The sequence below is a fragment of the Amycolatopsis sp. NPDC058986 genome (genome assembly GCF_042741125.1).
Taxonomy (GTDB): domain Bacteria; phylum Actinomycetota; class Actinomycetes; order Mycobacteriales; family Pseudonocardiaceae; genus Amycolatopsis.
Genome location: NZ_JBHYJW010000051.1, coordinates 1 through 57671, shown reverse-complemented (window position 1 = coordinate 57671; position 57671 = coordinate 1). Strand labels below are relative to the sequence as shown.

Genomic DNA, 57671 nt, shown 5'->3' with positions numbered 1-57671 from the left:
CCGCACCGACCCGCCCGGCGTCCTGCTGGAACGCGACGACGACTACCCCACCGACAGCGAACTCGCCGCCGAACTGGCCGCGCTGCGCGGGGTGCTGACGTCGTGAACACCGATCCCCGCGAGCGACTGGCCGCGCGGCAGGCGGAGCTGCTGCGGGCGCTGCTCGCGGGTGGCGACGCGCCGGAGGGTTTCGACCCGAAGCGGCTGCGCGTCGAGTCGGATGTCTTGCTGCGCAAGCGAAGCAGGCTCATCGCGTTCCTGCGCCCGGACCTCGCCGAAGCCCTCGGGTCCCGGTTCTTCGGGCTGTTCCTCGCCTATTCCACCGAGAATCCCAAATCCGCCGACACCAGGACCCGCGCGTACGCCGACGAGTTCGGCGAATGGCTCATCGCCCGTGGTGAACTGCCCAAGCCGAAGCGCCGCTGGCTACCACGTCGGGGTACCACTGCCCGGTAGCGGCGCGGCGTCCGTCCACTGTGGAGGGGCGCCGGGCAGCACCCCCGCCATCTTGACCCTGGTGAGCCTGCCGAAGTCGCTGTCGACATCTTCGAGCAAGTCGTCGAAGGACACCTCGGCGCCCTTGGTTTCCTTACGTCCCAGGGAATCCAGCCAGCGGCCGGTACCAGCCAGGGAAAGCCGGACGTGCCAGGTGCCGCCGTCGGTGACCGTGCGCCGCAGGGCCGTCATGATCCCGGCCGCGGTGAGCCAGCCCGTCGCGTGGTCGAGCGCCTGCACCGGCAGCGGCCGCGGCTCGCCGGTCCCCGCGACCTGAGCGCCCTCGTGGGCGATCCCCGAGGCCATCTGGACGAGGCTGTCGAAACCGCGACGCCGCGCCCACGGCCCTTCCCAGCCGTAGGCGGACAGATCGGCCACGACGAGGCCGGGCCGTAGCTCCGCCATGTCCTCGGGCGCGAAACCCTTGCGTGCCAGCGATTCCGGCCGGAAGGACTGGAGGACGACGTCGGCGCGGCTGATCAGCTTCCGCAGTTTCGCGCGGCCGCCCTCGGTGTCGAGCGCGACGAACGCCGAGCGCTTGCCCATCCCGGTGTCCATCGTCAGCGGCTCGATCCTCGGCAGGTGCGCGGCGCCGATGTGCAGCACGTTCGCGCCGTGCGCGGCCAGCACGCGGCCCGCGACCGGACCGGCGATGACGTGGGTCAGCTCCAGCACCCGGACCCCGCCCAGCGGCCGGTCCGAGTCGAACAGCCTGCGCGGCGGTGCTTCGCCGAGCGGCGTCAGGTCGACCACGGGCAGCGCCGCGACGGCCTGGCCCTGCGGATGTGCCAGCCAGTCCTCGCGCGAGCGCAGCAGTGCGGCGGCCCCGCCCGCGGTGACCACGGCGGACTCGACCTCGTACGCGGTCTTCGCGGCGACGGTTTTCGCCACGGCTTCGCGGGTCGCGGGCACACCGAGGCCCCAGCACACCGCGGATTCGTGCCGCCGGTTGTTGGCGTGCAGCTTGACCCAGCCGTCGGCGGCCCGGTAGTCCCCGGCGATCGGGCCCCAGATGTTCCCCGGCGATCCGCCGTCGAGCCGCAGCAGCCTCTCGCTGTGGAAGGCGGCGGCCGCGTGCCGGGTGTCGATACCGGCGACGCCGGGCTCGATTCCGCGCAGCCGCAGCATTTCCGCGGCGGAAAGGGTCGCGGCGGCGATGCTCGACGTCGCTGCCGCCTCGACCCGGAACGGGCCGGGCAGCACGTCCTCGCCGCCGGTCAGCTCGGCGGCGCCGGGCGCGAGGGTGTCCCCGGTGAGCGTGTGCCAGAGCCCGGCCAGCGCGTCCCGCACGGCGGTTACGGGAGTGCCGCGACGAGCTCGGCGGGCGGCACGCGAGTCCCGGTGTAGAACGGGATCTCCTCGCGCACGTGCAGCCGGGCCTCGGTGCCGCGCAGGTGCCGCATCAGGTCGACGATGCGGTGCAGCTCGTCGGCCTCGAACGCCAGGATCCACTCGTAGTCGCCGAGCGCGAACGAGGCGACGGTGTTGGCGCGCACGTCCGGGTAGTCGCGGGCTTCCTTGCCGTGGTCGGCGAGCATCTTGCGGCGCTCGTCGTCGGGCAGCAGGTACCACTCGTAGGACCGCACGAACGGGTACACGCAGATGTACTTGCGGGCCTCCTCGCCGGCGAGGAACGCCGGGATGTGGCTCTTGTTGAACTCGGCGGGGCGGTGCAGCGCGGTCTGGCTCCACACCGGCGTCGACGCCCGGCCGAGCGGGGTGCGGCGGAAGCCGGCGTAGGCGGCCTGGACCTGCTCGATCTCCTCGGCGTGCCACCAGATCATGTAGTCGGCGTCGGCACGCAGCGCGGACAGGTCGTACACCCCGCGCACCACGACGCCCTTGCCCGCCAGCGCGTCCAGGTACTCGGTGGTCTCCCGCGCCGCGGCACCGCGATCCTCGCCGAGCCGCCCGGGCTCGACCCGGAAGACCGACCAGGTCGTGTAGCGGATGGTGTCGTTCAGCTCGTTGTAGTTCAGCCGCGCCATGCTTCCATCTTGGCACCTGTCGCCCCTGGCCGTCCGCCCAGGTACACGTGATCTCCGTCCACGCACGCGAGATCTCCGTCCGCGCACGCGAGATCGCCGTCTAGGTACGCGAGATCGCCGAAAGGTGCTCCGCGACGCGCTTCGCCGCGGCGTCCGCGGTGGCCACGCACGCAGGGAGGCCGACGCCGTGCAGCGTCGCCCCGGCGACCGCGAGCCCCGGCACGTCCGCCACCGCCCGTTCGATGCGCTCGACCCGGTCCAGATGCCCGGCCCCGTACTGCGGAAGCCCGCCGCCCCAGCGCGTCACGAGTGTGTCGATCGGCGAAGCCGTGACGCCGGAAAGGCGCGCGAGATCCTCACGCACGACACGCACCAGCTCGTCGTCGTCCGCGTGCAGCGCGCCCGGCTCGCCGAACCGGCCGACCGAACCCCGCACGAGCACCGGACCACCCTCAGGAGCGAGGTGGGCCCATTTCCGGCTGGAGAACGTGAACGCCTTGACCGCGTACGGAACGCCCGAAGTGTCCCGCTCCCCCGCGCCGATCAGCACCCCCGACGCCTCGGGCAGCACGGTCCCGGGCGGCAACGCCAGCGCCACCACGGCCATCGACGCCAGCTCGACCTCGCCGAACGCCGTCGCCGCGGCCGGGACGACGTCCGCCAGCAACCGCCGCGCGGACGGCGCGGGGACCGCGAGCACCACCGCGTCGACGTCGACCGGGGTGTCCGAAGGCGCGTGCGCGGCGGCCGCGGCCCCGAGTTCGAGCCGCCATCCCGTCACGGTCCGGCTCAGCGCGCGGACCGGGGCGCCGGTCCGGACCTCGGCGCCGGACAGCTCGGCGAGCCGGTCGAGCAGCGTGCCCAGACCGCCGACGAGGGTGCCGAACACCGGAGCCGTCCCGGGCGTCCTGGGCAGCAGCGTCGCGGCGGCCGCGGTCAGCGAACCCGCGCCGGAGGCGACCGCCGAGGCCAGCCCCGGCATGGTCGCGCGCAGGCCCAGCCCGTCGGCTCCCCCGGCGTAGACGCCGCCCAGCAACGGATCCACGAGCCGGTCCACGAGTTCGTCGCCGAACCGCTCGCGCAGCAACGGCCCCAGCGGCACATCGGCCCCTGGCAAGGACACCGGCGGCAACGTCGTTTCGGCCTCGACGGCGCGCCGTCCCTCGGGCGAAAGCACGTCCGCGACGGCGTCCGCGGAGGCCGGGACGCCCATGACCGTGCCGGGCGGCAGGCCGAGAACCGCTCCCCCGGCGTGGATCTTCGCCCGCGCCTTCGTCGGATGCGTGATCAGCTCGCCGAGCCCGATCTCGCGCGCCAAAGCGGTCATCTCGGGACGCCGCGCCAGGAACGCCTCGGCACCGACGTCGTAACGCTGTCCGGCCACTTCGGCCGTGCGCAGCTTCCCGCCGGGCACCAGAGAAGTCTCGAACACCGTGATTGTGGCGGCCTCGCCGAGCAGGGTCCGCAGCCGGTACGCGGCGGTCAGCCCGGAGATGCCCCCGCCGACGACGGCAACCCGCTTCACGGCCGCAGCTCGTGCACCAGCCCGACGACGCGGGTCAGCACGTCCGGGTCGACGCCGGGCAGCACGCCGTGCCCGAGGTTGAAGATGTGCCCCGCGGCCGCGCGGCCCTCCTCGACGATCCGGCGGACTTCGGCCTCCAGCACCGGCCACGGCGCGTAGAGCAGCGCCGGGTCGAGGTTGCCCTGCACGACCGGCGCGGCCGAGCCGGTCGCGGACAACCGCCGGGCGGCCTCGTCCAAGGGGACCCGCCAGTCGACGCCGACGACGTCCGCGCCCGCGTCGCGCATCGCCACCAGCAGCTCTCCGGTGCCGACGCCGAAGTGGATGCGCGGCACGCCGTACTCGGCGATCCCGGCCAGGACCCTGGCCGAATGCGGCAGGACGAACTCGCGGTAGTCCCGCTCCGACAGCGCGCCCGCCCACGAGTCGAACAGCTGGATGGCGTCGACCCCGGCGTCGAGCTGCGCGCGCAGGAAGGTGAGCGCGAAGTCGGCGAGACGCCCGGCGAGCTCGTGCCACAGCGCGGGGTCGGCGTGCATGAGCGCCTTGGTGTGCTCGTGGTTGCGGCTCGGCCCGCCCTCGATGAGATAGCTGGCCAGCGTGAACGGCGCGCCGGCGAAGCCGATCAGCGGCGTCTCGCCGAGCCGCTCCACCAGCAGCCGCACGCCGTCGGCCACCTTCGCGACCTGCCCGGTCTCGAGAACCGGCAGCGCCCGCACCGCGGCGAGGTCGCGGACCGGTTCCGCCACGACCGGGCCGGTGCCGGGCACGATGTCGATGTCCACCCCGGCCGCCTTGAGCGGCACGACGATGTCGCTGAACAGGATCGCGCCGTCGACGCCGTGGCGGCGCACCGGCTGCAGCGTGATCTCGGCGAGCATCTCGGGGTCGAAGCAGGCGTCGAGCATCGGCACGCCTTCGCGCAGCGCGCGGTACTCGGGCAGCGACCGTCCGGCCTGGCGCATGAACCAGACCGGGGTGTGCGCCGGGCGCTCGCCCCTGGCGGCGGCCAGCAGCGGCGCCCCGGGCAGGGCACGCCGGGCGGCCGTGGACAGGGACGGCTGGGAAGACAGCGAGGAAGACATCGTCTTCATCGTGCCACGCCCCGGCTCGGGCCCGTTCTTCGGCGCGCCTGCCCCCGCAACCGGGCGTGTCCGCCCTAGAGTCGAAGCGTGACCGCGATGACGCCAGTGCCCGAACTCTTCCGCGAAGCCGTCGCGGCGCTGCAGTCCGTCCGGCCGCGCCCCGAGGTGACGCTGGAGACGATGCGTGCTCCCCAGCGCCTCGCCCCGTGGTCGTACGCGCTGAGCTGCGAGGTCTCCGGTCCCGCCGACGTGCTCGCCTCCGGGCGGCTCGTCCTGCTGCACGATCCGGACGGGCAGGAGGGCTGGGACGGCGTCCTGCGGATGGTGATGTACGTCCGCGCCGAGCTGGACCGCGAACTGGCCACCGACCCGTTCCTGCCCGCCGTCGGCTGGTCGTGGCTGACCGACGCGCTGGAGGCGTCCGGCGCGAGCTGGCGGGCGCTGGGCGGCACGGTCACCGAGACCTCCTCCGCGCGCTTCGGCGACATCTCCGGCCCTGCCAGGACCGACGACCTCGAACTCCGGGCGTCCTGGACGCCGGTCGACGCCGCGCTCCGCCCGCACGGGAACGCCTTCTGCCAGGTGATGGCGAGCGTCGTCGGGCTGCCGCCGGTCGGCGTCACGCTGTTCGGGCAGCGGCAGAGTTCCTGATCGCCTCCCGGAAGCCCCGCCCCAGGCCCTGAGCGCGCCGCTGCGCGCCTTGGTGGTCCAGACAAGTGTGGGGACACCCCCGCGCGCGCCCCGGCGCGGCTGAGGACTTTTCACGTCCACTCGCGGGTAGCCGGCTAGCACGTCCGGACGACCACGTTCGTGATACCTGGACCATCACGCAGTGCGACAAGATCAACACGGGCTCAACGGCCGACCCGACGGAAGTCGGATGCCGTTCACGAGGGGCGGGACGTTCCGGAACGCCCGGTATCGTCGCTCTCCGCTACCGCCGGGCGGCGATCGGAAAGTTGATCATGCCCCGGCGGGGGCCCGATTTCATCCCTCCGACGCCCCGCGGCGGCCCACCGCCGCGACCAGCACCGGCAGGTGCACGACCCATCTGCACAGCCACTTTGAAGCCGGTAACAAGAGTGCATCGTGTTCGCTGGGCGATCCGTTAGCCACCGGCTGTGTACTAGCCCGATCGTGTTACAACGAACCCCCTGAGTGACGAGTCGTTTCAGATAGATACCCATTCGATCCCCCCGCGGAAGCCTCCGGGCGGCTACAGTGCCTTTCGACGACACCACTTTCGGTCTAAAGCTGGCGCGGCTGAACGGCCGAAGGTCCCGGTGCCGGTCGGGGGGCACGACCGACTCCAGGGAGGTAGTGACGTGGCTACCGTCGGCTTATCTCAGGCCGTTCGATCCACGCCAGCCGGTGCCTTGCCGGCGAGCATGGTTCCGCACCCGCGGGAAGAGCTCTTTTCCGTATTGGTGGTCGACGACCACCCGCTGTTGAGGGAGGCAATCGCAGCACGACTCGCACAGATGGGTGCGGGCACCGTTCACGAGGCCGCGACGGTGGCCGAGGCGAGGGCGCGAGCCACGGCCACCGGGCCGTGTGACCTGGCGATCCTCGATCTCGGACTGCCGGACGGCAGCGGCATCGAGCTGGTTACGGAACTCCGTAGCCATGGCTGGCCTCGTGTCGTGGTGCTCGCGTCCTCCGACGATCCCTACGCCGTCAGATCGGCCTTCCAGGCCGGTGCGCAGGCGTACCTGCTGAAGTCCGCGTCGCCGGTGGTCGTCACCGACGGCGTGCGCAGGGTCCTCGAGGGCGGCGTCTACGCCGACCCGAGCGTGGCTCCGGTGCTGGCCACCGGAACCCGGGTCGCGGGCACCGACAACACCCCGCGCGAGCTGTCCGCTCGCGAGGTCGAGGTGTTGCAGCTCGTGGCGGACGGGCAGTCGAACAAGGAGATCGGCGAGGAACTGTCCCTCTCCGCGCTCACCGTCAAGTCGCATCTGTCCCGGATCGGGCGCAAGCTCGGCACCGGCGACCGGGCGCAGATGGTGGCGCTGGCGATGCGGGCAGGCGTGATCCGATAGCGAAAGGCGAACACCCCTGCGGGGCGGGCGGACCAGGCGCGGTGTGCCCGTCCCGTAGGGTCCTTACCCATGGGAAATGAACAGGCCGACAGGACCGGACTCGACGTGACGACCGAACCTGCCGGGCCTGTACTTCTTCGCGAGCCCGCCGAGGGCACTCCCCCGGTGATCGCGGACGCCACCGCGCTCGCCGAGGCGTGCGCGCGGCTCGCCGCGGGCAGCGGCACGATCGCCGTCGACACCGAACGCGCGTCCGGTTACCGGTACTGGCCCAAGGCGTACCTCGTCCAGATCCGCCGCGAGGGCGCCGGCACGATGCTCGTCGACCCGATCGCCGTGGCCGACGACCTGGCCCCGCTGCGGGCCGTCCTCAACGACGCCGAGTGGGTGCTGCACGCCGCGTCGCAGGATCTCCCCTGCCTCGCCGAGCTGGACCTGCGGCCCGCGGCGCTGTTCGACACCGAGCTGGCCGGGCGGCTGGCCGGGTACGAGCGGGTCGCGCTCGGCACGCTGGTCGAGCTGCTGCTCGGGTACCAGCTGGAGAAGGGGCACAGCGCCGCCGACTGGTCGAAGCGGCCGCTGCCGGTCGACTGGCTCAACTACGCCGCGCTCGACGTCGAGCTGCTGATCCCGTTGCGCGAGAAGCTCGAAGCCGAGCTGGACGCGCAGGGCAAGCTGGAATGGGCCCGCCAGGAGTTCGAGACGGTCCGCACCGCCCCGCCGCCGGCACCGCGGGCCGAGCCGTGGCGCCGGACGTCGGGCGTGCACAAGATCCGCAGCCCGCGCGGCCTCGCCGCGGTGCGCGAACTGTGGCAGGCCCGGGACGAACTGGCCCGCAAACGCGACCGCGCGCCGAGCCGCATCCTGCCGGACAGCGCGATCATCAACGCCGTCACCGCCGACCCGAAGACCGTCGAGGAACTGCAGGCGCTGCCCGTGTTCGGCGGCCGCGTGCAGCGCCGCTACAGCGCGAACTGGCTGCGGCACCTCCAGGCCGCGCGGGCGCTGCCGGCGAGTTCGCTGCCCGCCCCGGCCCAGCCCACCGACGGTCCGCCGCCGGTGAACCGCTGGGCCGACAAGGACCCCGACGCGGCCGCGCGCCTCGCCGCCGCCCGCGCTTCGCTGGCCTCGATCGCCGAACACCACCGGCTGCCGGTGGAGAACCTGCTGCTGCCGGACCTCGTCCGCCGCACCTGCTGGCGCCCGCCCGCCGATCTCTCCTCCGATGCCATCGCAGCGGCGCTCGCCGCCGGCGGTGCCCGGCCGTGGCAGATCGAGCTGACGCTGCCCGCCCTCACCAAAGCCCTCCACACCACCGCCTCCTGACCCCCGCCGTGCCCCCGGTGCCCCCGGCCGGTTGACATACCGGATCCGCATGTCACACAGGCATGTCTCAAACTCGCCGTCGGGACGTTGTCGGCTCCGGTGTCCGAGGGACGCCCCAGGTGCACTGGACGCACCGAGGGACGCCCTCGTCGCACCCACCTGGCCACCACTCGCCCGCATGCACTGAAAGCGTCCTTCATCGCGTCCAGCGCACTGAAAGCGTCCTTCAGCGCGTCCCCGTGCGCGAGAACGCGAGGATCAGGAGCGGGTCAGCAGGGCGCGGGCGGCGGCGCGCAGGGCGGCGTCCGGCGCCGGGAGACCGGCGACGCGCAGCACGCCGTCGGCGCCTTCGACCGCGTGTGCTTCGACGTCCAGAACCGGGTCGTCCCGGCGGACGATCGCGATGCTCTCCACCAGGCCGAAAACGAGGTTCGACCGGACGGCGACGTCGCTGCCGCTGCCGGACGGCGCACCGGACTCGGCGACGAGGTCCCGGTACACGGCCTTGAGCTGCTCACGTTCGGCACGGAACGGCGCGAGGTTCGGCGAGGCGATCTCGGGCAGCAGGTAGAGCGCGCCCAGGTTGTACCGCGCGCCGCCCAGCAGGCGGATGTCGGCGTAGGCCAGCGCCCACAGGCGCACCGCGGCGGGCGCGTCCCCGCCGGACAGGCCACCGGCGACCTCCAGCGACGGCCGCACCGTCGCGGCCAGCAGCGCAGCGAGAATGTCCTCTTTGGACGGAAAATGGTAGTACAGCGAGGCCTGGCGCAGTCCGGCCCGTTCGGCGATGGCGCGGGTGGTGGTCGCCGCGTACCCGGCGCCGGTGAACAACTCGCCCGCCGCCTCGAGGACCGCTTCCCTGGCGTTCTGGCTACTCGCCGCCGCCCCGCTCGCCCTCGGCCTGCCGACCCCGGTCACGTTCTTCCCCACCCGTCGATCTTGCCAGGCGCCGCCGTCCCCGCCAGGCTGTCCGAGGCATGTTACGGCGCCGCCCCGGAATCCGTAACGCGGCCCACTCACGTGTAACCCGGCACTAATGCCGGCGAGACCGGCCAGTAGTGCGATCGGCCTAATTTCGGTCGGTCGACCGAAAAATGTCCGAAAGAATTCGGGAGCCCCGATGTCCCCACCGACCGCCGAGGACGCCCGCACCGACGAACTCGCCGAATTCGGCTACCGGCAAGAACTTCGCCGGTCCCTCGGCGGGTTCTCCGCGTTCGCCGCCGGCTTTTCGTTCGTCTCGATCCTCACCACCGTCTTCCAGCTCTTCGGCCTCGGCTACTCCTTCGGCGGGCCGCTGTTCTTCTGGACGTGGCCGGTGGTGCTCGGCGGGCAATTGCTCGTCGCGCTCGTCTTCGCCGAACTCGCCGCGCGGTTCCCGCTGGCCGGCTCCGTGTACCAGTGGGCAAGACGTCTGACACGGGGGTTCGCGGGCTGGCTCGCGGGCTGGATGATGCTGCTCGGCTGCGTCGTCGCGCTGGCGGGCGCGGCCATCGCGCTCCAGATCGTGCTGCCGTCGGTGTGGAGCGGCTTCCAGTTCGTCGGCGGCGATTCCTCGGTCACCTCGCCGACCGGCGCGGCCAACGCCGTCCTGCTCGGCTCGCTGCTGATCCTGTTCACCACCGCGGTCAACGCGGCGGGGGTGCGGGTCATGGCCCGGATCAACGACATCGGCGTCGCGGCGGAACTGATCGGCGTCGTGGTCCTCGTCGCCGGGCTGGCGACCTTCGCCGTGCGCGGCCCGCAGGTCGTGCTCCACAGCGTCCCGGTGGACGAGACGTCGTCCGCGCCGGGAATCGCCGGGGTGCTCGCCTCGGCACTCGCGGCCGCCTACGTGCTCTACGGGTTCGACACCGCCGCGTCGGTGGCCGAGGAAACCCGCGACGCCCGGCGTAAAGCGCCTCGCGCGGTCCTGCGCGCGTTGCTCGTCGCCGGGGTGGGCGGGCTCGCGGTCGTGCTGACCGCGCTCATGGCGGCCCCGAGCCTCACCGACGGGCAGCTCGCCGGACGCGGCCTGCCGTACGTCATCACGGCCGTCTTCGGCGACACGCTCGGCAGGGTGTTCCTCGCCGACGTCGCCATCGCGGTGGTGGTCTGCACCCTCACCATCCAGACCGGCACGGTCCGGCTGATCTACGCGATGGCTCGCGACGGCGCACTGCCCGGCGCCGCCCGGCTCGCCGGCGTCAACCCCCGCACCGGGACGCCGATCGCCCCGGCGATCCTCTCCGGCGCGCTCGCGATCGGCCTGCTGCTGCTCAACGTCGGCAACCCGACGGTGTTCAGCACGATCACCGGCACCTCGGTGGTCGTGGTCTACCTCGCCTATCTGCTCGTCACCGCGCCGCTGCTCATCGCCCGGCTGCGCGGCCGCTTCGCGGGCGAGCCCGGCCGGTTTTCCTTGGGCCGCTGGGCGATCCCGGTCAACGTCGCCGCCGTCGCGTACGGCGTCGCGATGATCGTGAACATCGCCTGGCCCCGCCCGCGCGTGTACGACACCGACGGCACGGGCTCGCTCGGGATGCTGCTGTTCCCGATCGAATTCACCGGCGCGGCACTGGTGCTCGGCCTGCTCTGCTGGGCCCGGCTGCGCCGCCGCGCCGCGCCCGTCGCCGAACCCGCCCTGTAACCCCTACCGAGAAGGAGGACACCGATGAGTACCACCGCCACCACCTATGGCGCGCGGGACCACGCCCGCGCACAAGCGGGCACGGTCGTCGACACCATGCCCATCATCCCGGCGCACACCGCCGAGCCGCCCGCCGGCGTCGCGGCCGCCGACCTCACCTGGGCGGAGACCGTGGCCGGTGGCGGCTACACGCACAGGGTGCTGGCCCGCGGCACCCGGCTGCGGCTGACCGACCCCACCGGCGACGCCTGCGCGCATCTGCTGCTGTTCAACGCCGACGCGCCGTGGGAGCGGCTGAACGTGGCGGACACGGTGAAGGTGCAGTGGAACGCCTATCTCGGCGAGTCGGTGGCGTTGCTGTCGGACCAGGCCCGCGTGCTCGCCACCCTCGTCGCCGACAGCGGCGGCAGGCACGACGCGCTGTGCGGAACGTCCACTGTGGATGGTAATGCCGAGCGCTACGGCGACGGCAGCCCGCAGGGCCCCTCCCCCGCCGGACTGGCGCTGTTCACCCTGGCGGCGGCGAAACACGGGCTCACCCCGCGCGATCTGCCGCCGAGCCTCTCGTTCTTCCAGGGCGTCCGCGTCGGCGGCGCGGGCGAGCTGGAGTTCACCGGCTCCGCCGGGGCGGGGCACACCGTCGAACTGCGGACCGAGCTCCCGGTCGTCGTGCTGATCGCCAATGTCCCGCATCCGCTGGATCCGCGGGAATACACGAGCGGCCCGCTGCAGATACTGGCCTGGCGCGACCGTCCCTCCACACCGGACAGTCCGGAGTGGACACACACGCCGGAGGCGCAGCGCGCGTTCGAGAACACCGCCGACTACCTCACCGCACGGGGGCTGTGATGACCACCGCGACGACCACCGTCCTCGACACCGAAGTCCCGGCGCGCGCCCCGTTCTCCACGGTGCTCCGCGAAGGACAGGAGCTGGCGATCATCGACACCGGCGGCAACCAGGCCGTCGACTTCCTGTGCTACGACGCGGCCGACACGGCCAAACGCTACAGCGCGGCGGCGACGATCACCGCGCAGCGCAACATCTTCCTCACCACCGGCAGCGTCCTGCGCACCGGCGAGGGCGCGCCGCTGCTGACCGTCGTGGCCGACACCTGCGGGCGGCACGACACCCTCGGCGGCGCCTGCAGCAAGGAGTCCAACAGCCTCCGCTACGGCCAGCACACCCGGTTCCAGCACGCGTGCGTGGAGAACTTCCTCATCGAGGGCGCCAAATGGGGGCTGGGCAAACGGGATCTGGTGAGCAACGTCAACTGGTACATGAACGTGCCGGTCGAGCCCGACGGCACGCTCGGCATCGTGGACGGCATCTCCGCGCCCGGACTGGAGGTCCGGCTGCGCGCGGAGACCGGCGTACTGGTGCTGATCTCGAACTGCCCGCAGATCAACAACCCGTGCAACGGCTTCGATCCGACCCCGATCCGGATTCTCGTCACCGAACCGGGGGGCGAGGCGTGAAGCTGCTGGTCGCCAACCGCGGCGAGATCGCCGTCCGCGTCCTGCGCAGCGCACGCGAGCTGGACCTGCCGACCGTGGCCGTGTACTCCGACGCCGACCGGACCGCGCCCCACGTCCGGCTGGCAGACGAAGCGGTGCGGCTCGGCCCGGCCCCGGCCGCCGAGAGCTATCTGAGAGCGGACGCGATCCTCGACGCGGCGGGCGCCACCGGGGCGGACGCCATCCACCCCGGCTACGGCTTCCTGTCCGAGGACGCCGCGTTCGCCCACGCCGTCGAGGCCGCCGGAATAACGTTCGCCGGGCCCACTCCCGGACAGCTGGAGGTGTTCGGCGGCAAGCACACCGCCCGCGAGGCGGCGGTCACCGCCGGGGTGCCGCTGCTGCCGGGCACCGGCCTGCTCGCGAGCCTCGACGACGCGCTGGCCGCGGCGGACCGGATCGGCTACCCGGTGATGCTCAAGGCGACCGGCGGGGGCGGCGGCATCGGCATGCGGGCCTGCGCCACGGCCGGGGAACTGGCCGAGGCGTGGGAATCCGTGCGCGCGGTCGCGGCGAAGAGCTTCACCGGTTCCGGCGTGTTCCTCGAACGGCTCGTCCGGCACGCGCGGCATGTCGAAGTCCAGGTGTTCGGTGACGGCGATGGCGACGTCCTCGCGCTGGGGACCCGGGATTGTTCGCTGCAGCGGCGCAACCAGAAGGTCGTCGAGGAATGCCCGGCGCCCGGGATCCCCGATGCGGTCGAGGCCCGGCTGATCGAGTCGGCGGTCGCGCTGTGCGGTTCGGTGCGGTACCGCTCGGCGGGGACGGTCGAGTTCGTCTACGACCCCGAGCGCGAGGAGGCCGCGTTCCTCGAAGTCAACACGCGGCTGCAGGTCGAGCACCCGGTGACCGAGGCCGTGTACGGCGTCGACCTCGTGGCCTGGATGCTGCGGCTCGCCCAGGGCGACCGCGGAATGTTCGACGACGCACCGGAACCACGCGGGCACGCTGTCGAGGCCCGCGTGTACGCCGAGGACCCGAGCGCGGGACATCGCCCGAGCGCCGGGCTGGTCACCGGTGTCTCACTGCCGCGGGAGTCCCGTGTGGACACCTGGATCGAGGCGGGCTCGATCGTCACCACACACTACGATCCCTTGCTCGCCAAGGTGATCTGTGCCGGTGAGGACCGCGCGACGGCGCTGGCGGCGCTACGGGACGCGCTGGCCACGACCCGGGTCGACGGCGTCCGCACCAACCTCGGCCAGCTCCGCTCCGCCGTGACGGACGCCCGGTTCCGCGAGGCCGCCCACGACACCGCGACGCTGGACGACGTCACCGACGACGAACCGCGGATCGAGGTCCGGCGCGGCGGCACGATGACCACCGTGCAGGAATGGCCGGGCCGCACCGGGTTCTGGCACGTCGGGGTGCCACCGAGCGGGCCGATGGACGACCGTTCGTTCCGGCTGGGCAACACCGCGCTCGGCAACCCCGAGGGTGCCGCCGGGATCGAGTGCACTGTGGACGGTGTGACCCTCCGCTTTTCGCGGGGCACCACGGTTTGCGTCACGGGCGCGCCCACCACGGTCACCCTCGACGGCGGCGGGATTCCCTTGTGGACGCCGGTCGTCGTCCCGGCGGGCGGCGAGCTCGACGTCGGCGCGTGCACGGCGGGGCTGCGCAGCTACGTCCTCGTGCGAGGCGGCGTCGACGTCCCCGCGTTCCTGGGCAGCGCGGCGACGTTCACGCTCGGGAAGTTCGGCGGGCACGGCGGGCGCACGCTCGCCGCGGGCGACGTCCTGTATCCCGGCCCCGCGCCCGCCGACGACGTCGCCGGGCCGGTCCCGGCGGCCGACCGGCCGGAATTCCCCGCCCAGTGGGAAATCGGGGCGGTGGAAGGACCGCACGCGGCACCGGAGTTCTTCACCCCCGAGGACGTCGAGACGTTCTACCGCACGGGCTGGCGGGTGCACTTCAACTCGGCGCGCACCGGCGTCCGGCTGATCGGGCCCCGGCCGTCCTGGGCCCGCGCGGACGGCGGCGAGGCCGGGCTGCACCCGTCCAACATCCACGACACGCCCTACGCGATCGGCGCCGTCGACTACACCGGCGACCTGCCGATCCTGCTCGGGCCGGACGGGCCCAGCCTCGGCGGGTTCGTCTGCCCCGCCACCGTCGCGACCGGCGAACGCTGGAAGCTCGGGCAGCTGCGGCCAGGGGACACCGTGCGGTTCGTGCCGATCACCACCGAGCACGCCGCCGAACTCCGCCGCGTACCCGCCACGGCACCCGCGCCGAGCCGCCCCGCGCTCGGCGACAGCGGCGTCCTCGGCCGTCTGTCCACAAGCGACGAAGAGCCGTCGGTGACCTACCGGCGCAGCGGGGACGACAATCTGCTGATCGAGTACGGCGAGATGACGCTGGATCTCGCGCTGCGGATGCGGGTGCACGCGCTGGCCGAGCGGCTGGCGGCCGAGGGAGTGCCCGGGATCGTCGACCTGACGCCGGGAATCCGGTCGCTGCAGGTGCACGTCGACCCGGACGCGCTGCCGGTGGCGAAGGCGCTCGGCCTGGTCCGCGAGCTGGAGCGGGAGCTGCCGCCGACCGCGGACCTGGTGGTGCCGAGCCGGTCGGTGCGGCTGCCGTTGTCCTGGGACGACCCGGCCACGCGGGAGGCCATCGAGCGGTACATGACCGGGGTGCGGGACGACGCGCCGTGGTGCCCGTGGAACATCGAGTTCATCCGCCGGGTCAACGGGCTGTCCGCTGTGGACGACGTGTACCGGACGGTGTTCGACGCGGAATACCTGGTGCTCGGCCTCGGCGACGTCTACCTCGGTGCTCCGGTGGCGACCCCGCTGGACCCGCGGCACCGGCTGGTGACCACGAAGTACAACCCGGCGCGGACGTGGACCGCGGAGAACTCCGTCGGCATCGGCGGGTCCTACCTGTGCGTCTACGGGATGGAGGGGCCGGGCGGCTACCAGTTCGTCGGGCGCACCACGCAGGTGTGGAGCGGCTGGCACCAGCGCGGCTCGTTCGCGCCGGGATCGCCGTGGCTGCTGCGGTTCTTCGACCGCATCTCGTGGTATCCCGTGTCCGCCGGGGAACTTCTCGAACTGCGGGCGCACAACGCCGCCGGGCAACTGGAACTGGACATCACCGACGGCGAGTTCGCACTGGCGGACTACCAGCGCTTCCTCGCGGACAACGCGGCGAGCATCGCCGAGTTCCGCGCGAGGCAGTCGGCGGCGTTCGAGGCGGAACGGCGGGCGTGGGCGGCGGCGGGCGAGTTCGATCCGAAGCCCGAGCCGGAACCCACGACGCTCGCGCCGGTGCGGGTCCAGGCACCGCCGGGCGGGCACGTCGTCGAAGCACCGTTCGCCGCGACGGTCTGGCGCGTCGACGTCCGGCCCGGCGACCGGGTCGGCGGCGCGCAGTCGCTCGTGACGCTGGAGGCGATGAAGACCGAGGCCCGGATTCCCGCGCCGTCGGACGGAAAGGTGGTCGAGGTGCTGGTCTCCCCCGGCGATCAGGTGGTTCCCGGAACGCCGCTGGTGGTGCTGACGTGAGCGTCGTGGAGCGGGTCCGGGCCGCCTACGCGCGGATCGCCCAGGTGGACCGGCCGGAGATCTGGATCGACCTGCGTCCCGAGACCGAGGTGCTCGCGGACGCGGCGGCGCTCGAAGCCCGGCGCGACATGGGTGAGGCACTGCCGCTGTACGGGAAGCTGGCCGCGGTCAAGGGAAACATCGACGTCGCCGGGCTGCCGACCACCGCGGGCTGCCCGGCCTACGCCTACCGTCCCACCGAGGACGCGCCGGCGGTGGCCCGGTTACGCGCGGCGGGGGCACTGATCCTCGGCACCACCAACCTGGACCAGTTCGCGACCGGGCTCGTCGGCACCCGCAGCCCGTACGGCGCCGTCCGCAACGCCGTGGATCCGTCCCGGATTTCCGGCGGGTCGAGTGCGGGGTCGGCGGTCGCGGTCGCACTGGGCGTCGTCGATCTCGCGCTCGGCACCGACACCGCCGGATCGGGCCGGGTTCCCGCCGCGCTCAACGGGATCGTCGGGCTCAAGCCGACGCGCGGTCTGATCCCGGCGCGCGGGGTGGTGCCCGCGTGCCGGAGCATCGACTGCGTCAGCGTCTTCGCGAGGACGGTCGACGAGGCCACGCTCGCCCTCGGCTGCCTGGCCGGGCCGGACGCCGACGATCCGACGTCACGGACGGCTCCGCCCACCCGGCGCGTCCCGGGGCGCGCGCGGATCGGGATCCCGCGGCCCGGTCAGCTCGGCGAACTCCGCGCGGGCTGGGCGGACGCCTTCGCGCGGGCCGCGTCCGATTTCCCCGGTGCCGAACTGGTCACAGTGGACATCGAGCCGTTCCTCCAGGCTGCCCGGCTGTTGTACGAAGGCGCTTTCGTCGCCGAGCGGTACACGGCGGTCGGCGAATTCCTGGAGAGTCACCCGGGCGACGTCGACCCGACGGTGTTCTCGATCATCACCGGTGCGCGGGATCTGCCCGCGCACCGGGTGTTCGCGGACTTCGAAACCTTGGACCGGCTCCGGCTCCACACGGACGCGGTGTTGTCCACAGTGGACGCTCTGCTGCTGCCAACGACCACGGACCACCCGGCACTGGCCGAGGTGGCGGCGGATCCGGCCGGGGTGAACACGCGGCTCGGCCGGTTCACCAACTTCGCCAATCTGCTCGACCTGTCCTCGCTGGCGATCCCGGCGGGCGAGGTGGGCGGGCTGCCGTTCGGCGTGATGCTCGTCGGCCGCGCGTTCGACGATCCGCTCCTCGCCGACCTCGCCCGGAGCGTCCCGGCGCGAGCCAGGATCGTCGTGGTGGGCGCACATCTGCGAGGCCAGCCGCTGAACCACGAGCTGACGTCGCGGGGCGGCCGGTTCGTCTCGGCGGCCGCCACCACGCCAGAATACCGGCTGTACGCACTGGACACGACGCCGCCGAAACCCGGGCTCGTCCGGGTCGCCGACGGCGGCGCGGCGATCGCCGCGGAGGTGTGGGAACTTCCCGTGCGCGGGTTCGGCGAATTCGTCGGCGGCGTCCCGGCACCGTTGACGATCGGGAAAGTCCGGCTCGCGGACGGCGCGGTCGTCTCGGGATTCCTCTGCGAACCGGGCGCTTGCGACGGCGCCGCCGACATCACCGGACACGGAGGGTGGCTGTCCTACCGGAAAGCGCTCACCGGAACGTAACCGTTTCGCCGCCCAGCTGTGCGGTACGAGCCGTTCAGAGGTGATCCTCTGACTGCCGATAACCACAGGGAGAAAACAATTCCCCACCGGAACCCGGCGGGGTGGGCACGCCACCTCGCCGGGCCGCGGGGATGTCCCGTACGGCTTCGGAGGCGGCCCATGACCCCGGCGACCCCATCCCCGTCGACCACCCTCGTGCATTCGTACCTGTTCCTGCGCCGCGCGATCGGCGTCATCGGCCTCGCGCTGCCGGTGCTGCTCATCGTCGGCACACTCGCCGTCGACGGCGGCGGGCTGCTGAACTCGATCAGCGGCTACTACTACACGTCCACGCGGGACGTGTTCGTCGGCAGCATGTGCGCGATCGGCGTCTTCCTGCTGTCCTACCACGGTTACAGCCGCCTCGACGACGTCGCCGGCAACCTCGCCGCGATCGCCGCGATCGGGCTGGCGGTGTGCCCGACCACGCCCGCGCACGCGACGTCGACGGACCGGGTGCTGGGTGTCCTGCACCTCGTGTTCGCCTCGGTGTTCTTCCTGACGCTCGCGTTCTTCTGCCTGTTCCTGTTCACCAAATCGGACAAGGCGGACCCGACGCGGCGCAAGATCGACCGCAACCGCGTCTACGTCGCCGCGGGCGTGGTGATCCTGGCCTCACTGGCGCTCATCGTCGTCACCAGCCTGGTCCCCGTCGCCACCACACTGCATCCCGCGCTGTGGCTGGAGACGGCCGCGATCCTCGCGTTCGGCTTCGCATGGCTGACCAAGGGCGAGGCGATCCTGGCCGACGTGTCCCCCGCGGAAGAGGTCAGTCCCGCGGTCGCCTGAGCCGCCAGGAAGGGGCACGGCACCACCCGCGAGTGTGCCGTGTCCCACTCGACCGGGCCACTCCCCTGGTTACCCGTGGGTAACAAGGGCTATCGTGCGGGCAGGATTTCTCTGCCGACATCAGGAGCATTCGTGGCCGCACCAGCAACGCCGCTCGCGCCGAACGCGCGAGGCGTGCGCAACGTCGTGTTCGTCGAGGGGGTACGGACCCCGTTCGGCAAGGCGGGCGACAAGGGCATCTACGCCGGGACCCGTGCCGACGACCTCGTCGTCAACGCCATCCGGGAGCTGCTGCGGCGGCACCCCGAACTGCCGCCCGAGCGCGTCGACGAGGTGGCCATCGCCGCCACCACGCAGATCGGCGACCAGGGGCTGACCATCGGGCGCACCGCGGCGCTGCTGGCCGGGCTGCCCAAGTCCGTGCCCGGTTTCGCCATCGACCGCATGTGCGCCGGCGCGATGACCGCGGTCACCACGACCGCGTCCGGGATCGGGTTCGGCGCCTACGACATCGCCATCGCGGGCGGCGTCGAGCACATGGGCAGGCACCCGATGGGCGAGGGCGTCGACCCGAACCCGCGGATCATCGCCGACAAGCTTGTCGACCCGACCGCGCTCGTCATGGGCCAGACCGCGGAGAACCTGCACGACCGGTTCCCCGAGATCACCAAGCAGCGCACCGACGCCTTCGCCGCGCGCAGCCAGGAGAAGTACGCCGAAGCCGTCAAGACCGGCAAGATCGGCCCCGAGCTGGTGCCGGTCGCGACCCGGTCCGCCGAGCTGGGCTGGGGCCTGGCCACCGAGGACGAGCCGCCGCGGCCGGGCACCACGGTCGAGCAGCTCGCCGGGCTGAAGACGCCGTTCCGCCCGCACGGCCGGGTCACCGCGGGCAACGCCGCGGGCCTCAACGATGGTGCCACCGCGGCGATCCTCGCCGACGAGGACACCGCCCGCGAGCTGGGCCTGCCGGTCGGGATGCGGCTGGTCGGCTACTCCTTCGCCGGCGTCGAGCCGGAGGTGATGGGCATCGGGCCGGTGCCCGCCACCGAGAAGCTGTTCCAGCGCACCGGGCTGTCGATCGACGACATCGGGCTGTTCGAGATCAACGAGGCGTTCGCCGTGCAGGTGCTCGCCTTCCTCGACCACTTCGGCATCGCCGACGACGACCCGCGCGTCAACCAGTGGGGCGGTGCTATCGCGTGCGGGCACCCGCTCGCGTCGTCCGGCGTCCGGCTGATGACGCAGCTGTCGCGCCAGTTCGCCGAACGCCCCGACGTGCGCTACGGCATCACCACGATGTGCATCGGTATCGGCATGGGCGGCACCGTGATCTGGGAGAACCCGGCTTTCGAGGGGGCCAAGTAATGACTTTCACCGCTGAAGAAGCCAAGGCGGCCTTCCCCGACGAGGTCGTCACCGTCGCGAAGACCCGGCTGGTCAAGGTGCCCGGGCTGGACAAGCCGGTCGCACTGATCACCTTGGACAACGGCCACGACCACACCCGGCCCAACACGTTCGGCCCGCAGGGTCTCGTGTCGCTGAACTCCGCGCTGGACGAGGCGTTCGCCGCCGAGCCGGCCGCGATCGCGGTCACCGGCAAGCCGTTCATCTTCGCCGTCGGCGCCGACCTTTCCGGGGTCGAGGCCGTGTCGGACCCGAAGCTCGCGCGCGAGATCGCGCAGACCGGGCACGACGTGTTCCGGCGGCTCACCGAGACCGAGATCCCGACGTTCGGCTTCGTCAACGGCGCGGTGATGGGCGGCGGGCTCGAACTCGCGCTGTCGTGCCACTACCGGACGCTGTCGGAGAACACCGCGGCCATCGCGTTCCCCGAGGTCTTCCTCGGCCTGTTCCCCGGCTGGGGTGGCACGCAGCTGCTGCCGAACCTGATCGGCCCGGACGCCGCGGTGACCGTGATCATCGAGAACGCCTTGGCGCAGAACAAGATGCTGAAGGTGCGGCAGGCGGCCGAGCTGGGCATCGTGGACGAGGTCTTCGGCTCCGCGGACTACCTGGAGCAGTCGCTGCTCTGGCTGTCCAAAGTGGTCCGTGGTGAGATCACCCCTGCCCGGCGCGAGATCGACCGCGGTTCCGGCTGGGACGCGGCCATCGCCCGCGCCAAGTCCATTGTGGACGGCCGGACGCACGGAGCGTCACCGGGCGCGACCAAGGCGGTCGAGCTGCTGGAGCTGGCGCGGGAGAACGATCTCGACCGGGGCTACGCGGCCGAGACGGACGGGCTCGCCGAACTGCTCATGAGCGACGTCCTGCGTGCCGGGCTGTACTCGTTCAACCTGGTCAACAAGCGGGCCAAGCGCCCGGCGGGCGCGCCGGACAAGTCGTTGGCGCGCAAGGTGAACAAGGTCGGCATCGTCGGTGCGGGCCTGATGGCCAGCCAGCTCGCGCTGCTGTTCGTGCGCCGGCTGAAGGTGCCGGTCGTGCTCACCGACGTCGACCAGGAGCGCGTCGACAAGGGCGTCGGCTACGTCCACGACGAGATCGACAAGCTCCTGGCCAAGAAGCGCGTCTCCCCCGACGGCGCCAACCGGCTCAAGGCGCTGGTGACCGGCTCGCTCGACAAGGCCGCCTTCTCCGACGCCGACTTCGTCATCGAGGCGGTGTTCGAGGAGCTGGGCGTCAAGCAGCAGGTGTTCGCCGAGCTGGAGCAGCACGTCTCCCCCGAGGCGATCCTCGCGACGAACACCTCGTCGCTGTCGATCACCGCGATGGCCTCGAAGCTCCAGCACCCCGAGCGCGTGGTCGGGTTCCACTTCTTCAACCCGGTCGCCGTGCTGCCGCTGCTGGAGATCGTGCGCGGCGAGCAGACCGACGACGCTTCGCTCGCGACGGCGTTCGCGGTCGGCAAGCAGCTCAAGAAGTCCAGCGTGCTGGTGAAGGACGCTTCGGCGTTCGTGGTCAACCGGCTGCTGCTGCGCTTCCTCGGCGAAGTGCTCGTCGCCGTCGACGAGGGCACGCCGTTCGAGGTCGCCGACTCGGCGCTGGAACCGCTCGGGCTGCCGATGACCCCGCTGACGCTCATGCAGCTCGTCGGCCCGGCCATCGCGCTGCACGTCGGCGAGACGCTGCACGAGGCGTTCCCGGACCGGTTCACCGTCAGCGAAAACCTGGCGAAGTTCGTGAAGGCGGGCAAGCGGGGCGTCTGGGTCTGGGACGACAAGGGCAACCAGTCCGCCGACCCCGAGGTCGTCGAGCTGTGGACGCAGGGCGACAAGCCGTCCACCGCGGAGCAGGTGCGTGAGCGTGCCCTCGGCGCGATCGCCGAAGAGATCCGGATCATGCTCGACGAGGGCGTGGTCGCGGAGGCGCAGGACATCGACCTGTGCCTGATCCTCGGCGCGGGCTGGCCGTTCTGGCTCGGCGGCATCACGCCGTACCTGGACCGCTCCGGCGTCTCCGAACGCGTCAACGGCAAGCCGTTCCTGGCGCCGGGCGTCGCTTCGGTGCCGGTGGCGTAAGTTCCGTCAAGGCCACCTTACGGGCGTCTCGTGCCCGCAAGGTGGCCTTGACGGCATTCCGGGGTCAGTACTCGCCGCTGGGCGGGCAGGACGGAGTCGCCGTCGCGGCGGGCATGCCGGGCGGCGGGTGAGCGGGATCGAGCACGACCACCTTCTTGGCCTCGGGATAACGCCTGCGTAGTTCGGCGGCCCACTCCTCCAGGTCCACGCCGCGCTGCGGAAGCAGGTTCAGCGACGCGGGCATCGCCGCCGGGTCCGAGTTCTCCACGAGATTCGGGTGGTCGGCGAAGATACGCTTGAAGCGTTCCCAGGCTTCGGCCCTGGTTTCGGTGAACACCCGGCGGGTTTTCGGATCACCGTGGAAACTGCCCGAAGCCCGGGTCATCATTTCGTCGGTGTCGAAATACATCGTCACCGAGGCCCCGCACACATTCCGTCCCGCCGCGGGCACCGGGTTCGTGTCCACCGGCAGCGCTTCGGGTTCGACAAGGCGCGCGACCAGCAACGCCAGGCCGACGCCCGCGGCCGCCGCCAGCACGAGTACCGGGATCAGGATCTTGATCAGGTTCGGCCACGACCCGGCCGGTCTGTCGCTCACGGGACGATCATCACACAACGGCGGCCGTTGGCCGCCGGGACACCGTCCGTTCACCGGCGCCCCTTAGCGTCCTGCCGACTCAGCACCCAGGGCAGGAGCGGGATGAACACCTCCGACAGATCCGGCGTGGACCGCCGTGGCTTCCTCAAGCGCGCGGGCCTCGCCGGTGCCGCGGCCGCCGGAGCGCCGATGATCGCGCCCGCGCAGGCGGACGCCGCTGACATCGATCTCGGTTTCGACATCGATGTCAGCCTCGACCGGCTTTTCGGCCGTGGCCGCTACCAATGGCTGGTCGGCGACCACCACACGCACAGCCAGTACTCCTACGACGCGATGTACACCATCGACCGGATCGCCGCCGGCGCCCGCGAACACGGCGCGAACTGGATCGTCTTCACCGATCACGGTCACGCCGAGCACGAAAAGTCCTCGGTCGAGCCGACCGGCCGGGACGTCGTCGCCGCGCAACGGAAATACCCGGATCTGCTGCTGTGGCAAGGAATGGAGTGGAACGTACCGGGCGCCGAGCACGCCACGGTGTTCTTCCGGGCGGGCAAGGACCAGGCCCCGTTGCTGCGGGAGTTCGAGCGGAACTTCGACTGGCGGCTGACCGGTTCGGAGGCCTCCGGCCCGGAGAACGAAGCACTGGCGCTCAAGGGCTTGCGGTGGCTCGCCGAGCAGGAACGCGCCCGCCGGATCCACGCCCCGGTCGTGCTGATCAACCACCCGCTGCGCAACGGCCGCGTCGCACCGCACGAACTGCGCAACTACCGCGACGCCGCGCCAGGCCTCGTGATCGGCATGGAGGGCGCGCCCGGCGCCCAGGCCGACGGCTTCCCCAAGCCGCAGGGCAACGGCGGCGCGCGCGGCGGCTACGCCAACAGTCCCGGCGCGAACTCGTGGCCGGGGTTCCCCGCGGAGGCGTACCGGACGTTCGGCGGCTGGGACTGGACGACGGCGAAGGTCGGCGGACTGTGGGATTCCCTGCTCGCCGAGGGAAAACCGTGGTGGATCACGACGAACTCCGATTCGCACTACAACCGGGGCGACACGCTGGTCCGCCCGCAGGTGCCGGACGGCTGGTACGACCGCACGGGCAAGTACCCGGATCCGGTCGACACCGGTGTCCCGCAGCTCGCCGCGCCGTACGCGGACTTCTACCCCGGCGAGTTCAGCCGCACCGTGGTCGGCGTGCGGCAGCGCGGCTTCGAGGGTGTGCTGGAAGGCCTGCGGGCGGGCCGGATCTGGCTCTGCCACGGCGGTTTGGCCCGGCAACTGGAGGTCGGCGTGTACGGCGGCGGGTGCGCGGAGACATTCGGCGGGCGGCTGCGGGTGCGCCGCGGGGAGAACGTCACGGTCGTGGTCTCCGCGGCGACGGCGAACCGGCCGAACGGCGGCGGCGAGATCCCGCGGCTCGCCCGGCTCGACGTCATCGCCGGTCCCGTCACCGGCCCGGCCACGGACCGCGAGACGATGACCGCGCCGGGCACCCGGGTCGTGCGCTCGTTCGAACCGCGCCGGGAAGCGGGGCATCGGGTGAGCTTCCGGCACACGTTCCGGAATGTGCGCGAACCGTTCTACGTCCGGGTGCGCGGCACCGACGGCAAGCGACACGTGCCCGGCGGCATCGAGCCCGCGATGGACGTCATCGGCGACGCCAACCCGTTCGAGGATCTCTGGCTCTACGGCAACCCGATCTTCGTCGACGTCCACTGAGGACAGTGCTGCCCGTTACACCTCGATCACCTCGACGAGGCGCTCCAAGCCGCCGAAATCCTTGGCGTCGCGGGTGAGCACGGGAATCCGGTGCGCGGCGGCGGTGGCCGCGATCTGCAGATCCATCCGGCGTGGCCGCGGATCGCGCCCCGACCGCCGCACGAGCGCCGCCATCGTGCCGTACTGTTTCGCCGCCGCGACACCGAACGGCAGCACCTCGAACTGGTCGAGCACCGCGTAGTACCGCTCGGTCCGGGCGGCCCTGGCGACCACGTCGTCGACGTCCAGCCCGTAGCCGAGTTCCGCGACCGTCACCGCGCTCACCGCGGGGACGGCCGCGGCCAGCTCGCCGAGGTCGAGCCGTTCGAGGTCGATCACGACGCAGGTGTCGAGTAGCACGCGCTCGGGCGGGTTCACCGGCGCGCCCATGGATCCTCCGGCTCGTCCGGGCCGAACGCCGCGTCGTCCGCGGCGCGCTCCCGCCGCCATGCGGCACTGTCCATCGGCGGCAGGTCACCGAAGGCCGCCTGCACCTCGGCCAGGGTGCGCCGGGCCCGCTCCTCGTGCTCGGCGCACAGCGGCAGCAGGTTGGCGACCGGCTTGCCGTTGCGGGTGACCGTGAAGCTCTCGCCCCGCTCGACGCGCCGCATGATCTCCGCGTTGTCGTTGCGCAGGTCGCGCTGGCTGATCGTGTGGGTCATGAGGCCACGGTAGCAGGTGCCGGGCAAGAATGCTACAAAGGTGCTACGGCGTGCTACGAGGGCGCGCCGCCAGCGTTGGCTGTGTTGGCTGCGTTGGCCGTATTGGCTGTGTTGGCTGTATTCACGGGGAGGTGCACGATGACGGAGAGACCACCGCCGACCACCGGTTCGGCCGCCACCACACCGCCGTGTGCCTGGACGGCGGCACGCACGATGGACAGGCCGAGGCCGGCGCCCGAGCGGGCGGTGCGGGCGACCCCGGCGCGCTCGAACGGTTCGAACAGCTCGGCCACCTTGGCCGGGTCGATCAGCCCGCCCGAGGAGCGCACCCGCAGCACCGACCACTGTGGACCGGCATGGGTACGCACCTCGAGCCAGCCGCCGTCGACGTTGTGCCGCACGGCGTTCTCCAGCAGGTTGCCCGCGATCCGTTCCAGCAGCGCGGGATCCCCGGTCACGGCGACCCCCGGCGTGCTGAAGTCGGTGCGGATGCCGCGCTGCGCGGCCTCGTTCCGCACCGCGCGCCAGGCCTGGTCGACGACCGTGGCGAGGTCGACGCGCTCGCGCACCACGAGCCCGGAACCGTCGGTCTTCGCGAGCAGCAGCAGCGAATTGACCAGCCGCCCCGCCCGTTCGGTGGCGTCGCGGACGACCTCGGCCATCCGGCGCAGCTCGGCCTCGTCGGCGTGCTCATCGGCGAGCGTGACGTCGAGTTCGGTGCGGATCACCGATAGCGGGGTCCGCAGCTCGTGGCTGGCATTGGCCACGAAATGGCGCTGGGCGTCGAACGCGGCCTGCAGCCGGTCGAGCATGTCGTCGAAGGTCCCGGCCAGCTCGGCCAGTTCGTCCTTCGAGCGCACCTCGCCGATCCGCTCGCCCAGCGATTCCACCGAGAGCCGACGCGCGGTCGCGGTGATCTCGCGCAACGGCAGCAGCACTCGCGAAGTGAACGTCCAGGCGAGGATCGCGGCGGCCGCGACGACGAAGCAGAACGCCGCCGAACCGAAGACCAGCACCCGGATCCGCGCGTGCTCGCGAAGATGTTCGGCCAGCGTCGACGCGTCGACGTCCACTCCGTCGACACGCACGCTGGTACCGGGCGGCATCTGCGGCACGGTGCTCACCGCGTCGCGCACCAGCGTCCACGCCAGCCACAGCAGCAGCAGGCTGACGGCGGCGACCAGCACGGTCGCGAGCAGGGTGACCCTGGCCCGCAGGCTGCGCGCGCCCGGCAGGCTCAGTGCCCGCTTCACCCCGCGCCGGCCCCCTGGTCGGGCACGCGGTAGCCCGAACCGACCACGGTCTCGATGATCCCGGGCTCGCCCAGCTTCTTGCGCAGGGTCATCACGGTGACCCGCACGGTCGTGGTGAACGGGTCGGCGTTCTCGTCCCACACCCGTTCGAGCAGTTCCTCGCTGCTCACCACGGATCCGGCCGCGGACAGCAGCACCTCGAGCACGCCGAACTCCTTGCGGGTCAGCTCGATCGGGCCGCCCGCCCGGCGCACGGTGCGCCTGGCCGGGTCCAGTTCGACGTCGCCCGCGGTGAGCAGCGGCGGCGCGGCCGGCGTCGCGCGGCGGCCGAGCGCGCGGACCCGCGCGACGAGTTCGGGGAAGGCGAAGGGCTTGGCGAGGTAGTCGTCGGCGCCCAGCGACAGCCCGTCCACCCGGTCGGACACCGAGCCGCTCGCAGTCAGCATCAGCACCCGGGTCAGCTCACCGGACGTGACGATCTCGCGGCACAGGTCGTCCCCGGACATGCCGGGCAGATCCCGGTCGAGCAGGACCACGTCGTACCGGGTCACCGTCGCCTTCTCGTGCCCGTCGTCGCCGGTCAGCGCGACGTCCACGGCCATCCCCTCCCGCCGCAGGCCACGCGCGATCGCGTCGGCGAGGGGCTCCTCGTCTTCCACCACCAGAATTCTCACGGCGTCCACACTTCCACAGTTTCCTGAGAGTCACCTATACACGCGGTGACGGCCCACCGGCCTTTATGGACGGTTCAGCCTACCCAGCGCAGGGCGAACCACAGCCGCATCCGGACCTCCGGATCGGCGAGGTCCACGCCGAGCACACGTTCGATCTGGCCGATCCGGTGCCGGACGCTGTTGCGGTGCACGCCGAGCCCGGCCGCGGCACGGTCCCAGCCGCCGTGGCAGGCCAGCCAGGTGCGCAAGGTCACCACCAGTTCCCGGCCCTGTGCCCGGTCCAGCTCGGCCAGCGGAGCCAGCGCCCGCTCGGCGAATCCCCTGGCGGCACTCGGATCGAGCACCGCGTCGAAGTCGACCGGACCGTCCCCGGCGAGTACCGGACGGCCGAGCACCCGCGCCCGGTCGAGCAGCGTCTCGGCTTCGGCGACGGCGGCGGGCAACCGGTCGGCGGCGACCGCGGAGCCGCGGACGGCGAGCCAGCCGTGGTCGCGCAGTTCCTCCAGTTCGGCGAGCCCGGGGCCGTCGTCGACGATCGCCAGGAAGCGGGGACCGGGCAGCACCCGCACGAGCGGGGTGTCGAGCCGCGCGCGGAGCCAGTCGTAACGCAGCGCGACCTCGTCCGGGCCGCGCCGGTGGGCGATCCCGGCGACCAGCCGCGGGCGTCCGGCCCCGGCGAGCGCGGTGGCGACGTCGTCCGGCGCCGCCCGGCCGAGCAGCAGCCCGGTGGCCGCGGCGCCCAGCGCGGCGGTGTCCGAACCGGACCGGCCGACCAGGCCGAGCAGGGCCGCGCCGACGGCGAGGATCGCGCGGTCGGCGCCGTCGAACCGGCTGTCCCGCCCGCACACGACGAGATGCGACGCGGTCGCCTGCGGGTACACCGGCTGCGCCACGACGTACCCGCCGGTGGCGAGTTCCGTTGTGGCACTGCGGATCCCGGTACCCGCGCGCAAAGTCGCCAGCAGTTCGCGGACCTCTCCCGGCAGCGGTGACGGCGCGTCGTGCGCCGCTGCGGCGACGTCGTCCGCGCCGACCATCGCGACCCAGCCCCGCAACCGCGTGGCGAGCGCGCTCGCCAGTTCGCCGAGCCCGTCACCGGCCGCCCGCGTCAGCGCTTCGCGCGCCGCGGAGATCCGGCGCTGTTCCCGTTGTCCCGCTTCGGTGAGCGCGACCGAGACGGCACGGCTGATCGCGAGGAACGGCGTCCGCACCGGCACCACGAGCAACGGCAGGCCACGCCGGGCACACGCCCGGCGCAGCGGCTCCGGGAGCGTCTCGTGCACCGACGGCGTGATCCCGAACCCGAGCGCGGTGATGCCGCTTTCGGCGAGGCGCCGGACATAGCGGTCGACGTCGCGGGGTTCGCCCGGCAGGTTCACCCCGGCGGTGAGCAGCAGTTCGGCGCCGAGCAGGTACGGCGCGGGATCGCCCAGCTCGCTGACGTGCGCCCAGCGGACCGGCGCGTCGAGCGCACCGGGCCGCGCGGTCTCGCCGACCACGTCGAGCGCCAGTTCCGGATTGCCGGTGACCACCCGTAACGGAATAGTCACCTCGGCGGCCGGGAGTTCGAGCCGCTGGGTCATTTCATCCTCACCTGCCCTCGACAGGGATGAATCATCCCATGCCGGTGGACTGGACGGCGAACCTACGGTGACCCGGACGACAACGCCCCATGACAAGCCAGGGAGGTCACCATGACGGGTGACTACGCGGTGATCGCGCTGTACATCGCGGGCATGCTCGGGGTCGGCTGGTTCGGCCTGCGGCTGGCCAGGACGAAATCCGACTACCTCGTCGCCGGGCGGCGGCTCGGCTGGGTCATGTACTCCGGCACGATGTCGGCGGTCGTGCTCGGCGGCGCGTCCACCGTCGGCGGCGTGAAGCTCGGCTACACCTACGGCATCTCCGGCGCGTGGCTGGTGATCACGATCGGGCTGGGCATCCTCGTACTGCACGCGGTGTTCGCCCGGCGCCTGGTGAAACTGCGCGTCTACACCGTCGGCGAGATGCTCGACCTGCGCTACGGCGGGGCCACCAGCACCATCTCCGGCGTCGTGATGTGGGTCTACACGCTCATGCTGACGGTGACCTCGACGCTGGCCTTCGCGACGATCTTCAAGGTCCTCTTCAACGTCCCGGGCTGGGCCGGGATCGCGATCGGCGGCGCGATCGTGGTGCTGTACTCGGTGCTCGGCGGCATGTGGTCGATCACGCTGACCGACATCGTGCAGTTCGCGGTCAAGACCGTCGGCATCCTGTTCATCCTGCTGCCGGTCGCGATCAGCTCGGCGGGTGGCTTCGGCGAAATGGCGAAACGCCTCGACGCGACGTACTTCGAGTTCACCGCGATCGGCGGCCAGACGATCTTCACCTACGTCCTCGTGTACACCTTCGGCCTGCTCATCGGCCAGGACATCTGGCAGCGGGTGTTCACCGCGCGCACCCCGGCCGTCGCGACCGGCGGCGGCATCGTCTCCGGCGTCTACTGCCTGATCTACGGCCTCGCGGGCGCGCTGATCGGGACGGCCGCGAAGGCGCTTTATCCCGACCTCGGCAGCGCGCAGGACGCCTTCGCCACGATCGTCGAACGCCTCCTGCCGACCGGCGTGCGCGGGCTCGTCCTCGCGGCCGCGCTCTCGGCGATGATGTCGACGGCGAGCGGCGCGCTCATCGCGTGTTCCACGGTCAGCACGTCCGATCTGCTCAGCAAGGTGGGGCTGCGCAAGGGAAGCGGCGAGGTGCACCGCAACCGGATCACCACGCTGGTGCTGGGCCTGGCCGCGATCGGCATCGCGATGATCGTCGACGACGTGGTCAACGCGCTCACCATCGCCTACGACATCCTGGTCGGCGGGCTGCTGGTCGCGATCGTGGGCGCGCTGTTCTGGAAGCGCGGTACGCGGCAGGGCGCCTACGCCTCGATGATCGTGGGCACGGTCGTGGTGATCACGTTCATGATCGTCGACGGCGTCGACGCGAACAGCCCGATCTACTGGGGCCTCGGGGCGAGCCTCGTGGTCCACGTCGCCGTCAGCCTGGCCACCCCGAGAACCCCTTCGTCCATTTTGGACATCTGGGCCGCGCGCCTGAACGGCTCCGCGGCCGACGAGGAAACTCCCGCACCACAACGAGAATCAGGAGCACCCAGCAGTGTCTGACACGAGCCCGATCGGCCCCGTCGACTCCTCGCGCGTCCCCCGGTTCGCCGGGTTCGCGACCTTCGCGCGGCTGCCGAGGATCGATCAGGTCGAGCACGCCGACGTCGCCGTCGCCGGGGTCCCGTTCGACTCCGGGGTGTCCTACCGGCCCGGCGCGCGGTTCGGCCCGGCGGCGCTGCGCGAGGCGAGCAGGCTGCTGCGGCCGTACAACCCCGGCCTCGACGTCTCGCCGTTCGCCACCGCGCAGGTGGTGGACGCGGGTGACATCGCGATCAACCCGTTCAACATCGGCGAGGCGATCGAGACCCTGCAGCACGAGGCGGAAAGCCTGACCGCGCAAGGAACCCGGCTGGTCACCATCGGCGGGGATCACACGATCGCGCTGCCGCTGCTGCGGGCCGCGGCGAAACAGCACGGCCCTGTCGCGCTGCTGCACTTCGACGCGCATCTGGACACGTGGGACACCTACTTCGGCGAACCGTACACGCACGGCACCCCGTTCCGGCGGGCGTCGGAGGAAGGAATCCTCGACACCAGCGCGCTTTCCCACGTCGGCACCCGTGGTCCGCTGTACGGGAAGCGGGATCTGGAGGAGGACCGGCGGCTCGGCTTCGGCATCGTCACCTCGGGCGACGTCCTGCGCCGGGGCGTCGCGGAGACGGTCGACGCACTGCGCCAGCGGATCGGTGACCGGCCGCTGTACGTCTCCATCGACATCGACGTGCTCGACCCCGCGCACGCGCCCGGCACCGGCACCCCGGAGGCAGGCGGGATGACCAGCCGCGAGCTGCTGGAGATCCTGCGCGGGCTGCGCGGCCTCAACCTCATCGGCGGCGACGTCGTCGAATTGGCCCCTGCCTACGACCACGCCGAGATCACCGCCGTCGCGGCCTCGCACGTCGCCTACGACCTGGTCAGTCTGCTCGCCCTCGGGAACGACGCGTGACGCGCATCGGGGGCGACGTCGTCGTCGAAACGCTGCGGTCTTTGGGTGCCGACACGGTGTTCGGGCTGCCGGGCCAGCACGCGCTCGGACTGTTCGAGGCGTTGCGGCGCGCGGACGACCTGCGGGTGATCGGCTCGCGGGTGGAGAACAACCTCGCCTTCGCCGCGGACGGGCACGCCCGCGCCCGGCTCGCCGCCGACCCCGAGGGCCCGGTGCCGGTGACGCCGATGATCGTCTCGACCGGTCCCGGCGCGTTGCTCACCCTGGCCTCGCTCCAGGAGTCGCGGGCCGCTTCGGTGCCGGTGCTGGGCATCTCCAGCCAGGTCCCGGTCGCGGGTCTCGGCGGCGGCAGGCACGGGTACCTGCACGAGCTTCCCGACCAGCAGGCGAGTTTCGCCGGAGTCGTCAAATCGGTGCACACGGTCAGGACCGTGAGCCAGATCCCGACGGCGCTGCGGGAGGCGTGGGAGTCCGCGGCCACCGCGCCGTTCGGACCGGTGTGGGTCGAGATCCCGCAGGACGTGCTGCTCGCGCCGGCCTCGCTGCCGCCGATCACCACCGCGAACGCGCGCCCGGCGCCGCTCGCGCCGTTGCCCGAACTGGTCGACGAGGCGGCCCGGCTGCTGGACGCGGCGGCGAATCCGGTCATCCTGGCCGGGGGCGGCGCGCTGCGGTCGGGCGCGCGGGCCGAGGTGAAAGCGCTTGCGGAGGCGTTGCGGGCGCCGGTGCTCTCGACGTTCGGCGGCAAGGGCGCCTTCGGCTGGGAGCACGAGCTGTCCGGGCAGTCCTGGTTGGAGGACTGGCATTCCACGGAGTTCCTCGCGGACGCCGACGTGCTGCTGGTGCTCGGCTCCGGGCTCGGCGAGCTGTCCAGCAACTACCGCGAATTCGCCCCGCGCGGGCGAGTCGTGCAGGTCGAGGCCGATCTCGGCAAGCTGGAGTCGAACTACCCGGCACTGGGCCTCCACGCCGACGTCCGGCTGACCGCGGGCGCGCTGCTGGAGCGAGTCCGGTTCCGGCGGGCGGACGGCCGTGCCGAAGCGGCCGTGGCGGAGCTGCTCGGCAAGGTCGAGGCCCGGCTCGACGGCCAGGATCTCGCGACGGAGCGGAAGCTCATCGCCGACCTGCGGGCGGCAGTTCCCGAAGGCACCCAGACGTTCTGGGACATGACGATCGCGGCGTACTGGGCGTGGTCGGCGTGGAATCCCGACGGCGCGCCGATCCACACCGCGCAGGGCGCGGGCGGGCTCGGCTACGGGCTGTCCGGGGCGCTCGGTGGCGCGGCGGCGACCGGCGGCCCGGTGCTCGCGGTGTCCGGCGACGGCGGCGCGATGTACGGCGTCGGCGAGCTGGCCACGGCGGTGCAGCACGGGCTGGACGTGACGTGGCTGATCGTCGACGACGGCGGTTACGGGATCCTGCGCGAATACCTGACGGACACGTTCGGCCGCACCACCGCGACCGAGCTGGCCCGGCCGGACTACGTCGCGCTGGCGAAGTCGTTCGGCGTTCCCGCCGCTCAGGCCACTTTGGACGGTGTCGGCGCCGTGCTGGCCGAGGCGTTGCGGACGCCGGGCCCCAGCGTCGTCGTGCTGCCCGCGCGGCTGAAGATGTTCGCCCCGACCCACCTGGAGAAGTGATGACACACGTGGAGAACTTCATCGACGGCGCTTCCGCCGCGGCCAAGGGCGTGCTGGAGCTGACCGACCCGGCCACCGGCGAGGTCTTCGGTACCAGCGTCCTTTCCGGACAGTCCGATGTGGATGCCGCGATGGCGGCGGCGGACCGGGCCTTCGCGGTGTGGCGGCGGAGTACCCCGGCTCAGCGTCAGCTCGCGCTGCTGAAGATCGCCGACGCGCTGGAGGCGCGGGCCGAGGAGTTCGCGGACGCGGAGATCCGCGAGACCGGGAAGATCCGGCAGGTCGTGCTGGCGGAGGAGATCCCGGAGTGCGTGAGCGCGCTGCGGTTCTTCGCCGGGGCCGCGCGGCAACTGGAGGGCACCGGCGCCGGTGAGTACCTTCCCGGCCACACCTCGGTGATCCGGCGCGAGCCGGTCGGCGTCTGCGCGCAGATCGCGCCGTGGAACTACCCGCTGATGATGGCCGTGTGGAAGATCGCGCCCGCGCTGGCCGCGGGCAACACCGTGGTGCTCAAACCCGCGGAGACCACGCCGTCGACCGCGGTACTGCTCGCGACCGTGGCCGCCGAATTCCTGCCGCCCGGCGCGTTCAACGTCCTGTGCGGCGATAGGGACACCGGCCGCGCGCTGGTGCGTCATCCGGTCACCGAGCTGGTCTCGATCACCGGGTCGACCCGCGCCGGGATCGACGTAGCGACCGTGGCCGCGGCCGATCTCAAGCGCACGCACCTCGAACTCGGCGGCAACGCGCCGCTGCTGGTGTTCGACGACGTCGACCTCGCCGAGACCGCGGAAGGCATCGTGGGCGCGGCGTTCTACAACGCCGGGCAGGACTGCACCGCGGGCAGCCGGGTGCTCGTGCACGCCTCGATCCACGACGAGTTCGTCGCGGAGCTGGCCAAGGCCGCCGCCGCGTACACGCCGGGTACGGACTACGGACCGCTCAATTCGCTGGCGCAGTTCGAGCGCGTGCTGGGCCTGCTTTCCCGGCTGCCCGCGCACGCGCGCGTCGAAACGGGCGGCGTGCGGCACGGCGAACGCGGATTCTTCCTCTCCCCCACGGTGATCTCGGGCCTTCGCCAGGACGACGAGATCGTCCAGGAGGAGATCTTCGCGCCGGTGCTCACCGTACAGTCCTTTGTGGATTCGGACGAGGCGCTGGCGCTCGCGAACGGTGTCCCTTATGGACTCGCGTCGTCGATCTGGACCCGCGACCTCGCCCGTGCGACGCGGCTTTCGGGCGAGCTGGACTTCGGCTGCGTGTGGGTCAACACGCACGGGCCGCTGGTCGCGGAAATGCCGCACGGCGGGTTCGGTCACTCCGGACACGGCAAGGACCTCTCCGCCTACTCCTTCGCCGAGTACACCCGCGTCAAGCACGTCATGACCCGTTTCGCCTAGTGCTCCGCCGGAGGTAGCTCGATGAGCGACAAAGTGACCGAAGTGGAGCAGCACGGGATCGCGCCGATCCCGCCCGGGGAACAGACCTCGCGCCCGCGCGACCTGTTCCGGCTGGCCTTCGGCGGGGCGAACACGTTCGCCACGATCATCCTCGGCACCCTGCCCATCGCGTACGGCCTCAGCTTCTGGGCTGCCCTCGCCGCGACGGTCACCGGCGTGGTGCTGGGCGGGCTGGTGCTCTCGCCGATGGCGTTGTTCGGACCGCTCACCCGGACCAACAACGCGGTGTCGTCCGGCGCGCACTTCGGCGTCGTCGGGCGTTGCGTCGGCTCGTTCCTCTCGCTGCTGACGGCGATCACGTTCTTCGCGATATCGGTGTGGGTCAGCGGGGACGCCGTCGCCGGTGCGGCACAACGGCTTTTCGGGTTCGACGGCGGAGCCGCGCTGCGCGGGATCGCCTACGGCCTCATCGCGATCGCGACACTCGTGGTGTGTATCTACGGCTATCGGTTCATGCTGCTGATCAACCGCGTCGCCGTCGTGCTGGGCACCGCGATCATGCTCTTCGGCGTCCTCGCGTACGGCGGCTCGTTCGACCCCGGTTTCGCGGGTACCGGCAGCTACGCGCTCGGCTCCTTCTGGCCGACGTGGATCCTCGCGACGCTCACCGTGCTCGCCAACCCGATCTCGTTCGGCGCTTTCCTCGGCGACTGGTCGCGCTACATCTCGGCCCGGCACTCCCGCCGCGCGTTGCTCGCCGCGCCGTTCCTCGCGCAGCTGGCGACGTTGCTGCCCTTCGGGTTCGGCATCGCGACGGCGACGCTGGTCGCCGACCCCGGGAACTACATCGCCGGGCTCACCGCGATTTCCCCGCTCTGGTACGCGATTCCGCTCATCGTGGTGGCGTTGATCGGCGGGCTTTCCACCGGCACCACCGCGTTGTACGGGACCGGGCTGGACTTCAGCTCGATCTTCGTGCGGCTCAGCCGGGTGCAGGCGACCGTCCTCATTGGATCGTTGAGCGTCGTGTTCATCTTCGTCGGCAACTTCGTGCTCGACATGGTGTCCAGTATCAACGCCTTCGCGACGCTGATCGTGCTGTGCACGTCGCCGTGGATGGTGATCATGATGATCGGCTTCGCGCAGCGGCGCGGCTTCTACGATCCGGACGATCTGCAGGTGTTCAACCAGGGCCGCAAGGGCGGGCGTTACTGGTTCCACCGCGGGGTGAACTGGCGCGCGATGGCGGCGTGGATCCCGGCGACCACGCTCGGCCTGCTGACCGCGAACACCCCGATGATCGCCGGGCCGCTGCGCGGCATCGCGGGCGGCGTCGACATCAGCCTCGTGGTCACCCTGTGCACGGCCGCGCTCGCCTACCCGCTTCTGACGCGGCTGTTCCCGGAACCCCGGGAGGTCTTCGGCCCCGATGCCGTGAAGGACTCCTTACCGGCAGTGGGCGCCGTCCAGCCCTGAGGAATGGCGGAGGCGGGCCCGCGGCACCGTGTCCCGAACGAGGCGCAGGGGGCGTTCACCGTCGCGAACGGAGCGTTCGGGACATGCGGGACGGCGCGCCGGGAGCCGGACCACCCAGGGACGCCCTTGTCGCACCCCCCGCGAAGGGCCGTGAAGGACTCCTTACCGGCGCTCGACGCCGGTAAGGAGTCCTTCACGGACGCCGGGTACTCCACTCGGCCGAAGCAGGGGTGTAGCGGGCACCACCGGGGCGGGTCGAGCCTGCTGAACCCGGGGCCCGGGTGCTGTCGGCATGGTCACGCACCGGCCGGATTCCTAGCCTGGTGACGACCGATGGCCACCGTGGCCATGGTGTTCACCAGGAGGAAATCCTTGCGAGTCAAGGGATTGAGACAGATCGCGCTCGGCGCGACACTGGCGGCCGGCGCCGGGATCGCCGGGACCGGGATCGCGGTGGCCGACACAGCCGAGGCCCGGCAACCGGGACTGGACCGCTACCACCACCAGCGCGTCGACTGGAAAGCCTGTGGCGACAAGGATCTCGACGCGGCGGGAGCCCAGTGCGCCGACGTCACAGTGCCGCTGGACTACTCCCGGCCCGGTGGCCGCACCATCACCGTGGCGATCTCCCGGCTCAAGGCGACCGACACCAGGAACCGCCGTGGCATCATGCTCTCCAACCCCGGTGGGCCCGGTGGCTCCGGGCTCGGCATGATGCTGGACGTCCGGAAGGCGATGACCGCCGACGTCGCGTCCCGCTACGACCTGATCGGCATGGACCCCCGGGGCATCGGCCGCTCGACCCCGGTCGACTGCGGCTGGCCGGTGGGGACCATGCTCCGCTCGTCCGGGATCGACCGCGCCGGGTTCGACCGCACGGTCCGGCTGGAGGCCGACCTGGCCAAGCGGTGCGCCGCCACCGAAGGCCCGGACATCCGCCAGATCACCACCCGCAACACCGCCCGGGACATGGATGTCGTGCGTGGCGCGCTCGGCGAACGCAAGATCAGCTACTTCGGCTGGTCCTACGGCACCTATCTCGGCGCGGTGTACACCCAGCTGTTCCCGCAGCGCAGCGACCGGATCGTGCTGGACAGCGCGGTCGATCCCCAGCGCTACGGGGTGGGCATGTTCCAGGCGATGGGCAAACCGAACGAGGCCGCGCTGGACGACTGGGCACAGTGGACAGCGGCCCGCGACGCCGAGTACCACCTCGGCAAAACCGGACCCCAGGTACGAGAGCTGTTCGAGGGCCTGATCCGCGGCGCCGCGAAGTCACCCATCCACCTCGGCGGCTACCAGGTCGACGAGCATCTGCTGCCGATGCTGGCGTTCAGCCCGCTGGCCGATCCCCGGCGCAACGGCGAACTCGCCACCAGCGTGCGGCGGCTCGCCGACGCGGCCGCCGGAAAACCCGTCGAGCCCACCCCGGAGCTGGAGTCCGACCTGCGGTTCGTCACCAAACCGACGCCGGAGACGCAGAACTCCGGGCAGGCCGCCGTCCTGTGCGGGGACGTCGCCGCGCCGCGCGATCCGGAGTGGTACTGGCGCAACATCCAGCGCCACCGCGCCACCCAGCCGGTGTTCGGCGGCTTCGCGAACGGCCCCAGTGCCTGCGCTTCCTGGGCGCGGCCGATCGAACCGCCGACCGACGTGCACAACGCCGTGCCCGCGCTGATCGTGCAGGCCACCGGCGACACCCGCACCGCCTACGACGAGGGCGTCGCGCTGCACAAGGCGATGACCGGCTCGCGGCTGGTGACGCTGCAGGACGTCCGCGTCCACGCCGTCTTCGGCAACTACCCGAACACCTGCGTGGAGAACACCGTCAACGCCTACTTCCGCGACGGCGCCCTCCCCCGCACCGACACCACCTGCCGGGAGAACTGACCTCGGGCAAGTCGATGCCGTTAAGGCCACCTTGCAGGCGTCTGACGCCCGTAAGGTGGCCTTAACGGCATCGGATGACGGCTGGGAAGCGTGCCGATCAGCGGTGGCCGTCTTCCTGGGGGGCGGGTTCGGCGGGTGCGGCGGCACCGAGGCGGCCCGACGCCCATTCGGTGACGCGGCGGGCGACGTCCTGCGCGGTCAGGCCGACGCGGGCGAGCACCTCGTCCCGCGAGCCGAGTTCGTGGAAGTCCTGCGGCACCGCGAGGTCCCGCAGCGGGACGTCGCATTCGGCGTCCCGCAGCAGCGCGGCCAGCGCGGAGCCGAACCCGCCGTGCCGCCCGCTGTCCTCGACCGTCACGACGAGCTTGTGCTGCCCGGCCAGCGCGACCAGCTCCGCGGGCACCGGCAGCACCCAGCGCGGGTCGACGACGGTGACGCCGATGCCCTGATCGGCCAGCCGCCCGGCGGCCGCGAGAGCCAGCTTCGCGAACGCGCCGACGGCGACGAGCAGGACGTCGGTGTCGCACTCTTCCTTCGGCCTGCGCAGCACGTCGACCGTGCCGATCCGCTCGACGGCGGGCACCGACTCGACCACGCCGCCCTTGGAGTAACGCAGCGCCGTCGGCCCGTCCTCGACGGCGATCGCCTCGCGCAGTTCCTCCCGCAGGGTCCCGGCGTCGCGCGGCGCGGCCACCCGCATCCCGGGCACCATGCCGAGCAGCGAGAGGTCCCACATGCCGTGGTGGCTCGGGCCGTCCGGGCCGGTGATCCCGGCGCGGTCGAGGACAAGGGTGACCGGCTGCCGGTGCAGCGCGACGTCCATCAGCACCTGGTCGAACGCGCGGTTGAGGAACGTCGAGTACACGGCGACGACCGGGTGCATCCCGCCCATGGCGAGCCCGGCGGCCGAGGTGACCGCGTGCTGTTCGGCGATGCCGACGTCGTACCAGCGGTCCGGGTAGGCCTTGGCGAACTTCTCCAGCCCGGTCGAGCGCAGCATCGCCGCGGTGATCGCGACGACATCGGGGCGCTCGGCGCCGATCTTCACCAGCTCGTCGCCGAACACGCCGGTCCAGCTGGGGCCCTTCACCGGCGGCAGGCCGGTCTCCGGGTCGATCGGGTCGGTCTGGTGCATCTGGTCGGCCTGGTCGCTGACCGCCGGGGCGTAGCCGTGCCCCTTCTCGGTCACGACGTGCACGATCACCGCGCCACCGAAGCTCTGTGCGCTGTGGAAAGCCTTCTCCAGCGCGACGACGTCGTGCCCGTCGACCGGGCCGAGGTACTTCAGGCCGAGGTCGGAGAACATCGCCTGCGGGCTGAGCGCGTCCTTGATCCCCGCCTTCGCCGCGTGCAGCGCGGCGTAGATCGGCTTGCCCACCACCGGGGTGCTCTTGAGGATTTCCTTGCCACCGTCGAGAAAACGCTCGTAGCCGGGCTGCAGCCGCAGCGACGCGAGGTGATCGGCGAGCCCGCCGATCGTCGGCGAGTACGACCGGCCGTTGTCGTTGATGACGATGACGACCGGGCGCTCGCGGTGCGCGGCGATGTTGTTCAGCGCCTCCCAGCACATGCCGCCGGTCAGCGCGCCGTCGCCGACCACGGCGATCGCGTGCCGCGGTTCGCCGCCGGCGAGCGCGAACGCCTTCGCCAGTCCGTCCACATAGGACAGCGCGGTCGAGGCGTGGCTGTTCTCCACGAGGTCGTGCTCACTCTCCGCACGCGCCGGGTAGCCGGTGACGCCGCCCTGCTGACGGAGCAGATCGAAACCGGGATGGCGGCCGGTGACGATCTTGTGCACGTAGGACTGATGGCCGACGTCCCAGACGATCGCGTCGCGCGGGGAGTCGAAGACCCGGTGCAGCGCCAGTGTCAGCTCGACCACGCCGAGGTTGGGGCCGAGGTGGCCGCCCGCGAGCCGTACCTTGTCGACGAGGAAGTCCCTGATCTCGGCGGCGAGCTCGTCGAGATCCTCGACACTCATCCGCTTCAGGTCCGCCGGTCCGTGTACGGACTCCAGCATCCTCACCACTCCCACGCTCCTGTCCCACAGTGCCTGTCCACGGCGGTCCGGCCAAGTCTACGGACGCCCGCCACAGGGCCGCCTTCGCCTGCGGTCCGTACCACACGTCAGACGATCACGAACCGCCGCCCGATGGTGTGAACAACCTCTCGCGCGCCAGGTGGCGGTCACCCGCTGTGGTCGTAATAATCGCCTTTCGGACGCGTAAGGAAGAGCCGAAGTAGGAGAGGCTTGATGGCGGATTTTTTCATCGGTGGCGAATGGGTCGACGCCCGTGACGGGGGACGACGCGAGATCCGGTGCCCCGCGGACGGTTCACTGGTCGCCGAGGTCGCGGAGGGAACCCGGGAGGACACCGAGGCCGCGATCGCCGCCGCCCGCCACGCCTTCGACCACGGACCGTGGCCGTCGACCCCGGCGGCCTCGCGCGGCGACCTGTTGCTGCGCGCGGCGGATCTGCTGGACCGCGACACCGAGGTGTTCGCGCGCGCGGAGTCGCTGGACACCGGCAAGCGGATCGTCGAAAGCCGCTACGACATGGCCGACATCGCCGCGTGCCTGCGGTACTTCGGCAAGCTCGCCGCGAACGACGCGGGCCGTGTCGTCGACACCGGCTCGCCGGACTCGTTCAGCCGGATCGTGCACGAGCCGGTCGGTGTCTGCGGGCTGATCACGCCGTGGAACTACCCGCTGCTGCAGACCATCTGGAAGGTCGCCCCCGCGCTCGCGGCGGGCAACACCTTCGTGCTCAAGCCGAGCGAGCTGACCCCGCACACGTCGATCCTGCTGATGAAGCTGCTCACCGAGGCCGGGCTCCCGGCCGGGGTCGCGAACCTCGTGCTCGGCGCCGGGCCGCAGGCGGGCGCGCCGCTGTCCGAGCACCCGGACGTCGACCTGGTGTCCTTCACCGGCGGGCTGGCCACCGGCAAGATCATCGCCGCGAACGCCGCGGCGACGGTGAAGAAGGTCGCGCTGGAACTCGGCGGGAAGAACCCGAACGTCGTGTTCGCCGACGCCGACTTCGAGACCGCCGTCGACTACGCCCTCACCGCGGTGTTCCTGCACTCCGGGCAGGTGTGCTCGGCGGGCGCGCGGCTGATCGTGCAGGAGGAGTGGCACGACCGATTCGTCGACGAACTGGTGCGCCGCGCGGAGAAGATCCGCCTCGGCGGGCCGTTCGACGAGAACGCCGAGACCGGGCCGCTCATCTCGGCGGCGCACCGGGAGAAGGTCGAGCGCTACGTCGCGACCGCGATCGCCGAAGGCGCCGTGCTGCGTACCGGCGGGAAGCGCCCGGACGACGAGGCGCTGGCCGGCGGCTTCTACTACCTGCCAACCATCCTCGACCAGGTGAAACAGGGCACGACCGCGGTGATCGACGAGTCGTTCGGCCCGGTGCTCACGGTCGAGACGTTCACCGACGAGGACGACGCCGTCCGCATCGCCAACGACACCCACTACGGGCTCGCGGGCGCCGTGTTCACCTCCGACGCCTCCCGCGCACAACGCGTCGCGAACCGGCTGCGGCACGGCACGGTGTGGATCAACGACTTCCACCCCTACCTGCCGCAGGCCGAGTGGGGCGGCTACAAGCAGTCCGGCTTCGGCCGCGAGCTGGGCCCGACCGGGCTCGCCGAGTACGTCGAGGCCAAGCACATCTACCAGAACCTGAAGCCCGCGCCGCAGCGGTGGTTCTCGGGGTGAGAGACACCGCGTCGTCCGATCGTGATCAACCGAAAGGACCAGCAGCGTGAGCACCGACACCGGTGACCGTGAACTGTCGGAATTCGGCTACACCAACCAACTGAAGAGAACACTCGGCAGCTTCCACACGTTCGCCGCGGGCATCAGCTACATCTCCGTGCTCACCGGCGTGTTCCAGCTGTCCTACCTGGGGATCTCCCAGGGCGGCCCGGCCTACTGGTGGTCGTGGCCGATGGTCTTCGCGGGCCAGCTCATGGTCGCGCTGAGCTTCGCCGAACTGGCCGCGCACTATCCCGTCGCAGGGTCCGTCTACAACTGGGCCAAGCTGCTTACTCTGGGGTCAAACCCCAGGCCCCAGCCGGGGGGCAAGCCCCCCGGACCCCCCAAAAACTCCCCGTTGGCGTGGCTCGCGGGCTGGATGATGCTGCTCGCGTCGATCGTCTCGATCTCCGCGACCGCGCTCGCCTACCAGCGGACGCTGCCGCAGATCGCGTCGTTCTTCCAGTTCATCGGCGACGGATCGGGCACCAGCGACGCGGCCAACGGCGTCCTGCTCGCCACCGTGCTGATCGTGTTCACCACGCTGGTCAACGCGTTCGGCGTCAAGCTGATGGCGCGGATCAACAGCGCCGGGGTGTTCATCGAGCTGCTGTTCGCCGTGCTGCTCATCGTGTTCCTCGCGTTCCACTTCGTGCGCGGCCCCGAGGTCGTGACCGAGACCAACGGGACGGGCGCGCAGCACGCGGGCGGCTACCTCGGCGCGTTCCTCATCGCGGCCATCGCCTCGTCGTACGTCATGTACGGCTTCGACACCGCGGCATCGCTCGGCGAGGAGTCGGTGGACCCGCACCGCAACGCGCCCAAGGCGATCCTGCGCGCGCTGATCGCGTCGTTCCTGCTGGGCGGGCTGATCATCCTGTTCGCGCTGATGGCCGTCGGGAACATCCAGGCCCCCGAACTCGGCACGATCGGCCTGCAGTTCGTCCTCACCGACGCGCTCGGCCCGGCGATCGGCCGGATCTTCCTGTTCGTGGTCTTCGTGGCGATCACCGTGTGCGTGCTGGCGGTGCACACCGCCGCGATCCGGATCGCGTTCGCGATGGCGCGGGACAACGCGCTGCCGGGCGGGTCGAAGCTCGCGAAGGTCAACAAGAAGACCGGCACGCCGGTGCTGCCCGCGATCGTGATCGGCCTGATCGCGATCGTGCTGCTGCTGGTGAACATCAACTCCTCGCAGATCTTCTCCGCGGTCACCAGCCTGGCGATCATCCTGATCTACCTCGCCTACCTGCTGGTGACGGTCCCCCTGCTGATCAAGCGCATCCGCGGCGAATGGCCGCGCAAGGACGCGCCGAAGGGCCGGTTCTCGCTCGGGAAGTGGGGCCTGCCGGTCAACGTCCTCGCCGTGCTGTGGGGCGTCGCGATGCTGATCAACCTGGCCTGGCCGCGCAACGAGATCTACAACGCCACCCCGCCGTACCACTGGTACCTCCAGTGGATCTCGGTGCTGTTCGTCGCGGTCTTCGGCGGCGGTGGCTTCGCCTACTACTGGTTCGTGCAGCGGCACAAGATCGGCGTGCTCGCCGACCACGCCGCGCATGCGGCCGGATCCACGCCTGACAAGGAGGCTTCGCAGTGACAGCGGCAGAGTTCGACTACATCGTCGTCGGTGGCGGAACGGCGGGCTCGGTGGTCGCCGCGCGACTGTCCGAGGACCCGGACGTCACGGTATGCCTGCTCGAGGCCGGACCGTCCGATGTGGACGATCCGGCGATCCTCGAGCTGACGAAGTGGATGGCGTTGCTGGAATCCGGGTACGACTGGGACTACCTGGTGGAACCGCAGGAGTCCGGGAACTCGTTCCTGCGGCACGCGCGGGCGAAGGTGCTCGGCGGCTGTTCCTCGCACAACTCGTGCATCGCGTTCTGGGCCCCCGCCGAAGACCTCGACGAATGGGCGTCACTCGGCCTGCCCGGCTGGTCGGCGAAGGACGTTTTCCCGCTGTACCAACGCCTTGAGGCCAACGACGGCCCCGGCGAGCACCACGGCCGCTCCGGCCCGGTGACGATCCGTTCGGTACCGCCGCGCGACCCCGCCGGCGTCGCGATGCTCCAGGCGTGCGAGCAGGCGGGCATCCCGACGACCGAGTTCAACTCCGGCAAGACCGTGACCCACGGCGCGAACTGGTTCCAGATCAACGCGCGCGAGGACGGCACGCGGTCCTCGGCGTCGGTGTCCTATCTGCACCCGATCCTGGGCAAGCGGCCCAACCTCGAGGTGCGGACCGGGGTGCGGGCCAAGCACCTGACCTTCGAGGGCAAGCGCTGCACCGGCGTCGAGTACCTGGCGCCGGATCTGATCCACGGCGTGAAGCTGAAGGCGCGTCGCGAGGTGATCGTGTCCGCGGGCGCGATCGACACCCCGAAGCTGCTGATGCTCTCGGGCATCGGGCCCGCCGCGCATCTGCGCGAGGTCGGCGTGGACGTGCTGGTCGACTCCCCCGGCGTCGGCGAGAACCTGCAGGATCACCCCGAGGGCCTGATCCAGTGGGACGCGCTGCAGCCGATGGTCTCCGAGTCCACGCAGTGGTGGGAGATCGGCATCTTCACCACCACCGAGGACGGGCTGGACCGGCCGGACCTGATGTTCCACTACGGCTCGGTGCCCTTCGACCTGAACACGCTGCGCTACGGGTACCCGACGACGGAGAACGGTTTCTGCCTGACCCCGAACGTCACCCGTTCCCGGTCGCTGGGAACCGTCCGGCTGCGGACGCGGGACTACCGCGACAAGCCGAAGGTCGACCCGCGGTACTTCACCGACGAGCACGACATGCGGGTCATGACCTACGGCATCAAGCTCGCGCGCAAGATCGCCGAACAGCCCGCGCTGGACGAATGGGCCGGTATCGAGCTCTCGCCGGGCAAGGACGTCCGGACCGACGACGAGATCGCCGACTACCTGCGCAAGACGCACAACACCGTGTACCACCCCTCGTGCACCGCGAAGATGGGCGGCGACGACGATCCCCTGGCCGTGCTGGACGCCCGGCTGCGCGTGCGCGGCGTCGAGGGACTGCGGGTCGCCGACGGGTCCGCGATGCCGTTCCTCGTCGCGGTGAACCCCTGCATCACCACGATGGCGATCGGCGAGAAGTGCGCCGATCTGCTCAAAGAGGACGCCCGCGGCTGACGCGGCTGTCGTGTCCCGAACGACGCGCAACGGACGCCGAACGTCCCGAACGCGCCGTTCGGGACACTCTCGCGCGGCGAGACATCACGGGCCGAAACGTCTCCCCATTCCCGGTGATCGGGCGAATGCCCCGCAAGGGCGCTTGTACCGGAGTACGCGACAGCGCACAACGGTCCGAAAGTCGGGAAACGCCACCCTTACGTCCACAATAAGGCGTACATTCGTCATTCCCTTTCCGACCTAGACCAATCCGTGACACTTTGGTTTCCGGAAAGGGATCAGACTCCCCCGGTGCGGGTTTACGATCCGGCGCAACGCGCGCACCGCACTTGGGGAAAGGCAGCACCGGCCCGTGGCTCCACCGACAATCCAGCCCCTGCTCCATCCGGCGTATTCCGAGCACCTTCCTCGCCGGATCGTCCAGCCGAGCAGGGTGATCACGACATGACCGGCTTTCTCCTCCGCCGCTTCGTGAACTACCTGGCGTTATGCCTGGTGGCGACGTTCGCGGCGTTCTCGCTGGCCTCGCTGGCGTTCAGCCCGCTGGACGACCTGAAACTCCGCAACCCGCCGCCGCCACAGGCGACAATCGACGCGAAAGCCGCGGAACTGCATCTCAACCTGCCGATTCCGGAACGTTTTTTCGTCTGGCTCGGCGACGTACTCCACGGTAATTTCGGCCGCACGGTCACCGACCAGGCCATCACCGACGAACTGTTCCGCCGGATGGGGGTGAGCCTGCGGCTGTTCCTCCTCGGCATCACCGTCGGCATCGTCATCGGGGTGCTGGTCGGCGTGGTCAGCGCCATCCGCCAGTACAAGATCAGCGACTACCTCGCCACGACGTTCTCGTTCGTGGTGCTGTCCACCCCGGTGTTCGTCATCGCGACCGTGCTCAAGGCCGGTGCCCAGTCCGTCAACGACAACGTCCTCGGCGGCTACCAGTTCTTCATCGTCCAGGGCGAGACCAGCGGCATCGAGGGCGGCTTCGGCGACGTGCTGCTCGACCGGCTGCAGCACATCATCGTGCCCACGCTGGCGATCGTGCTGACGCAGGTCGCCTACTACAGCCGTTACCAGCGCTCGGCGATGCTCGACGTCCTCGGGTCGGACTTCCTCCGCACCGCGCAGGCCAAGGGCCTCACGCGCCGGAGGGCGTTGTTCAAGCACGGGCTGCGCACCGCGCTGATCCCGATGGCGACGCTGTTCGCGTTCGGCTTCGGCCTGCTGATCACCGGCGGCATCTTCACCGAGAAGATCTTCGGCTGGTACGGCATGGGCGACTGGCTGGTCACCGGGATCCAGAAGCAGGACACGAACATCGTGGCCACGGTGACCCTGTTCATCGCCGTCTGCGTGCTGCTCGCGGGCTGGCTCGCCGACGTGCTGTACGCGCTGCTCGACCCGAGGGTGAGGATCCGATGACCGAACCGTCTCCCGCCCCCGGGGCCGCGTCCGGGCGCGGAAAGCTGGTGCTGCGGCGCTTTCTGCGCAACCGGCTCGCCGTCACCGCGGTCGCCGTTATCGTGCTGTTCTACGTGGCCGCGTTCACCTACACCTGGTACTCGCCGTGGGCGTACGACCAGCTGGACCCGGCCGCGAACCTGATGCCGCCGGACGGCACCCACTGGTTCGGCACCAACCAGATCGGCGGGGACATGTTCGCGCAGACCATGCGCGGGCTGCAGAAGTCGCTGACGATCGGCCTGCTGGCCGCGCTGTTCTCCACCGGCGTGGCCTCGATCGTGGGTGCCGCCGCCGGCTACTTCGGCGGCTGGGTGGACCGGGTCGCGATGTGGGTCGTCGACCTGCTGCTGATCCTGCCGCCGTTCCTGATCATCTCGATCCTCTCGCCGGCGTTCCGCGGCAAGACCTGGTTCATCCTGGTCGGGCTGATCGCGCTGTTCCAGTGGATGATCACCGCGCGGATGGTCCGCGGGATGACACTGACCCTGCGCGAGCGCGAGTTCGTCAAGGCCGCGCGGTTCATGGGCCAGCCAGCCGGGCGCATCATCGCCAAGCACATCGTGCCCAACATGGCCTCGCTGCTGATCATCGACGCGACCATCAACGTCGGCGTCGCGATCATCACCGAGACCTCCCTGTCGTTCTTCGGTTTCGGCGTCCAGGCACCCGATGTCTCGCTCGGCACCCTGATCGCAAACGGCTCGGACGCGGTCCGCACGTTCCCCTGGCTCTTCTACATCCCCGCGGCGTTCCTCGTGCTCACCGTGCTCGCGGTGAACTTCGCGGGTGATGGCCTGCGCGACGCGCTCGACCCGTCGTCGGCCCGTTCCCGCCGCCGGGAACGCAAGCGCATCGCCGCCACCACACAGTCCACTCCGGACTCCGAGATCGCCCCCGCTGGAGCTGTGACATGACCACCACCCCACCCCTGGACACGGCCGCGCCCGTGCTGGAGGTGTCGGGCCTCGACGTCTCCTTCCCGTCGGAATCCGGCCGCGTGCACGCCGTGCGCGGACTGTCCTATCAGGTCGCCGCGGGCGAGGTGCTCGGCATCGTCGGCGAATCCGGCTCCGGCAAGTCCGTGTCCTCCCTCGCCGTCATGGGGCTGCTGCCCCCGCAGGCACGGATCTCCGGCTCCATCCGGTTCCGCGGCACGGAAATCATCGGCCGGTCCGACACCGAACTGTCGAAGCTGCGGGGCAAGAAGATCGCGATGGTCTTCCAGGACCCGCTGTCGGCACTCACCCCGGTGTATCCGGTGGGCGCCCAGATCGCCGAAGCGCTGCTCGTGCACGGCAAGGGCGTGGTGACCAAGGAGCAGGCGAACCGCCGCGCCGTCGAACTGCTCGACCTGGTCGGCATCCCGAACGCCGCCCAGCGGGCCAAGGCGTTCCCGCACGAGTTCTCCGGCGGGATGCGCCAGCGCGCGGTGATCGCCATCGCGATCGCCAACGACCCCGACCTGATCATCGCCGACGAGCCGACCACCGCACTGGACGTCACGGTGCAGGCGCAGGTTCTCGAGGTGCTGAAGACCGCGCAGGAGGTGACCGGCGCCGGCATCGTGATCATCACGCACGACCTCGGCGTCGTCGCCGGGTTCGCCGACCGGCTGATGGTGATGTACGCCGGGCGCGCTGTCGAACAGGGCCCGGTCGACACGCTCTACGCCGAGCCGCGGATGCCTTACACACTGGGACTTCTCGGTTCCATCCCCCGCGTCGACGCGCACGAGAAGCAGCCGCTGGTGCCCATCGAGGGCCAGCCGCCGTCGCTGGTGGAACTGCCCGGCGGGTGCCCGTTCGAGCCCCGCTGCCCGCTGGCCGCCGACGCCTGCCGGGAAACCGAACCCGCCCTGATCACCATCACGCCCGGCTCGCCGGACGCGGTGGTCGACACCGCGCACCGGGCGGCCTGCCTGCGCATCGACGAGGTCTCCGCCCATCACGCCGACGCCGCGGAGGTCTACGGCGCCGAGGTCGTCGCCCAGGCCCCCGCCGCCCGGATCCCGCGCTCCGAGCGCGACACCGTGCTCGACGTGCGTGACCTCGTGAAGCACTACGCGGTCACCAAGGGATCGGTGTTCAAGCGCAAGGCGGGCACCGTGCGCGCGGTCGACGGGGTGAGCTTCGACATCGTCGAGGGTGAGACGCTGGGCCTGGTCGGCGAGTCCGGCTGCGGGAAATCCACCACGCTGATGGAAATCCTCGACCTCGCCATGCCGTCCGGCGGCACGGTCGCCGTGCTCGGCAAGGACGTCGCCACGCTGACCGCGAAGGAACGCAAGGGCATCCGCCGCGATCTGCAGGTCGTCTTCCAGGACCCGATGGCCGCGCTGGACCCGCGGATGCCGGTCGGCGACATCATCGCCGAACCGCTGCGGGTGCACGGGCACTCGCGAGACGCGATCGACCGGCGGGTCCCGGAGCTGCTCGGCCTCGTCGGGCTGCGCCCCGAGCACGCCGACCGCTACCCGGCCGAGTTCTCCGGCGGCCAGCGCCAGCGGATCGGCATCGCCCGCGCGCTGGCGCTGGAGCCCAAGCTGATCGTGCTCGACGAGCCGGTGTCCGCATTGGACGTTTCGATCCAGGCGGGCGTGATCAACCTGCTCGACGAGCTGAAGGCGAAGCTTGGGCTGTCGTACCTCTTCGTGGCGCACGACCTTTCCGTGGTGCGGCACATCGCGGACCGGGTCGCGGTGATGTACCTCGGCAAGGTCGTCGAGATCGGCGACGTGCACACGGTTTTCGAGGCCCCGCAACACCCCTACACCCAGGCGTTGCTGTCGGCGATCCCGATCCCCGACCCGGTCAAGGAACGCGAGCGCGCCCGCATCATCCTCACCGGCGACCTGCCCAGCCCGGCCGACCCGCCGTCGGGCTGCCGGTTCCGGACCCGGTGCTTCGTGTTCACCCAACTGTCCGAAGAGGACAAACAGCGGTGCGTCGAGCTGGAACCCCCGCGTGCGGCCAAGGCCGACGACCACGACGTCGCCTGCCACTACGCCAAGACCCGTGAAGTCGTGTAGCCACACATCCGTTTGGCAGCACACCCGAAAGGAAGGCACCGCATGAATCGACGGAGAATGGCCGCACTCGTCACGCCACTCGCCGTTCTGGGGCTGGCCCTGTCCGCGTGCAGCGGGGGCACCGGCAACAAACCCGGGCTGGCCGACGCCGGCAACCAGGCCGTGAAGACGGCCGACATCAACGAGACGCCGCTGGACAAGGTCAAGGACGGCGGCGACTTCAAGTGGCCGATCGACCAGCTGCCGGACAACTGGAACCAGAACCAGCTCGACGGCACACAGCTGGACGGGCAGAACATGTTCGGCGCGATCTTCCCGTACATCTTCCCGCAGAACGCCGACGCCACGGTGTCGGAGAATCCGAACTACGTCACCTCGGTCAAGCTGATCAGCACCGACCCGCAGGTGATCGAGTACAAACTCAACCCGAAGGCCAAGTGGAGCAACGGCAGGCAGTTCTCCTGGGAGGACTTCGCCGCGCAGGCCAAGGTGCTCAACGGCAAGGACCCCGCGTACCTGGTGTCGCAGACCACCGGCTACCAGGACATCGCCAAGGTCGAGAAGGGCACCGACGACCAGGATGTCAAGGTCACCTTCGCGAAGAAGTTCGCCGAGTGGAAGTCCCTGTTCTCCCCGTTCTATCCCAAGGAACTCAACGCCGACGCGGAGACGTTCAACAAGGCGTGGGCACAGAGCCCGGCGATCACCGCGGGTCCGTTCAAGGTCCGCAGCATCGACCAGACCGCGAAGACGGCGGTCTTCGAACGTGACCCGAACTGGTGGGGCGAGAAGCCGAAGCTGGACACCGTCACGTACAAGAAGGTCGAACGGCCCGCCCAGGCCGACGCCTTCGCCAACGGGCAGATCGACTTCTACAACCTGAACAACGACATCAACGCCTTCAAGCGCGCACAGGCCGACCCGAACACGGTCGTCCGGCAGTCCAGCTACCCGGACTACACGCACCTGACCTTCAACGGCGCCCCGTCGTCGGTTCTCGCCGACAAGGATCTGCGGCTGGCGATCACCAAGGGCATCGACACCGTGACGATCAGCAAGGCGATCCTCGGCCAGATGCAGAAGGACACCAAACCGCTCGGCAACCACGTCTACCTCAAGGGCGCCAAGGAATACGCCGACAACTCGGGCCCCTACGCGTTCAACGCCGAGACGGCCAAGCAGGAGCTGGACAAGCTCGGCTGGAAGCAGGCGGGTGAACTCCGGGGCAAGGACGGCAAGGAGCTCAAGCTCCGGCTGGTCATCCCGGCCAACACCCCGATCAGCCAGCAGGCCGCGCAGCTGATCCAGTCCCAGCTGAAGCCCCTCGGCGTCGGCATCGACATCCAGGCCGTGCCCTCGACCGAGTTCTTCAAGCAGTACGTCTACGTCGGCAACTTCGACCTGACGGTCTTCCGGTGGATCTCCACCGCGTTCCCGATCGCGGGCGGCCAGGGCATCTACTACCTGGACCCGAAGAACATCGGCCAGAACTACGGCCACATCGGGAGCGACAAGCTCAACCAGCTCTACGACAAGGCGGCCCAGGAGCTGGACGACACCCAGCGGGCGAAGGACCTCAACGAGGCCGACCAGGAGACCTGGGCGCTCGGGCACCAGCTGCCCATCTTCCAGTCGGTCGGGGCGTTCGCCGTCCGCAAGACCGTGGCGAACTACGGTTCCCCCGGCTTCGCGAACCAGCCCTACGACTACCCGAAGATCGGCTTCCTCAAGTAACACCCCGGTTCCGCCGGTGCGGGGGCGTCCCCGCACCGGCGGACGGCCGGACAGCGCCGAACAAGGCCGGATGGAACGATGAAACGCTTGCTCGGCCTGCGCCCGGTGCGGCACATCGCGGTGACCAGTGCGCTGGTCCTCGCGGTGTGCGCGGGCGTTTTCCTCGTGCAGTACCTGGAGTTCTCGCACGCCCGCACCACCTTGCGGGAACTGAGCGCCCGCGCGACGGCGACAGTGCTGCACACCTCGGACGACACCGCCACCGTCGAATTCCCCTTACCGAACGGGAAAAACGCAACCGCCACGGTCCCGCTCGACGCCACTCCGCCGAAGACCGGGGCGCATGTTCCCGTCGGTTACGACCCATCGCGGCCCGAACGCGCCGTCATCCCCGGGGCCTCCCCACTGGTGGCCGCCGAACGCGCGTCGATCTACGCGACCGCCGCCGTCGTCGCCGCGCTGCTCGTCCTCGCCGTCGATGTCGTGGTGCTGGTGACCCGGTTCCGCCTCCCGGCGGGCCCGGCGCCCCGGCGTGTTCTCGTGCGGCGGGTGAAGTTCCAGCGCGGCGTGCTGACCCGGTCGTGGCTGGAAACCGGCACCGCGCAGCCCCGGTGGCTCCCGGTGTACTTCTCCCCCTCCCTGATCGCTCTCTCCTCCCCCGCCGAGGCCGAGGTGTACGGCGACCCGTCCCGCGACCGCCGGGTCACGGTGCGGATCGGCGGCGAAACGCTGTACCCCGCAGGCCCGGCGCGCCACAGCGAACCGCGCGGCAGGCGGACCGACAACCCCGCGGAGCCGGACGAGGAACGCCTCGCCGCCGCGGGCCGTCCGGTCTCGCTTCCCCGGCAGTTCCGGGTGGATCTGCCCGTCTTCGTGGCGGCCCCGTTCGCGGGACTGTTCTGGGCGCTGGTGGACGGCACCGGCGTCCCCGGCTGGCTCGTGGTGACCGCGCTGATCGGCGCCGCCGGTTTCTGGTGGGCGTCCCTGCGCGGCTCCGACCCCTCCTGAATCGACCCCTCCTGAATCGGAGTCGGCTGACCGGACCGGCTGCGACAAGGGCGTCCCTGGGTGCGATGGATGCACCCAGGGCGCCCCTCGCACATCCATCGCCCGATGTCGCGAACGCTCCGTTGCCGACGATGAGCGTCCCGAACGGAGCGTTCGCGACGCCACCCCGCCACCTCAACAACGAGGCCACACCACGTCGGTGAGAAACCTCGATTGAGGGATTCCAAGTCCCTCAATGGGGCGTTCACGGACAATCCGGCCGCGCGCCGAAGGACGCCTCTAGTATCCCGTCAAGCTCGGACCGACCTCCTTCCCAGGAACGCGGCGAGCCGGTCCGCGGCCGTCGCGCCGGGAGCGGGCTCGACCTCGGGACCGAACGGCGCACCGGGGCCCCTCGGCGCCGAGCTGAACCGCTCCTGCCATTGGCTCAGCGCCTGTCCGGCCAGATCCGGCAGTAGATCGGTGGACCCTCCGGTGGCGTCGGCGAGGTCCCAGCCGTGCGCCAGGTACTCGTTGACCCGCATGTGCACCAGGAAGACGCCGGGGGCCTTCCCGAGCGGGGTTTCCACCTCCTGCTCCAGCAGGCCCGGTGTGGCGAGCACGGCCCGCACCCGCCGCACCGACTCGGCGAACGTCTCTCTCGGTCTCTCGCCGAGATAGTCGCCGGGTTCGGCGGGCGGGCCCTGCCCCGTCCAGTGCGCGACCTTGGCGTTTCCGTGCGCGAGATGGTTGACCAGTGCGCGGACGTCCCATTCGGCGCACGCCGTCGGCAGCGTCCACTGGTCGTCACGCACGGCCGAGACGAGTTCGGTGACCATGGCCGAAGCCCGGTCGAAGGAGTCGAGAGGATTCATGCCCGGCAGTGTGCACCCGGTCCCCGACAATTTTCGAAGGCCGGAGACTCACTGCAGCAGCGCGACGCACTCCACGTGGTGGGTCATCGGGAACGCGTCGAACGCCCGCAGCGCGGTGAGCCCGTACCCGTGCCCGGCGAAGAGCGCGATGTCGCGCGACAGCGTCGCCGGATCGCACGAGACGTAGACGATCCGGTCCGGCGAACCCGCGACGATCGCGTCCACCACCGGACGTCCGGCGCCCTTGCGCGGCGGGTCCAGCACGACGACGTCGACCGGCTTCGGCGCGTCGGCCAGCACATGCTCGACACGGCCCGCCTGCCAGCGGACCTGCGGCAGATCGGCGAGGTTCCGCTCGCCGTCGCTCACCGCGCGGCGCCCCGATTCGACGGCCAGCACCCGCCCGTCCGGCCCGACCTGCCCGGCCAGTACCGACGCGAACAGCCCGACCCCGGCGTAGAGATCCCAGGCCGACCCGCCGGCCGGCGCCTCCGCCCACTCCCCCACGACCGCGGCGAGCGTGCCGGCCGCGGCCGGATGCACCTGCCAGAAACCGTGTGCGTCGAGCCGCCATTCGCGGCCGGCGGCGTGCTGGATCGCGACGCCGCCGGTGAGCTGCCGCGCCCGGACTTTGCCGCGCACGGTGGAAAGCTCGCGCACGTGGGTGCGGTCCTCCGCGTCGGTGGTCACCTCGAGTTCGCTGCCGGGCCGCCAGCGCCGCGCGAGGACGTCGTCCAGTTCCCCCGGCACCGCGATCGGGCAGTCGTCGAGTGCCACGACGCGGTGGCTGTGGTGCGCGCGCAGCCCGGCGCGGCCGTCCCGGTCGGCGATCAGCCGGACGCGGCTGCGCCAGCCGAGCGAGCCGCCGCCGAGCGCCTCCACCACGACGTCCCGCTCGATCCCGGCGACGCGCCGCAGCTGCTCGGCCACCACCGCGGCCTTCAGCTCGCGCTGGTACGCCGGATCCGCGTGCTGCCAGTCGCATCCGCCGCAGCCGCCCGGCGCGGCCAGCGGGCACGGCGGCTCGACGCGCCGCGCGGAGGCCTCCAGCACCTCCACGGCGTCGGCACGGCAGAACGCGCCGCCCTTGTCCTCGGTGACCTCGGCCCGTACCCGTTCGCCGGGCAGCGCGTGCCGGACGAACACCACCCGTCCGTCCACACGGGACACACAGTGCCCGCCGTGCGCCACCGGACCGACTTCGAGTTCCAGCGTGCGGCCGTACCAGCTCCCGATCATGCGATCGCCTCGCTCCGCGAGACAGTGTCCAATCCTTTTTGGCGCACGACATCCATGATTCGCTCGCAAGCGTCGCTCATGCGATCGCCTCGCTCCGCGAGACAGTGTCCAATCCCTTTTGGCGCATGACATCCATGATTCGCTCGCAAGCGTCGCTCATGCGATCGCCTCGCTCCGCGAGACAGTGTCCAATCCCTTTTGGCGCATGACATCCATGATTCGCTCGCAAGCGTCGCTCATTCCGATTTCTCCCGGCTCGCCGCGGCGCGCTCCGCCTGCTTGGCGGGCGCGACGGCGTCCGGACGCTTGCCGGTGGGCGAGAACCCGCGCCGGACGTCACCGGCCGCGGGCCTGGCCCGGCGATCGCGGGCGACGGCCTTGACCGAGGAGGCCAGCTGCCAGGGCACACTGGTGACCATCACGCCCTTTTCGAACAGCAGCCTGCCCTTGAGCCGCAACGCGCTCTGGTTGTGCAGCAGCTGTTCCCACCAGCGGCCCACGACATACTCGGGGATGAACACGGTGACGACGTCGCGGGGATTGGCGCCGCGCACCCGCTTCACGTAGTCCAGCACCGGTTTCGTGATCTCCCGGTACGGCGATTCGACGACCTTGAGCGGCACCTTGAAGTTGTGCGCGTCCCATTCCGCGGTGAGCCGCCGCGTCTCCGCGTCGTCGACGTTGACCGTGACGGCCTCCAGCACGTCCGGGCGCATCGCCTTCGCGTAGGACAGCGCGCGCAGCGTCGGCCGGTGCAGCTTCGACACCAGCACGATGGCGTGGTTGCGCGAGGGCAGCACCGGCTTGGTCTCCGGGTCCTCCTTGAGCTCCTCGGCGACCCGGTCGTAGTGCTTCCGGATCGCCGTCATCAGCACGTAGATCGCCACCATCGCGGCGATCGCGATCCACGCGCCGAGCAGGAACTTGGTGATCAGCACGATGACCAGCACGGTGCCGGTGCAGGTCAGGCCGACCGCGTTGACCGTCTGCGAGCGCCGCATCCGGCGCCGCGCGGCCGGGTCGTTCTCCTTGGCCAGCAAGCGGTTCCAGTGCCGGATCATGCCCGCCTGGCTGACCGTGAACGACACGAACACGCCCACGATGTAGAGCTGGATGAGCTTCGAGACCTCGGCGTCGAAGGCGAAGATCAGCACCAGCGCGAAGGCGGCGAGGAACAGGATGCCGTTGGAGAAGGCCAGGCGGTCGCCACGGGTGTGCAGCTGACGCGGCAGATAGCGGTCCTGGGCGAGGATCGAGCCGAGCACCGGGAAGCCGTTGAACGCGGTGTTCGCGGCCAGCAGCAGGATGATCCCGGTGGAGAAGGACACGTAGTAGAAGGCCGGCGGGAAGTGCTGGAACACCGCCTCGGCGATCTGCGCGACGATGGTCTTCTGCTGGTAGCCCGCCGGGGTGCCGCTCAGCTGCGCCGCCGGGTTCTCCGCGAACTTGACGCCCGTGACGATCGCGAGGGTGATGATGCCGATCAGCATCGTCACCGCGAGCACGCCCATCAGCAGCAGCGTCGTCGCCGCGTTCTTCGACTTCGGCTTGCGGAAGGCCGGGACGCCGTTGCTGATCGCCTCGACCCCGGTCAGCGCGGCCGCGCCGGAGGAGAACGACCGCAGGATCAGGAAGGCGAACGCGAATCCGGTCAGCGAATGCTCGGCGTGCAGTTCGAACCCGGCGCTCGCGGCCTTCATCTCGGTGCCGCGGGCCACCTCGAACAGGCCCCACAGCACCATGCCGAGAATGCCGATGATGAAACCGTAGGTGGGAATGGCGAACGCTTTGCCCGATTCGCGCACTCCGCGCAGGTTCAGCGCCGTCAGCACGCAGACGATCACGACCGCGGTGAGCACCTTGTGCTCGGCCACCCACGGCAGCGCGGACCCGATGTTCGCGACGCCGGACGACGTCGACACCGCGACCGTGAGCACGTAGTCCACCAGCAGCGCGCTGGCCACGGTGAGGCCGAACTTGCCGCCGAGGTTGGTCCCGGCGACCTCGTAGTCACCACCGCCGCTGGGATAGGCGTGCACGTTCTGCCGGTAGGAGGCGACCACGACCAGCATGACCAGCGCGACGGCCACGCCGATCCACGGCGCGAACGCGTACCCGGACAGCCCGGCGACGCTCAGCGTCAGGAAGATCTCTTCCGGCGCGTACGCCACGCTCGACAGCGCGTCGGAGGCGAAGATGGGCAGCGCGATGCGCTTGGGCAGCAGCGTGTGGGCCAGCCGGTCGCTGCGGAACGGACGCCCGAGGACCAGCCGTTTCAGCACGGTCGGGAACTTCGACACCTGTGAAGAGTAACGGCGGCGCGCAGCGTCTCCGTTGAGGGTGGCGGTGGGGAGGAAGGCGGAGGTAACGGCGGCGCGCAGCGTCTCCGTTGAGGGTGGCGGTGGGGAGGACGGTGGAGCTGACGGGCGGCGCACAAGGTAGGTTCGGCGCTGGTATGCCGGGGGTGTCCACCCCGGGGGCGACCCGCGGGCGAGCAGGAGGGCAGCAAGCGTGCACGTGGTGATCATGGGGTGCGGCCGGGTCGGCGCGTCCCTGGCCGCGGCGCTGGAGCGTCTCGGCCACGAGGTGGCCGTCATCGACAAGAACCAGCAGGCTTTCCGCAGGCTGAGCAGCGACTTCCACGGCCAGCAGGTCGTCGGGGTCGGCTTCGACCGGCAGGTGCTGATCGAGGCGGGCATCGAGCGGGCGGGCGCGTTCGCCGCCGTGTCCAGCGGGGACAACTCGAACATCATCTCGGCGCGGGTCGCGCGCGAGAACTTCGGGATCGAGCACGTGGTCGCGCGGATCTACGACCACAAGCGCGCCGCGGTCTACGAGCGGCTCGGCATCCCGACCGTGGCGACCGTGCCGTGGACGACCGACCGCTTCCTGCGCACCCTGCTGCCCGACGGCGTCGCCTCGGCGTGGCGGGACCCGTCCGGCAACGTGGCGCTGCTGCCGCTGCCGCTGCACGAGGGCTGGGTCGGGCATTCGGTCCGGTCGCTGCAGGAGGCCACCGGCGCGCGCGTCGCGTTCATCATGCGGTTCGGCACCGGTGTGCTGCCCGACGCGAAGACCGTGGTGCAGGCCGACGACCTGGTGTACGTCGCGGCGCGCTCGGGCACGGTCGGCGACGTCACCAGCGTGGCCGCCCGCGCACCGGAAGACGAGGAGAACTGATGCGGGTCGCGATTGCCGGCGCGGGCGCGGTGGGCCGCTCGATCGCCGCGGAGCTCATCGACGCGCGGCACCAGGTCATGTTGATCGAGCGGCAGGCCGACCAGTTCGAGCCGCACACCGTCGAGCAGGCCGACTGGGTGCTCGGGGACGCGTGCGAGGTGTCGATCCTGGAGGAGTCCGGGATCGAGCAGTGCGACGTCGTGATCGCCGCGACCGGGGACGACAAGGCGAACCTGGTGGTCTCGCTGCTGGCGAAGACCGAGTTCGCGGTACGCCGCGTCGTGGCGCGGGTGAACAACCCGGCCAACGAATGGCTCTTCACCGACGCCTGGGGTGTGGACGTCGCCGTGTCGACCCCGCGGATGCTCGCCGCGATGGTCGAGGAGGCCGTCAGTGTGGGCGATCTGGTGCGGCTCATGACGTTCCGGCAGAGCCAGGCGAACCTGGTCGAGCTGACGCTGCCCGAGGAGACGCCGCTGGCGGGCAAGGCGGTCAGCGAGATCTCGCTGCCGCGCGACGCGGCGCTGGTGACGATCCTGCGCGGCGACCGCGTCATCGTCCCGCAGCCGGAGGACCCCCTGGAGCCGGGCGACGAGCTGCTGTTCGTCGCGACCTCCGACGTCGAACCCGAGATCCGCTCCGCCCTCGGCTACTGAGAGCTGAAGGGGACTTTCCTCGCATCGCATGCGAGGGAAGTCCCCTGCGGGGCGTGTTGCGT

Annotated in this window: 44 protein-coding genes and 1 pseudogene (1 of these 45 running past the window's edge); 30 read left to right on the top strand and 15 right to left on the bottom strand. The window is 70.9% G+C overall.

The features are described 5' to 3' along the window. Together ACFW0G_RS34295 and ACFW0G_RS34290 are read left to right on the top strand one after the other, a co-directional pair. Positions 1-106 carry the end of a DUF692 domain-containing protein gene (locus ACFW0G_RS34295; RefSeq protein ID WP_378329625.1) on the top strand. It extends 698 nt beyond the left edge of the window, so only the last 106 of its 804 coding nucleotides appear in the window; its start codon lies beyond the left edge, outside the window; it ends in the stop codon at positions 104-106. After that, on the top strand, positions 103-456 hold the full coding sequence (locus ACFW0G_RS34290; RefSeq protein ID WP_378329624.1) for a hypothetical protein: 354 nt from the start codon (positions 103-105) through the stop codon (positions 454-456). The genes ACFW0G_RS34295 and ACFW0G_RS34290 overlap by 4 nt, the downstream gene beginning before the upstream one ends. Here the strand turns inward: ACFW0G_RS34290 and ACFW0G_RS34285 are convergent. The 4 genes from ACFW0G_RS34285 to hemE all read right to left on the bottom strand — a co-directional run bounded on the left by ACFW0G_RS34285 (position 427) and on the right by hemE (position 5093). Continuing rightward, complete coding sequence (locus ACFW0G_RS34285; RefSeq protein WP_378329623.1) at positions 427-1785, bottom strand: CoA transferase; 1359 nt, start codon at positions 1783-1785, stop codon at positions 427-429. The genes ACFW0G_RS34290 and ACFW0G_RS34285 overlap by 30 nt on opposite strands. Positions 1786-1790: 5 nt before the next feature. Then, entirely contained in the window at positions 1791-2483 is a 693-nt protein-coding gene (hemQ, locus tag ACFW0G_RS34280) for a hydrogen peroxide-dependent heme synthase (RefSeq protein WP_378329622.1), read from the bottom strand. Positions 2484-2583: 100 nt separating this feature from the next. Beyond that, positions 2584-4008, bottom strand: coding sequence for a protoporphyrinogen oxidase (gene hemG / locus ACFW0G_RS34275; RefSeq protein WP_378329621.1), 1425 nt, complete (start codon positions 4006-4008; stop codon positions 2584-2586). After that, positions 4005-5093: a uroporphyrinogen decarboxylase gene (gene hemE / locus ACFW0G_RS34270; protein ID WP_378329620.1), complete on the bottom strand. Its 1089-nt coding sequence runs from the start codon at positions 5091-5093 to the stop codon at positions 4005-4007. The genes hemG and hemE overlap by 4 nt, the downstream gene beginning before the upstream one ends. A gap of 87 nt (positions 5094-5180) precedes the next feature. On the opposite strand from hemE, the gene ACFW0G_RS34265 reads away from it, so the two are divergent. The 3 genes from ACFW0G_RS34265 (at position 5181) to ACFW0G_RS34255 (ending at position 8461) form a co-directional block, all read left to right on the top strand. Further along, the gene (locus ACFW0G_RS34265) at positions 5181-5744 is read left to right on the top strand and encodes a DUF3000 domain-containing protein (protein ID WP_378329619.1); all 564 of its coding nucleotides are present in this window, start codon (positions 5181-5183) and stop codon (positions 5742-5744) included. A gap of 674 nt (positions 5745-6418) precedes the next feature. Next, entirely contained in the window at positions 6419-7135 is a 717-nt protein-coding gene (locus tag ACFW0G_RS34260) for a response regulator transcription factor (RefSeq protein ID WP_345387391.1), read from the top strand. A gap of 69 nt (positions 7136-7204) precedes the next feature. Next, entirely contained in the window at positions 7205-8461 is a 1257-nt protein-coding gene (locus tag ACFW0G_RS34255) for an HRDC domain-containing protein (RefSeq protein ID WP_378329618.1), read from the top strand. A gap of 258 nt (positions 8462-8719) precedes the next feature. Here ACFW0G_RS34255 and ACFW0G_RS34250 read toward each other — a convergent pair whose 3' ends face one another. Beyond that, the gene (locus ACFW0G_RS34250; protein WP_378329617.1) at positions 8720-9391 is read right to left on the bottom strand and encodes a TetR/AcrR family transcriptional regulator; all 672 of its coding nucleotides are present in this window, start codon (positions 9389-9391) and stop codon (positions 8720-8722) included. Positions 9392-9581: 190 nt separating this feature from the next. Here ACFW0G_RS34250 and ACFW0G_RS34245 point away from each other — a divergent pair, with 190 nt between their 5' ends. The 8 genes from ACFW0G_RS34245 (at position 9582) to ACFW0G_RS34210 (ending at position 22075) form a co-directional block, all read left to right on the top strand. After that, a complete protein-coding gene (locus ACFW0G_RS34245; protein WP_378329616.1) occupies positions 9582-11090 on the top strand; it encodes an amino acid permease in 1509 nt (502 codons plus the stop codon). A 24-nt stretch (positions 11091-11114) separates the two neighbouring features. Further along, positions 11115-11939 carry an urea amidolyase associated protein UAAP1 gene (locus ACFW0G_RS34240; protein WP_378329615.1) on the top strand — a complete coding sequence of 275 codons (825 nt, stop codon included), beginning with the start codon at positions 11115-11117 and terminating at the stop codon, positions 11937-11939. Beyond that, positions 11939-12568, top strand: a complete 630-nt coding sequence (locus ACFW0G_RS34235; protein ID WP_378329614.1) for an urea amidolyase associated protein UAAP2 — start codon at positions 11939-11941, stop codon at positions 12566-12568. The genes ACFW0G_RS34240 and ACFW0G_RS34235 overlap by 1 nt, the downstream gene beginning before the upstream one ends. Further along, positions 12565-16119: an urea carboxylase gene (gene uca / locus ACFW0G_RS34230; RefSeq protein ID WP_378329613.1), complete on the top strand. Its 3555-nt coding sequence runs from the start codon at positions 12565-12567 to the stop codon at positions 16117-16119. Before ACFW0G_RS34235 ends, uca begins: the two co-directional genes overlap by 4 nt. Then, on the top strand, positions 16116-17771 hold the full coding sequence (atzF, locus tag ACFW0G_RS34225; RefSeq protein ID WP_378329612.1) for an allophanate hydrolase: 1656 nt from the start codon (positions 16116-16118) through the stop codon (positions 17769-17771). The genes uca and atzF overlap by 4 nt, the downstream gene beginning before the upstream one ends. A gap of 159 nt (positions 17772-17930) precedes the next feature. Then, complete coding sequence (locus tag ACFW0G_RS34220) at positions 17931-18599, top strand: DUF998 domain-containing protein (RefSeq protein WP_378329611.1); 669 nt, start codon at positions 17931-17933, stop codon at positions 18597-18599. Between the two features lie 174 nt (positions 18600-18773). After that, on the top strand, positions 18774-19964 hold the full coding sequence (locus tag ACFW0G_RS34215; RefSeq protein WP_378329643.1) for a thiolase family protein: 1191 nt from the start codon (positions 18774-18776) through the stop codon (positions 19962-19964). Beyond that, complete coding sequence (locus ACFW0G_RS34210; RefSeq protein WP_378329610.1) at positions 19964-22075, top strand: 3-hydroxyacyl-CoA dehydrogenase NAD-binding domain-containing protein; 2112 nt, start codon at positions 19964-19966, stop codon at positions 22073-22075. The genes ACFW0G_RS34215 and ACFW0G_RS34210 overlap by 1 nt, the downstream gene beginning before the upstream one ends. 64 nt (positions 22076-22139) lie before the next feature. Here the strand turns inward: ACFW0G_RS34210 and ACFW0G_RS34205 are convergent, their stop codons facing one another. Further along, entirely contained in the window at positions 22140-22673 is a 534-nt protein-coding gene (locus ACFW0G_RS34205) for a hypothetical protein (protein ID WP_378329609.1), read from the bottom strand. A 102-nt stretch (positions 22674-22775) separates the two neighbouring features. Here ACFW0G_RS34205 and ACFW0G_RS34200 point away from each other — a divergent pair, with 102 nt between their 5' ends. Further along, positions 22776-24389 carry a PHP domain-containing protein gene (locus ACFW0G_RS34200; protein ID WP_378329608.1) on the top strand — a complete coding sequence of 538 codons (1614 nt, stop codon included), beginning with the start codon at positions 22776-22778 and terminating at the stop codon, positions 24387-24389. Between the two features lie 15 nt (positions 24390-24404). Here the strand turns inward: ACFW0G_RS34200 and ACFW0G_RS34195 are convergent, their stop codons facing one another. The 5 genes from ACFW0G_RS34195 to ACFW0G_RS34175 all read right to left on the bottom strand — a co-directional run bounded on the left by ACFW0G_RS34195 (position 24405) and on the right by ACFW0G_RS34175 (position 28600). Then, positions 24405-24818, bottom strand: coding sequence for a PIN domain-containing protein (locus ACFW0G_RS34195; protein ID WP_378329607.1), 414 nt, complete (start codon positions 24816-24818; stop codon positions 24405-24407). Continuing rightward, complete coding sequence (locus tag ACFW0G_RS34190) at positions 24803-25090, bottom strand: type II toxin-antitoxin system Phd/YefM family antitoxin (RefSeq protein WP_378329606.1); 288 nt, start codon at positions 25088-25090, stop codon at positions 24803-24805. The genes ACFW0G_RS34195 and ACFW0G_RS34190 overlap by 16 nt, the downstream gene beginning before the upstream one ends. A 53-nt stretch (positions 25091-25143) precedes the next feature. Beyond that, the gene (locus ACFW0G_RS34185; RefSeq protein ID WP_378329642.1) at positions 25144-26331 is read right to left on the bottom strand and encodes a sensor histidine kinase; all 1188 of its coding nucleotides are present in this window, start codon (positions 26329-26331) and stop codon (positions 25144-25146) included. A gap of 8 nt (positions 26332-26339) precedes the next feature. Next, a complete protein-coding gene (locus ACFW0G_RS34180; protein WP_378329605.1) occupies positions 26340-27017 on the bottom strand; it encodes a response regulator transcription factor in 678 nt (225 codons plus the stop codon). A 74-nt stretch (positions 27018-27091) separates the two neighbouring features. Beyond that, positions 27092-28600 (bottom strand): PucR family transcriptional regulator, encoded by a 1509-nt coding sequence (locus ACFW0G_RS34175; RefSeq protein WP_378329604.1) that lies wholly within the window; start codon positions 28598-28600, stop codon positions 27092-27094. Between the two features lie 111 nt (positions 28601-28711). On the opposite strand from ACFW0G_RS34175, the gene ACFW0G_RS34170 reads away from it, so the two are divergent. From ACFW0G_RS34170 to ACFW0G_RS34145, 6 genes are all read left to right on the top strand, one after another. Further along, the gene (locus ACFW0G_RS34170) at positions 28712-30175 is read left to right on the top strand and encodes a sodium:solute symporter (RefSeq protein WP_378329603.1); all 1464 of its coding nucleotides are present in this window, start codon (positions 28712-28714) and stop codon (positions 30173-30175) included. Continuing rightward, positions 30168-31121, top strand: coding sequence for an agmatinase (gene speB, locus ACFW0G_RS34165; protein ID WP_378329602.1), 954 nt, complete (start codon positions 30168-30170; stop codon positions 31119-31121). Before ACFW0G_RS34170 ends, speB begins: the two co-directional genes overlap by 8 nt. Next, positions 31118-32761 carry a thiamine pyrophosphate-binding protein gene (locus ACFW0G_RS34160; RefSeq protein ID WP_378329601.1) on the top strand — a complete coding sequence of 548 codons (1644 nt, stop codon included), beginning with the start codon at positions 31118-31120 and terminating at the stop codon, positions 32759-32761. Before speB ends, ACFW0G_RS34160 begins: the two co-directional genes overlap by 4 nt. Continuing rightward, positions 32761-34161, top strand: coding sequence for an aminobutyraldehyde dehydrogenase (locus ACFW0G_RS34155; RefSeq protein ID WP_378329600.1), 1401 nt, complete (start codon positions 32761-32763; stop codon positions 34159-34161). The genes ACFW0G_RS34160 and ACFW0G_RS34155 overlap by 1 nt, the downstream gene beginning before the upstream one ends. A 21-nt stretch (positions 34162-34182) precedes the next feature. After that, entirely contained in the window at positions 34183-35637 is a 1455-nt protein-coding gene (locus ACFW0G_RS34150; protein WP_378329599.1) for a purine-cytosine permease family protein, read from the top strand. 333 nt (positions 35638-35970) lie between these two features. Continuing rightward, positions 35971-37527 (top strand): alpha/beta hydrolase, encoded by a 1557-nt coding sequence (locus tag ACFW0G_RS34145; RefSeq protein ID WP_378329598.1) that lies wholly within the window; start codon positions 35971-35973, stop codon positions 37525-37527. Between the two features lie 97 nt (positions 37528-37624). On the opposite strand, the gene dxs is transcribed toward ACFW0G_RS34145, so the two are convergent. Then, complete coding sequence (gene dxs, locus ACFW0G_RS34140; protein WP_378329641.1) at positions 37625-39553, bottom strand: 1-deoxy-D-xylulose-5-phosphate synthase; 1929 nt, start codon at positions 39551-39553, stop codon at positions 37625-37627. A 228-nt stretch (positions 39554-39781) separates the two neighbouring features. Here dxs and ACFW0G_RS34135 point away from each other — a divergent pair, with 228 nt between their 5' ends. The 8 genes from ACFW0G_RS34135 (at position 39782) to ACFW0G_RS34100 (ending at position 51680) form a co-directional block, all read left to right on the top strand. Further along, positions 39782-41251, top strand: a complete 1470-nt coding sequence (locus ACFW0G_RS34135; protein ID WP_378329597.1) for an aldehyde dehydrogenase family protein — start codon at positions 39782-39784, stop codon at positions 41249-41251. A 46-nt stretch (positions 41252-41297) separates the two neighbouring features. Continuing rightward, the gene (locus tag ACFW0G_RS34130; RefSeq protein WP_378329596.1) at positions 41298-42890 is read left to right on the top strand and encodes an APC family permease; all 1593 of its coding nucleotides are present in this window, start codon (positions 41298-41300) and stop codon (positions 42888-42890) included. Then, complete coding sequence (locus ACFW0G_RS34125; RefSeq protein ID WP_378329595.1) at positions 42887-44443, top strand: GMC family oxidoreductase; 1557 nt, start codon at positions 42887-42889, stop codon at positions 44441-44443. Before ACFW0G_RS34130 ends, ACFW0G_RS34125 begins: the two co-directional genes overlap by 4 nt. A gap of 444 nt (positions 44444-44887) precedes the next feature. After that, positions 44888-45868 carry an ABC transporter permease gene (locus ACFW0G_RS34120; RefSeq protein ID WP_378329594.1) on the top strand — a complete coding sequence of 327 codons (981 nt, stop codon included), beginning with the start codon at positions 44888-44890 and terminating at the stop codon, positions 45866-45868. Then, the gene (locus ACFW0G_RS34115; protein WP_378329593.1) at positions 45865-46824 is read left to right on the top strand and encodes an ABC transporter permease; all 960 of its coding nucleotides are present in this window, start codon (positions 45865-45867) and stop codon (positions 46822-46824) included. The genes ACFW0G_RS34120 and ACFW0G_RS34115 overlap by 4 nt, the downstream gene beginning before the upstream one ends. Next, positions 46821-48938, top strand: a complete 2118-nt coding sequence (locus ACFW0G_RS34110) for a dipeptide ABC transporter ATP-binding protein (protein WP_378329592.1) — start codon at positions 46821-46823, stop codon at positions 48936-48938. The genes ACFW0G_RS34115 and ACFW0G_RS34110 overlap by 4 nt, the downstream gene beginning before the upstream one ends. A 42-nt stretch (positions 48939-48980) precedes the next feature. Next, the gene (locus ACFW0G_RS34105; protein WP_378329591.1) at positions 48981-50672 is read left to right on the top strand and encodes an ABC transporter family substrate-binding protein; all 1692 of its coding nucleotides are present in this window, start codon (positions 48981-48983) and stop codon (positions 50670-50672) included. A gap of 78 nt (positions 50673-50750) precedes the next feature. Beyond that, a complete protein-coding gene (locus ACFW0G_RS34100) occupies positions 50751-51680 on the top strand; it encodes a hypothetical protein (RefSeq protein WP_378329590.1) in 930 nt (309 codons plus the stop codon). Between the two features lie 290 nt (positions 51681-51970). On the opposite strand, the gene ACFW0G_RS34095 is transcribed toward ACFW0G_RS34100, so the two are convergent. The 3 genes from ACFW0G_RS34095 to ACFW0G_RS34085 all read right to left on the bottom strand — a co-directional run bounded on the left by ACFW0G_RS34095 (position 51971) and on the right by ACFW0G_RS34085 (position 56073). Then, the gene (locus ACFW0G_RS34095) at positions 51971-52534 is read right to left on the bottom strand and encodes a TIGR03086 family metal-binding protein (protein WP_378329589.1); all 564 of its coding nucleotides are present in this window, start codon (positions 52532-52534) and stop codon (positions 51971-51973) included. A gap of 48 nt (positions 52535-52582) precedes the next feature. Beyond that, positions 52583-53773, bottom strand: coding sequence for a class I SAM-dependent RNA methyltransferase (locus ACFW0G_RS34090; protein WP_378329588.1), 1191 nt, complete (start codon positions 53771-53773; stop codon positions 52583-52585). Between the two features lie 236 nt (positions 53774-54009). Further along, positions 54010-56073, bottom strand: coding sequence for an APC family permease (locus tag ACFW0G_RS34085; RefSeq protein WP_378329587.1), 2064 nt, complete (start codon positions 56071-56073; stop codon positions 54010-54012). A 205-nt stretch (positions 56074-56278) separates the two neighbouring features. On the opposite strand from ACFW0G_RS34085, the pseudogene ACFW0G_RS34080 reads away from it, so the two are divergent. Further along, a pseudogene (locus tag ACFW0G_RS34080) lies at positions 56279-56953 on the top strand (potassium channel family protein); the annotation flags it as partial. Further along, entirely contained in the window at positions 56953-57609 is a 657-nt protein-coding gene (locus ACFW0G_RS34075) for a TrkA family potassium uptake protein (RefSeq protein WP_345387459.1), read from the top strand. The pseudogene ACFW0G_RS34080 and the gene ACFW0G_RS34075, both read left to right, overlap by 1 nt. The last annotated feature ends 62 nt before the right edge of the window (positions 57610-57671 follow it).

What these genes read in the sequence shown, in the direction of transcription:
- hemQ (WP_378329622.1), bottom strand. Translation starts at nt 2,483, where the DNA reads ATGGCGCGGCTGAACTACAACGAGCTGAACGACACCATCCGCTACACG.
- hemE (WP_378329620.1), bottom strand. Translation starts at nt 5,093, where the DNA reads ATGTCTTCCTCGCTGTCTTCCCAGCCGTCCCTGTCCACGGCCGCCCGG.
- ACFW0G_RS34255 (WP_378329618.1), top strand. Translation starts at nt 7,205, where the DNA reads ATGGGAAATGAACAGGCCGACAGGACCGGACTCGACGTGACGACCGAA.
- ACFW0G_RS34245 (WP_378329616.1), top strand. Translation starts at nt 9,582, where the DNA reads ATGTCCCCACCGACCGCCGAGGACGCCCGCACCGACGAACTCGCCGAA.
- ACFW0G_RS34240 (WP_378329615.1), top strand. Translation starts at nt 11,115, where the DNA reads ATGAGTACCACCGCCACCACCTATGGCGCGCGGGACCACGCCCGCGCA.
- ACFW0G_RS34235 (WP_378329614.1), top strand. Translation starts at nt 11,939, where the DNA reads ATGACCACCGCGACGACCACCGTCCTCGACACCGAAGTCCCGGCGCGC.
- ACFW0G_RS34220 (WP_378329611.1), top strand. Translation starts at nt 17,931, where the DNA reads ATGACCCCGGCGACCCCATCCCCGTCGACCACCCTCGTGCATTCGTAC.
- ACFW0G_RS34210 (WP_378329610.1), top strand. Translation starts at nt 19,964, where the DNA reads ATGACTTTCACCGCTGAAGAAGCCAAGGCGGCCTTCCCCGACGAGGTC.
- ACFW0G_RS34200 (WP_378329608.1), top strand. Translation starts at nt 22,776, where the DNA reads ATGAACACCTCCGACAGATCCGGCGTGGACCGCCGTGGCTTCCTCAAG.
- ACFW0G_RS34195 (WP_378329607.1), bottom strand. Translation starts at nt 24,818, where the DNA reads ATGGGCGCGCCGGTGAACCCGCCCGAGCGCGTGCTACTCGACACCTGC.
- ACFW0G_RS34190 (WP_378329606.1), bottom strand. Translation starts at nt 25,090, where the DNA reads ATGACCCACACGATCAGCCAGCGCGACCTGCGCAACGACAACGCGGAG.
- ACFW0G_RS34175 (WP_378329604.1), bottom strand. Translation starts at nt 28,600, where the DNA reads ATGACCCAGCGGCTCGAACTCCCGGCCGCCGAGGTGACTATTCCGTTA.
- ACFW0G_RS34170 (WP_378329603.1), top strand. Translation starts at nt 28,712, where the DNA reads ATGACGGGTGACTACGCGGTGATCGCGCTGTACATCGCGGGCATGCTC.
- ACFW0G_RS34155 (WP_378329600.1), top strand. Translation starts at nt 32,761, where the DNA reads ATGACACACGTGGAGAACTTCATCGACGGCGCTTCCGCCGCGGCCAAG.
- ACFW0G_RS34150 (WP_378329599.1), top strand. Translation starts at nt 34,183, where the DNA reads ATGAGCGACAAAGTGACCGAAGTGGAGCAGCACGGGATCGCGCCGATC.
- ACFW0G_RS34145 (WP_378329598.1), top strand. Translation starts at nt 35,971, where the DNA reads ATGGCCACCGTGGCCATGGTGTTCACCAGGAGGAAATCCTTGCGAGTC.
- ACFW0G_RS34135 (WP_378329597.1), top strand. Translation starts at nt 39,782, where the DNA reads ATGGCGGATTTTTTCATCGGTGGCGAATGGGTCGACGCCCGTGACGGG.
- ACFW0G_RS34120 (WP_378329594.1), top strand. Translation starts at nt 44,888, where the DNA reads ATGACCGGCTTTCTCCTCCGCCGCTTCGTGAACTACCTGGCGTTATGC.
- ACFW0G_RS34115 (WP_378329593.1), top strand. Translation starts at nt 45,865, where the DNA reads ATGACCGAACCGTCTCCCGCCCCCGGGGCCGCGTCCGGGCGCGGAAAG.
- ACFW0G_RS34110 (WP_378329592.1), top strand. Translation starts at nt 46,821, where the DNA reads ATGACCACCACCCCACCCCTGGACACGGCCGCGCCCGTGCTGGAGGTG.
- ACFW0G_RS34105 (WP_378329591.1), top strand. Translation starts at nt 48,981, where the DNA reads ATGAATCGACGGAGAATGGCCGCACTCGTCACGCCACTCGCCGTTCTG.
- ACFW0G_RS34100 (WP_378329590.1), top strand. Translation starts at nt 50,751, where the DNA reads ATGAAACGCTTGCTCGGCCTGCGCCCGGTGCGGCACATCGCGGTGACC.
- ACFW0G_RS34095 (WP_378329589.1), bottom strand. Translation starts at nt 52,534, where the DNA reads ATGAATCCTCTCGACTCCTTCGACCGGGCTTCGGCCATGGTCACCGAA.
- ACFW0G_RS34090 (WP_378329588.1), bottom strand. Translation starts at nt 53,773, where the DNA reads ATGATCGGGAGCTGGTACGGCCGCACGCTGGAACTCGAAGTCGGTCCG.
- ACFW0G_RS34075 (WP_345387459.1), top strand. Translation starts at nt 56,953, where the DNA reads ATGCGGGTCGCGATTGCCGGCGCGGGCGCGGTGGGCCGCTCGATCGCC.